This window comes from Rathayibacter sp. VKM Ac-2927, assembly GCF_022815525.1.
Taxonomy (GTDB): domain Bacteria; phylum Actinomycetota; class Actinomycetes; order Actinomycetales; family Microbacteriaceae; genus Rathayibacter; species Rathayibacter festucae.
Window position 1 is genome coordinate 796,355 of record NZ_JALGRT010000002.1, and the last position, 56,507, is coordinate 852,861.

Consider the following 56,507-nt stretch of genomic DNA (forward strand, 5'->3'; position numbering starts at 1 on the left):
CGTCCCGCCCACGGTCCTGCACCAGCCGGAGCTCCGCGACCTCTTCGCCGCGCAGCCCGCCGTCACCCGCCTCGGCTCGCGGCTGATCGGCGCGGCCTTCAACGCCTCGGGGATCGACACCCGGCACACGGTCGTCGACGAGCTGGACGGCGAGGAGCGCGACGGCGAGAGCACCTTCTACGACGCCCGCTCCGGTCTTCTGCTCGACCCGGGCACGGCCGCGCGCAACGCCGTCTACACGGCCCGCGCTCCGGAGCTGTTCGCGCAGGCGGCCCGGCGCGCGCTCGAGGCGGCCGGCTTCGCGCCGGACGAGGTCACCCACGTGGTCACCGTCTCCTGCACCGGCTTCTACGCGCCCGGTCCCGACTACCAGCTGGTCCGCGCGCTCGGGCTGCGCGTCTCGACGCAGCGCTTCCACCTCGGCTTCATGGGCTGCTACGGCGCCTTCCCCGGGCTCCGCGCCGCCCGCGCGTTCTGCGAGGCGGACCCGTCGGCCGTCGTGCTGGTCGTCGCGGCGGAGCTCTGCAGCATCCACCTGACCAGCTCCAGCGACGCGGAGCAGATCGTCGCCACCTCCGTCTTCGCCGACGGGGCCGCCGCCGCGGTCGTCACGGCCCGCGCACCCGAGCCGGGCACCGCGGTGCTCGACATCGACGAGCTCGACACGACCCTCACCCCCGAGGGCGAGGACGAAATGGCCTGGACGATCGGCGACCACGGCTTCACCATGCGGCTGAGCACCTACGTGCCGTCCATCATCGGCACGAACATCACCGCCGCGCTCGAGCCGATGCTCGGCCTCGGCGGGGTCGGCGCCGCGGACGTGCAGCGCTGGGCCGTGCACCCGGGCGGCCGGAGCATCCTCGACCGCGTGCAGTCGGCGATCGGCCTCTCGGACGAGCAGATGCGGCCCTCGCGCGAGGTGCTGCGGACGGTCGGGAACATGTCGAGCGCGACCGTGCTGTTCATCCTGCGCCGCCTGCTGCACGGCGAGGCAGCCGACGGCGAGCGGATCGGCGCGATGGCGTTCGGACCCGGGCTGACCGTCGAGATGGCGCTGCTGACCAAGCGCGGCGGGGCGTGAGCGCCCACGCGCCGCTCGTCCCCGACCTCCGGCACCGGGAGACGGACGCGCAGGAGCTGATGGACGATCCGTCCTGCGACCGCGCCCTGCTCGACGCGACCTATGCGCGGTTCGGCACGGTGAACCGGCTCGTCTCCGGCTGGCGGCGGCTCTACCGGACCCGGCTGCGCCCGCTGTTCCGGAGCGAGGAGCCCCTGCGACTGCTCGACATCGGCTCGGGCGGCGGCGACATCGCGCGCTCGCTCGCCGACTGGGCGCACGCGGACGGACTGCGGCTCGCGATCACCGCGATCGATCCGGACGAGCGGGCGTTCGCCTTCGCGACGTCGACGCCGGCGCCGGCCGGGCTCGAGTTCCGGCGGGCGAGCAGCGCCGACCTGGTGGCTGAGGGTGCTCAGTACGACATCGTGACGTCGAACCACCTGCTGCACCACCTGCCGGCGGAGGCTCTGAGCGCGCTGCTCGAGGACAGCGAGCGGCTCGCTCCGCGCGCCCTGCACAACGACATCGAGCGCTCGCGGCTGGCGTACACCGCGTACGCGGCGGCGACCCGGCCGATCGCCGCGGGGTCGTTCCTGCACTACGACGGGTCGCTGTCGGTGCGGCGGAGCTACACGGCGCCGGAGCTGCGCGTGCTGGCGCCCGAGGGCTGGCGCGTGGAGCGGGCGGCGCCGTACCGGCTGCTGCTGGCGCGCGGATAGCGGCTCGCGGGCCGGGCGGCCGACGGCGGGAGTCGGGGTGCGCGCGGGCTAGCGGTGGGGGCGCTCGACGTCGTCGCCCGGCGTGCGCTCATCGGGGCCGTGCGAGCGGCGGTACTGCCAGCCGGCGAGGGCGAGGATCAGCACGCCGCAGAGGACGGTGATGATGTCCGGCACGGAGACCCCGTCGCCGAGCGAGCTGATGCCGGCGCCGAGGAGGAGGACGCCTCCGATGAGGTAGAAGATGACTCGCGTTTTCATGGCCTCGTCGCTTTCGTCCGCCGGAACAGGCCCTGCGATGCTACCCGGTCGCGCCGGACGGCGGCCGGGCGCGGTCCTCGCTGCGGGGGACGTCCTCCGGCACGCGGGGTCGCCTCCGGCACGTCGGAATGCGCCGATTCCGCGAGCCCGGGGTGGAATCGCGAGCCGAACGTCCCCGTGCGCGCGAGCTCCGGCACGCGGAAACGCCTCCGGCACGCTGGAATGCGCCGAGATCGCGAGCCCAGGGCGGAAGCGCGAGCCGAACGTCCGAGCGGAGTGCGTCCGGGACGCGAGAAGGTCACCTCGTCAGGGCGGACGCTCCATGCTGATCGAGTAGCCCTCGCGGAGGGCGTATCGAGATCCACCCGCGTCGAGAGGACGAGTCTGCAGACCCACCCTGCTGGGGACGGTGGGTCTCGATACGCCCCTGCGGGGCTACTCGACCAGCATGGGGTTCGCAGAGGCCCTCGGCGAGAAAGCGGCACCCCCTGCGGGGCTACTCGACCAGCATGGGGTTCGCAGAGGCCCTCGGCGAGAGGGCGGCACCCCCTGCGGGGCTACTCGACCAGCATGCGGATGAAGCGACCCTCGACTAGGGGGCGCGGCCCGGGCTGTCAATGGGGCATCGGCGTGTCTGTCCGTCGATTCCGCGTGGAGGGGCTCCACCGGTTACCGTCCCCGAGGAGCTGTCCGCCGTGGGCGGCTCGCACTGACGAAGGGCGCCCGTGGCCACGCTGACCTATGGACCGCAGAATCTCGAGATCGAGTTCGAGGAGCGGGTGCTCGCCCACCTCAAGGTCGCCGTGCTGTCGAAGCTGCGGCGCAACGAGGCCTTCTCGCTCTCCTGGACCGAGGACGCCTCCACCGGCCACGGCCGCAGCTCGGTCTGGCTGCACCCGTCGGTGCCGCTGCACTTCCGCTTCGCCGAGACGCACCAGCCCAAGCTCAACCGCGCGTGGATCGAGCAGATGCTGAGCGTCGCGAGCATGCACGGCGAGCTGTCCGTCCTCCCGGAGCCCGAGGAGTCGCGGCAGGGCTGAGCCCCCGGCCGCCGTGCCCTTCCGCGGTGCATCCGTCAACCCCACCCCCCGTCCCAGGGTCGCGTCGTAGCGTCTGAGGACAGTGACCGGGCGGTTCTCCGTCGGTCGCGACCACGGACGGAGACGACGATGACCGATACCGCGCGAGCAGTCGCAGCACCCACCCTGACCGGGACGGGAGGCTCCCTGCGCAAGGACGAGCCGATCGCCGTCCGCCACGCGCCCGATTCCGCCTCCACCGCCTCCCAGCCCGTGCTCGGCTGCCGGATCGACGTGAGCGGCCGGATCTTCACGGTCGAGCTCGAGATGGCCGGCATCTTCCTGCGGCAGGTGCGCCGCACGCTCCGTGACGGCGACAGTGCGCTCGTCCTTCTGCGGCACGTCGACGGGATCGAGATGATCCCCTTCACCCGTGCGACGCCGTTCGAGGTGTCCGACATCGTCTGCCCCGAGGGCGTCGAGCCCGTGCAGGCGCGGATCGACGAGGGACTGCGCGCCCGCTAGGACTGCCGCGGCGCGGGGTCGATCCCGCGCGGCCGTTCGATCGGATCCGCGCAGCCGCCGCGATCAGGCGGAGAGCGACGCCTCGATCAGCTGGACGATCCGCGGGTCGTCGGGCTCGACCGTCGGGCGGAAGCGGTGCACGGTGCCGTCCGCGGTGATCAGGAACTTCTCGAAGTTCCACTTCACCTTGCCGGCCTTGCCCGCCTCGTCCTCGGTCTTGGTCAGCTCCGCGTAGAGCGGGTGCGCCGAGCGTCCGTTGACCTTGACCTTCTCGAACATCGGGAAGGTGACGCCCCAGGTGGTCGAGCAGTACTCCTTGATCTTGTCGGAGTCGCTGAGCTCCTGCAGGAACTGGTTGCTCGGGAAGCCGAGCACCGTGAAGCCGCGGTCGCCGTACTGCTTCTGCAGCGCCTCGAGCTTCTCGTACTGCGGGGCGAGGCCGCAGCGGGAGGCGACGTTGACGATGAGCTTCACCGGCGCGTAGTCGGCGAGCGTCGACGCGGATCCGTCGATCGTGGTGAGCGGGATGTCGGTGATCGTCTCGGGCACGGGGGCTCCTTGTCGAGGAAGTGGGGTGATCGTCAGGCTATCCAGTGCAGCCGTGCGCGGGCCGCGAGACACTCCTCCACACCGCCGCCCTCGCCGCGATCCTCCCCCGTCGGCGCAACTCCCTCCCCGGCGGCGGACGGGCGACGCCACCATGGAGTCATGACCCCCTCCTCGCAGCAGCTCGTGTCGGTGGGTGGGCGGCGCCTGCGGCTGACCAACCTCGACAAGGTGGTCTATCCGGAGGCGGGGTTCACCAAGGCCGACGTCCTCTCCTACTACGCGTCCGTCGCCTCCGCGATGCTGCCGCACCTCGCCCGGCGGCCGGTGACGCGCAAGCGCTGGGTCGACGGGGTCGGCACTGCGGAGGAGCCCGGCGAGGTCTTCTTCGAGAAGAACCTGCCCTCCTCCGCGCCCTACTGGCTCAGCCGGACGAAGCTCGCGCACTCGTCCCGCGACGTCGAGTACCCGCTCGTCGACGACGTCGCCGGGCTGACCTGGCTGGCCCAGCAGGCGGCGCTCGAGCTGCACGTGCCGCAATGGCGGGTCGGCTCCGACGGCGAGCGGCGGCCGCCGGACCGGCTCGTGCTCGACCTCGACCCCGGCGAGGGGGCGGGGCTGGCGGAGTGCGCCGAGGTGGCGTTCCTCGCGCGCGACCTGCTGGAGGGGATGGGGCTCGAGCCGTTCCCGGTGACCAGCGGCAGCAAGGGCATCCACCTGTACTGCCCGCTGGACGCCTCCGCCTCGAGCGATCAGATCTCCTCGGTCGCGCACGAGCTGGCGAAGGTGCTCGAGGCCCACCACCGCGATCTGGTCGTCTCCGACATGAAGAAGACCCTGCGCGAGGGCAAGGTGCTCGTCGACTGGAGCCAGAACAGCGCCGCGAAGACGACCATCGCGCCGTACTCGCTGCGGGGCCGGCTCCTGCCGCGGGTCGCGGCGCCGCGCTCGTGGGAGGAGATCGGGGCGGCAAATCTGCGGCATCTGGCTCCTGACGAGGTGGTCGAGCGGCTGCGGAGCGACGGCGACCTGCTGCGCCCGGTGCTGGCCGCGCGCGGTGCGGGGCTCGAGCCGTCGCCGGAGCGGATGGCGGGCTTCGCGGCGACCGACGCCTCCGCCGACCGGCTGGCCGCCTACCGCAGCATGCGCGACGCCTCGAAGACGCCGGAGCCGGTGCCCTCGCCGGGGGCGGGGATCGCGACGTCGGGAGACACCTTCGTCGTGCAGGAGCACCACGCGCGACGGCTGCACTACGACTTCCGGCTCGAGCACGACGGCGTCCTGGTCAGCTGGGCCGTGCCGAAGGGTCCGCCGCTGGACGGCGATCCGAACCGGCTGGCTGTGCAGACGGAGGACCACCCGCTCGAGTACGCGACCTTCGAGGGCACGATCCCCGCGGGCGAGTACGGCGGCGGCGAGGTGCGGATCTGGGACGAGGGCACCTACGCGCTGGAGAAGTGGCGCGAGGGCGAGGAGGTGATCGCGGTGCTGACCGGCCGGCCGGACGGCGGGCTCGGCGGCGAGCCGCGCCGGTACGCGCTGCTCCACACCGGGGCGAAGGGCGGCAAGGGGGACGAGAAGAACTGGCTGCTGCACCTGATGGCGCCGGGGGCCGCGGCGCACGGGGGACAGTCACACGGAGGGAAGGCGCACGGGCGCGGGGTCGGGGTGCGGAAGGGCGGGGGGTCCGGCGGGGCGTCGGGGTCCGGGGCGGCGGGGTCTGGAGCGACTACGCCGTCCAGCTCTCCGATCGCGGAGGCCGCCGCGTTCCGGCCGATGCTCGCCACCGCCGGCCGGGCGGCGGACATCCCCGGGGACTCCGCGATCGAGATGAAGTGGGACGGCTACCGCGCCCTGGTGCGGGTGTCGGGCGGAGCGGTGACCCTGACCAGCCGCAACGGCAACGACCTCACGGCCGCATTCCCCGATCTGCTGGATCCGATCGCCGAGGCGGTGGCGGTCGACTGCGTGCTCGACGGCGAGATCGTCGCGATCGACGACCGCGGCCGGCCCGACTTCGGCCGGCTGCAGACCCGCGGCGGCCTGACCAAGCCGCGCGAGATCGAAGCGGCGGCGCGCGCGACTCCGGTGCACCTGATGCTCTTCGACCTGCTGGCGATCGACGGCACGGAGGCGATCGGCCGCCCCTACGACGAGCGCCGCGCGGCTCTGGAGCAGCTGGCGACCGAGAACGAGCGCGTGCACGTGCCGTCGGTCTTCGACGGCGACCTGGAGGAGGCGATATCGACGAGCCTCGCGCTCGGCCTGGAGGGCGTGGTCGCCAAGCGCCGGGACGCGGCCTACCGGCCGGGCGTCCGCTCCGGCGACTGGGTGAAGCTCACCCATCACCGCGTGCAGGAGGTGGTGATCGTCGGCTGGCGCGAGGGCGAGGGCGGACTCGTCGGCTCGGTCGGCTCGCTGCTGACGGCACTCCCCGGCGACGACGGCCTGGTCTACTCCGGCCGGGTGGGCAGCGGCTTCAGCGACCGCGAGCGTCGCGGCCTCGTCGACCGCCTCGCCGAGCACGCCACCGACGAGCCCGCAGTGTCCGTCCCGCCCGCCGAGTCCCGCGGCGTGCACTGGGTCGAGCCCGTCCTCGTCGGCGAGGTCCGCTACCGCGAGCGCACCTCCGGGGGCACCCTCCGCCAGCCCGTCTGGCGCGGCTGGCGCGCCGACAAGTCCGCGGCGGAGGTCCGCCTGGAGTGAGCAGGTTGATCATGACATTCGATCGGTTGACTCACCCGGCAGGGGAACACCCGAGAGGGCTTGGTCGACTAAAAGCTAGCACTCCGAGCGGACTTCTGGTCAAGAACCTTTCGCCGTACTCAAGCCTACGATAGAGTCGCAACACAACGACTTTTCGGAGAAGCGCATGCCAAAAATTAGCGGAGCCACTCGCCATTCCCTAGCCCGTTTGCTTGAGCAAGAACGTCACGCCGTGATCGACGGTCTATTTCAGCGCTTCGACGTAGAACCCTTCAGCCACGACTTGACAATAAATCGCCTCAAGAAGACCAATCACTTGATTGAGGAACTCAGCAAGCGAACAAGTGGGCCCTCTACTTTGATGTCCCTAATCAATTATGTAGGTAGTGACAGCGCCGGAATGTCTTCGCTTCGTCGAGGGAGTGTAGCGTCGAAAGATTTTTACGATTCATTGGATCGGGATTTAGCGGAAGAAGCCAAGCCTAGCAGTTCAGAAGTTAAGGCCGATAGAGTACCGACTTCAGCAACTACTCCCTCAGATACTCGTCAGCCAGCTACGGCGAGTGCTCGTTCAACCGACTCAGCTCCTGGCGGCCCTCAATCCAAGGGGGCGTCGGCGTACCAATCGCCCTCCCCAGGCAATTCGAACCTAAGCTTTGACAATTTAGCGCGACGATCGGTCTTCATCGTCAGGGGTCGCGATGCCGACGTTCATGCCAGCCTCGCCTCCTTCTTAAAAGCTCTCGACCTTCGCGTCATCACTTGGGAGGCAGCAGCGCATTTAGCCGGCGGAGGAAGCCCTCTGACATTAGACATTGTACGGGCGGGCATTGCAGCCGCGGACGCTGTTGTCGTGCTCCTCACTCCAGACGATGAAGGACGAGTGAAAGCAGAGTTCAGCGAGGCGACAGACGACCCGCGGGAAGCCTCCCTATCAGGTCAAGCTCGGCAGAACGTAGTTTTCGAAGCCGGATGGGCAATCGCAACTAAGCCGAATTCGGTAATATTGGTAAAAATAGGTGACGTGCGACAGCTCAGTGACATTCACGGCCTCAACTACGTTTCTCTCACCAATGACATATCCAGTCGTAGAACCTTGATTGGGCGCCTTCGATCATCTGGGCTTGCGGTAGACGCCGAGAATGACGACTGGCGCTCAGCAGGTAGCTTCCCGGAGGGATGACAAGTCGCACGATTGCCGCATGTGACATTACCTTCCGGACGAAGCATAAGCCGGTTCGCAATACTCACCTTGCCCGACACTTTTCCTTCGAGTAGTGGCCGGACTTCAACTCCAACCGAGCGGCGTCTGGAGGGGCGGTACTCAGTCGAGGCGGACGCCGCGGAGGAGGACGAGGGTGGAGCCGACGGCGACGCCGGTGCCGATGAGGACGCCGCCCGCGCCGGCCGCGGCGGCGATGGTGCCGAGGAGGGTCGGGAGGGCGATCAGGCCCATGCAGTTGCCTGCCAGGCGGAGGGAGAGGGCGCGGCCGTGGCGGTCGGCGGGGGTGCGCTCGATCAGCCAGGACATGGTGATCGGCTGGCCGATGCCGAGCCCGAGACCCAGCAGGGCGACGGCGACGAAGAGCAGCGCGGTCGGAGCGGGCAGGGCGGTGAGGATCAGGCAGACGGCGGAGACGACGATGCCGGCGACCATCACGCGGGTGCGGCCGAAGCGGGAGGTCGTGGCGCCGAGCAGGAGGCGGGAGGCCATCGAGGCGAGAGCGCGGACGGTCAGCAGGGCGCCGACCACGCCCGCGGGCAGGCCGCGCTCGGCGCCGAGGGCGGGCAGGTAGACGACGGTCAGGTCGACGGCGGCGACGACGGTCGCGCTGGTGAGCAGGGCGCGGGCGAGACCGGGGATCCGCAGCAGGCCGAGCGTCGAGCCCTCGGACGGGGCCTCGGCGGTGGCACGGGGTGCGGGGCGGGCTATCGCGGTGGTGACGGCGAGGAGGAGGACGGCGAGCGCACCTCCGACCAGGAACAGCGGGGCCGGGTCGGGGCGGACGGCGCTGCCGGCGAAGACGGGGATGAACGCGGGGCCGATCGCCTGGCCGAGGGACGCTGCGAAGGTGTAGTAGCCGAAGCGGCTGTCGAGGCGGGTGCCGGCCGCTCCCCCGGCGACCACGGCCTGCTGGCCGACGACGCAGCCGAGGTGGCCGGCGCCGAGCAGGGCGGTGCCGCAGAGCAGGCCGACGAGGCCGCCGCCCGCGAGGAGCAGCAGGCCGGCGGCGGCGATCGTCAGCAGTGAGCCGCAGGCCATCACGAAGCGCGCGCCGACCCGGTCGACGAGGCCGCCGACGGGCAGCGCGATCAGCAGCGGCACCACCGCGAACGAGGCGCCGAGCGCCCCGAGCGCCCAGGCCGGCACGTCGAGCTGGATCGCCTGGTAGACAGCGGCCGGCCGCAGCAGGAAGGCGACGGCCTGGATGAGCACCGCATGCGCCAGCAGCGCGCCGGTCGAGAGAGCCTGGCGGTCCGGCACGGCGCTCCCTCCCCTCGACGGGCGATCGCCCGCCGTCCATCCTGGCGCACCGTCGGACGGGAGCCCGCGCAGACTATCGACGGCCCCGATGCGGTGAGCGAGGAGCTCGTTGGACTGAGTCGGCTCCCGCGGGCAGAGAGAGGCCGCGATCCGGCGCGAACGGCTCCTTCGGCGGGGAGGCAGCAGCCGGTGGTGACGGATCGGGCGACACGGAGGGGCGGGCAGGAGCGTGGCCGTCGGCGGGTCAGCGGTCGAGCGGCTGCGGGAGCGGCTGGGCGTGCTCCGGCAGGACGCCGAGGTGGTGGCGGCCTCGGAGACGGAACCAGGCGAGGCCGACGGTGACGACGAGTCCGACGACGATCAGGGCGATCCAGCGGAGGGGGCCGTCGCCGTAGACCTCGGTCCGGGGCCAGGCGAGGTTCACGGCCATCGCGGCGCCCCAGAGCACGGCGACGATGTTCACCGGCCGGCCGAGGCGGCCGAGCGAGAAGCAGCCGGCGGGCGCGTCGGCGGTGGGCCAGCGGCCGCGGAGGCGGCGCAGCAGCAGGGGCACGGTGACCAGGAGGTAGGCGAGGTAGATCAGGATGACGGCGACGCTCGTCACGGCGGTGAAGATCTCGGGTGTGCCGATGTTGACGACGAGGATCAGGACGGCCAGCACGCCGATCAGGACGGCAGGGGCGACCGGGGTGCGGCGGCGCGGGTCGACGCGGGCGAGCAGGGCGCTGCCGGGCAGGGCGTTGTCGCGGGCCATCGCGAAGACCAGGCGGATGCCGGCGGTGTGCACGGCGAGGGCGCAGACGGTGATCGCGACCACGATGCAGCCGAGGAACACCGAGCCGAGCGGGCCGCCGAGAACCTGGAGGACCACGAGCTGCAGGCCGCCGGACGGGGAGCCGAGTGCGGGGTCGGCGAGGTCGGGGGCGGCGAGGAGGCCGAAGAGGATAATCAGGCCGCCGAGCACGAACGAGGCGGTGATCGCGCGGAGGATCGCGGTCGGGGCGGTGCGCCGGGGGTCGACGGTCTCCTCGCCGAGCGAGCCGGCGGTGTCGAAGCCGTACATCACGTAGGCGGAGGCGATCGCGGCGATGAGGAACGCGCCGAGGTAGCCGCCGGGGACGCCCTCGCCGCGGCCGGCCGTCTCGAGGACGACGCTCGGTGGGTTGACCGCATTGGCGGCGAGGACGACGACGAGCAGCACCGCGGCGACCAGCTCGATCAGCACGCCGACGCTGTTGATGCGGGCCATCAGCCGCACGCCGATCGCGTTGACGCCGGTCGTGAACGCCACCAGGATCGCGCCCCAGAGCACCGCGCTGACCCCGGCGCTCGTGCCGGTACCGTCGCCGACCAGCTGGAAGCCGCGCCAGATCTGCGGGAGCGTGCTCTGGTAGGCGAGCACCACGGCGGCGAGCGAGACGACGGAGGCGAGCGCCATGATCCAGCCGGCGAGCCAGCTCACGGTGGGGCCGGCCAGGCGCTTGCTCCAGTTGTAGACGGAGCCGGCGACCGGGTAGCGCGCGGCGAGCTCGGCGAAGCAGAGCGCCACGGCGAGCTGGCCGGCGAAGACCATCGGCCAGGACCACCAGTAGGCGGGGCCGCCGTTCGCGTAGCCGAAGGAGAAGAGCTGGAAGGTGCCGGTCAGGATCGAGATGTAGCTGACTCCCGCGGCGAAGCTGCCGAAGCGGCCGATGCCGCGGGTGAGGGTCTGCCGGTAGCCGGACTCGGCCATCCCGTCGTCGGACATCGGCGCCTCCATGCACGGGGTCGGGCGCGTGCCCGGCCAGGATGGCAGGCGCCGGCGGGAGGCGGGGTGCGGAAGCACGGAAGGGGGGTGGGGGCGGGTGGTGATGGGGCTGGGAGGAGAGGTCGGGCGCCTCTGCGCCTGGGCGGCGGGGTCTCGATACGCCGCTGGCACGGCTGCTCGACCAGCAGGGAGGAAACGACTCCAGCGCGTCTGCTCCTCGCGTGGGTCAGCGCGGGGTCGGTGGGCCGAAGACGAGGATCAGCTCGGCGGGGGCGTCCGACTCGTTGGCGACTCCGTGGTGGCTGCCGGCCGGGGCGTAGAGGGCGTCGCCCGCGCGCAGCACGGCGCTCTCGCCGTCGACGGTCATCACGACCTCGCCGAGCACGACCACGTAGAGCTCGTCGGAGCTCTCGGGCGAGCAGCTGCCGGCGTCGCCCGCGAGGTGCACGTGCTCGCCCTCGGAGGTGCCCGGCTCGAGGTGGAAGCGCATCACCGAGCTCGGCAGTGCGGTCGTGGCGCGGAAGTAGTACTCCAGATCGAGCACGCCCGAGCCGCCGTAGAGCGGGCGGTGGCGCGCATCCTCGCCGGATCTCTGGATCTGCACGGGTCCCCCTCCTCGGTCGCGGCGGCGGACCGCGCACGTGCTTCCAGGATGGCGGGCGCGGGCGCCGCAGCGCGACCTCTCACTCCCCCTGCCGCCCCGTGAGCAGAACGTTACGGACCGGCAACGGCCGCGAAATCGGCCGGAGTCTGCGCCGGTGATGCACTGAGGCCACTCGCTCCACTTCACCCCCTCCCCCCGGAATGGATCACGATGCCCGACCTCTTCTCCCCGTACACGCTCAAGGGCGTGACCCTCCGCAACCGCATCGCGATGTCGCCGATGACGATGTACCGCTCGACCGACGGCAAGCTGGACGACTTCCACCTGATGTATCTCGGTGCCCGTGCGGCCGGCGGGTTCGGCCTCGTCTTCCCCGAGCAGATCGCGATCACGCCCGACGGACGCACCACAGTGCACTGCGCCGGCCTCTACGACGACGACCAGATCGAGGGCCACAAGCGCGTGGTCGACATGATCACGTCGATGGGCGGCGTCGCCGCGATCCAGCTCGGCCACACCGGCCGCAAGGGCAGCCTCGTCACCCCGTGGGAGGGCGGCTCCATGCTCCCGCCCGAGCACGAGGCCGGCTGGCAGACCCGCGCGCCCTCCGCGATCGCCTACGGCGGCGACATGCCCTACGTGCCGCGCGCGCTGACCGTCGACGAGATCGCGCAGCTGATGCAGGACTACGCCGACACCGCCGCGCGCGCCGTCGAGGCCGGCTACGAGTGGGTCGAGATGCACTTCGCGCACGGCTACCTCGGCAGCGAGTTCTTCTCGCCGCTCGCCAACCAGCGCACGGACGCCTACGGCGGCAGCCTCGAGAACCGCACCCGGTTCCACCTCGAGGCCCTCGACGCGGTGCGCGCGGTGCTCCCCGAGCGCATCCCCCTGACGATGCGGCTCGGCGTCGACGACCTGCACCCGGGCGGCGCGACCGTCGACGAGTCGATCACGGCGATCGGCTGGATGAAGGAGCACGGACTCGACCTCGCCGACGTGAGCATCGGCTTCAACACCGACGCCATGCAGGGCGACATCCCGATCGGCAAGCTGGGCGGCATGGTCGGCACGGCCACCCGGATCCGCGAGGAGGTGGGCATCCCGGTCGCCGCCAGCTGGAACCTCGGGCAGCCCGAGATCGCCAACCGGGTGATCGAGGAGGACCTGCTCGATCTGGTCTACCTCGGCCGCCCCGCGCTGGCCAACGCGCACTGGCCGGTCTACGCGGCCCGCGCCCTCGGCTACGAGGACCCGTTCAGCCTCGTCCCCGAGGACTGGGCGTGGTGGCTCCGCAACCTGCGGGGCGCCTCCGAGGCGATCGGCTGGCCGGCCGCCGCCCCCACGCGGCTCGGCGCACCCGCCGTGACCGCGGCGGCGCCCGTCGTGCGGCAGTCGCACGAGGTCGTCGAGCTCGAGCCGGCGGTGGAGGAGGAGCGCGAGGTCGCGTGACGGCGCGCGGGAGGGGGACGCTCCTCCTCCCGCGCCCTCAGCCCAGAAGGGGCGCCGCGACCGGCGGGGTCACTCCGAAGGCCGACACGTCCTCGGTCGTCGCGCCGTCGAGGGCGAGCTCGGCGAGCACGCGGCCGATGGTCGGCGTGAACTTGAAGGCGTGCCCTGCGCCGAGTCCGACCAGGATGTCGGGGTGCTCGTCGAGCGGGCCGAGGACGAAGCGGCGGTCCGGCGTCAGCGCGTACTGGCAGGTGACGGTGCGCAGCACCTCGCCTGCGGTGGGCACCACGGCGCCGACGAAGCCGGTCAGCTCCTCCAGCAGCTCGGCCGAGGGGACGAAGGTGCGCTCGCGCGGCGCCATCAGGTTGTCGGAGACGTCGCGCGCCGCCTTGATCGTCGGCTCGCCGTAGGTCGGGAAGCCGTAGAAGCAGTGCTCGTCCTCCCAGATCCAGACCGGGAAGCGCTCGCGATCGAAGGTGCTCGGCTCGGCCGGCGCGAAGTAGCTGACCTGCTCCTGCATCGTGACGAGCGGGATCTCGGCGCCGAGCGGCGCGAGCAGCTCGTTCGTCCAGGCGTCCGCGGCGAGGATCACCTTGCCCGCGAGCACGTCGCCGCCCGCGGTGCGCAGGACGACCCCGTCCCCGCCGGGGAGCAGCGCCTCGACCGGCGTGCGGTCGCGGATCACGGCGCCGTGCTGCCGGGCCCGCAGCTGCAGCACGGCGACCGTGCGGGCGGCGTGCACGATGCCGGAGTCGGCCGTGTAGACGGTCTGCGTGCCCTCGGGCAGCGAGAACTGCGGCCAGCGCGAAGTGACCTCGGCCGGCGTGAGCAGCTCGAACGGGACTCCGCTCTCGGTGAGGCTCGACCGGAACGCCTCGGCGGAGTAGGGGCTGCCGGCCGGGAAGAAGACCAGCCCGCCGGTGATCGTGACGAGCGACTCGCCCGACTCCGCCTCGAGGTCGGCCCAGTCGAGGTACGCCGACTGCGCGAGCCGGACGTACTCGGGGGCGCCGTAGGAAGTGCGCAGGATGCGCGAGGTGTCGTGCGAGGCGCCGCGCACGTGGCCGAGCTCGAACTGCTCGAACGCGACGACCCGGGCGCCGCGGCGGGCCAGGTGGTAGGCGGCGGCGCTGCCGAGAGCGCCCATTCCGACGACGGCGACGTCGAACTTCTCCATGCTGATGCTTCGCTTCCGTGGATCGGTGAGGGCCGCCGGGATCGACGGCCCGGGTGACAGGGTCAGAGGACCTTGGACAGGAACGCGCGGGTGCGCTCGTGCTGCGGGTCGGCGAGGATCCGCTCGGGCGGCCCCGACTCGACGACGACGCCGCCGTCCATGAAGGTCACCGTGTCGGCGACCTCGCGGGCGAAGCCGATCTCGTGGGTGACGACGATCATCGTCATGCCCTCGGCGGCGAGGTCGCGCATCACGTCGAGCACCTCGCCGACCAGCTCGGGGTCGAGCGCGGAGGTCGGCTCGTCGAAGAGCATCAGGCGGGGTCGCATCGCGAGGGCCCGGGCGATGGCGACCCGCTGCTGCTGACCGCCGGAGAGCGAGCGCGGGTACGCGTCCGCCTTGGCGCCGAGGCCGACCCGGTCGAGCAGCACGCGGGCGCGGGCCGTGGCGTCCGACACCTTCTCGCGGCGGACCAGGACGGGCGCCTCGATCAGGTTCTCCAGCACGGTGAGGTGCGGGAAGAGGTTGAACTGCTGGAAGACCATGCCGATCTCACTGCGCCGCGTCGCGATCTCGGCGTCGCGCAGCTCGTGCAGACGGCCGTTGTGGCGGCGGTAGCCGACCAGCTCGCCGGCGACGCTGATCGTGCCCGCGTCGATCTTCTCGAGGTGGTTGATGCAGCGGAGGAAGGTGCTCTTGCCCGAGCCGGACGGGCCGAGCAGGCAGGTCACGTCGCCCGGCGCGACGGTCAGGTCGATGCCGCGGATGACGAGGTTGCCGCCGTACTGCTTGTGCACTCCGGTCGCCTGGACCATGGGCGCGGTCACAGCGCTCCCTCCCCTCGGGCGGCGGGCCGCGGCCTCGCGCTCGCGAGCAGCGCCCCGAACGGGGTCGGGCCCTGGACGATCCGGTCGCCGCGGGAGAAGCGCCGCTCGATCATCCGCTGACCCGCGCTGAGGACCGTGGTGACGAGCAGGTACCAGAGGCTGACGGTGATGAGCAGCGGGATCACCTCGAAGTTGCGGGAGTAGATGGTCTGGGCGGCGAAGAGGATGTCCGGGATCGCGATCACGCTCACCAGAGACGTCGTCTTCAGCATCGAGATCGTCTGGTTGCCGGTCGGCGGGATGATCACCCGCATCGCCTGCGGCAGGACGATCCGGCGGAAGACCTGGGCCTTGCGCAGCCCGAGCGCCTCGGCGGCGTCGACCTGGCCGGGGTCGACCGAGAGCAGGCCCGCGCGGACGATCTCGGACATGTAGGCGCCCTCGTTGAGCCCGAGGCCCAGGATCGCGGCGAGGAACGGGCTGATCAGCACGTTGGTGTCGGCGCTGGCGAAGGTGGGGCCGAACGGGACGCCCAGGCTGAGCTCGGGGTAGAGCGCGGCGAGGTTGAACCAGAAGATCAGCTGCACCAGGAGCGGCGTGCCGCGGAAGAAGGCGACGAACGCGCCCGCGGCCGTGGCGACCACGAGCGTCTGCGACTGCCGGCCGACGGCCATCAGGACGCCGATGACGATGCCGACGAGCATCGCGATCACGGTGAGCAGGAGCGTGGTGCCGAGTCCGCGGAGGATACGCCCGTCGAGGAAGTAGCCGAAGACGCTGCCCCACTCGAAGTTGGGATTGGTCGCGACCGAGTGGGCGAGCAGCGCCGCCAGCACGAGGATCACGACGGTCGCCGCCCGCCGGCCCCAGTGCCGGACGGGGACCACGGTCTCGGGCGGCGCGGTGGTCGTCGCGCGCTGCTCCACGGCGGTCATCCGCTGATCTGGGCCGGGTCGGTGTAGAGCTCGGCCTGCTCGACCGCTCCGACCTCGACGCCGAAGCGCTCGAGGTTCTCCTCGTAGTCGCCCGTCGTCATCAGGTGCTCGAGGGCGGCCTGGAAGGCGGGGGCCAGCTCGGAGCCGTCCGGGAAGGCGATGCCCCAGGGGCTCGGCTCGAAGTTGACGTCGAGCGCCTCGAGCGCGCCGTCGGACTGCTCGGCCTGGAAGACGGCCGGCGGGACGGCGCTGACCGTCGCGTCGACGCGGCCGGAGCTCAGGGCGAGCACGGCGTCGGCCGCGGTCGGGAAGGTCGAGATCTCGATCGCCGGCTCGCCCGCCTCGGTGCAGACGGCGTCCCATTTCGGCAGCGTGATGTCGTTCTCGGTCGAGCCCTTGAGCACGCCGACGGACTGGCCGCAGAGCGTGTCGATCGTGAGGTCGAGCGGGTTGCCGCCCTCGACCAGCAGCGTGGTGCCGCCGAGGAAGTCGCTGACGAAGTCGACGGTCTCGAGCCGCTCGGCGGTGACGCCTAAGGCGGCCGCTGCGGCGTCGATCTTGTTCGAGGCCAGCGAGGGGAAGAGCGCGTCGAACTTGATGTCCTCGAAGACGACGTCGAGGCCGAGCACCTCGCCGATCAGGCGCATCTCCTCGGGCTGCGAGCCCGAGAGCGTCGTGCCGTCGTCCGCGAGGTCGAGCAGCGGCGGATAGCCGGGGCCGCTCGCGATGCGGATCTCGCCGGCGGCCGCGATGTCCTCGGGCACCAGGTCGGCGATGCTCTGCTCGAAGAGGGCGCTCGGCTCCGCGTCGGTCGTGGCGGCGGCGTCGGCCGAGCAGCCGGCGAGGAGGGCCGCGGAGGCGAGCACCGCCGTGACGACGGCGGCCCGGCGGGCGGGGTGCGGCGTGGAGCGGAGCGCCGTGCGACTCGCGGGGCGGGGGACGGTCGGGTTCATGGGACTCCTAGGGCTGTGGGAAGCGTTCGTGGAGCAGGTGACGGCGCGCCGCCGTCGCGCTCGGCGGGCCGTCGTGATCGCCGCCGGGCGAGTGCGATCACTGTAGGAACGGCGGGTTCCGGCGCTGTTACAGTGCGTGCTGGCGGCGATTCGGGCGCCACGGGATTGACGGTTCTGCAGAGGGGCGGCTCGTGAGCGGACGCGTGGCGACGGGCCTGCGGGTGGTGCGGCTGCTCGGCGAGCGGCCGGATCCGACGGCGCCGCTCGGGGTCGGCGCTCTCGCCGCCGAGCTCGGCGCGCCGCTCAGCTCGGTGTCGCGGCTGTGCGCGGAGCTGGAGCGGACGGGGCTGATCGAGCGCGGCGGCGACTACGGCAGCTACCGCCTGGGCGCGGTCGCCGTGCGGCTCTCGGGGCGGGCCGCGGCGCCGGTCGCTCGGTCGCTCCGCTTCGCTCTCACGCTCGCCGCGCAGCAGACCGGCGAGACCGTCGTGCTGGCGGCCGGGGCGCCCGGGGCGATGCGGGTGATCGGCAGCGTGCTCTCGTCGTGGACGCTGCACTCCCCCGCCGCGGTCGGCGAGCGGATCGACGACGCGGGGAGCGCGATCGCGCGCGCGGCGGATCCGCTGGCCCTCGGCGACGACACGGTCGTGGAGACGACCGAGGGGCTGCCTGTGGAGATCGCGACGCCGCTGCTGACGCCCGGCGGCGAGTGCGCCGCGGTGCTGGCGGTGCGGCTGCCGGCGGTCCGGCTGCGCGAGAACGGGCCGCGGATCCGGCGAGCGCTGACCGTCGCGCGGCGGAGCATCGAGGCGGGGCTGGGCGGGTCGCGGGAGGCTCATGCGCGGCACGACACGGCGGACGGCGACGACGCGCCGGTCTCCATCACCCCTTCCGCCGGCGGCTCCGCCCTCCACGCCGTGCTGCCGCTCCTGCAGCACCTCGCCGACGGGCCGGACACCGCCGCCGGCGCCGCGCGGGCGGCGGGCCTCCGCCGCGACCGCACCGGCCGGCTGCTCGAGGCGTGCGTCACGGCGGGTGTGGTCGAGCGCGGCGGTGACGGGGAGCTCCGGATCGCCTGGGTCGTGCACGGCTGGTTCCGGGCGGCGGCCGCTCCGCTGATCGTGTCGCGCGGCGGGCCGCTGGTCGCCGAGGCGGCGCGGAGTCTGCGCGCCTGCGCGTTCGTGACCGTGCTCGCGGGGATGCGCAGTCTCACCCTGGTCGAGGAGCTCGCTGTGCTGGACCGGAGCCTGGCCGGCGACGGCCTCGCGATGATCCCCTGGCTCGGCCGCGCCCACCCGATCGTCGGCTCGGACGGCGGCCCCACGATGCTGATGGACCTCGAGCCGGATGAGCTGACGCAGCTTTTCCCGGCCCGGCACACCCCGCGGGACCTGGCCCGGTTCCTCCGCCGGATGCAGACCGTCCGCCGCGACGGCGTCCTCTCGATGCAGGCCTACGACGACGCCGGAATGGTCTCGATCTCGGCCCCGATCCGCGACGCGAGCGGCGCCGTCGTCGCGGCGGCCTGCCTCGTCGGGATGACCGACGACGTCACCGCGCGCTCCCGGGAGCTCGAGCGCGCAGCGATCCGGCTGGCGGAGGCGGTATCGGCGGTCCTGCGCTGACGGTGTCCGCGTGCGCGCGTGCACAACTGAGGCTGGAAGCCCCGTGAAGCACGATTTCTCGACCGATCGCGCCTTCCAGCCTCAGTTGTGCACGCACTGGCAGCGGCGCGAGCACCTCGTCTCGTACGACGCGGTTGCGCGTGAACACGGAGAAGCGGGGCGGGAGGACGCCGAAGCCCCCTCCCGCCCCGCATCGGCGATGTCAGTCGGCCATCGAGATGTCGTTGAACTCGATCCACCAGCTCTTGGGCTGCTCGAAGCCCTGCACCCGCGCCGACATCGCGCGGGGAGCGGTGTCGTTGACCACGAACAGCCACGCGGCGTCCTCGGTCACGAGGTGCCCGACCTGGGTGAGCAGCGCCGCGCGCTCGGCGTCGTCCGTCGTCCCGAGCGCCTGCTGGTACAGAGCATCGGCGTCCGGGTTGCAGTAGCCGAAGAAGTTGCCGTCGCAGCCGAACCAGAAGCCGTTCCAGCTGGAGGGCTGCTCGAGGCTGAACGCCTGGTTGGCGGCCTGCCAGCCGGTGTCGCCCTCGCCGAGCTGTCCGTACATCCCTGCGAAGTCGACCGGCTCGAGCGTCACGCCGATGCCGACCTCGGCGAGCTGCGCCTGCAGCGCCTCGTTCATCGCCTTCGCCTGCATCGATCCGGAGCCGGAGGTGATGTAGCCGACCGTCACATCGACGCCGTCGGGATAGCCGGCCTCGGCCAGCAGCGACTTCGCCTTCTCCGGGTCGTACGAGTAGAGGTCGTCGGCCTCGTCGTAGTAGAGGCTGGCGGGCGCGAACATCTGATACGCGGGCGACGCCGTGCCATGCAGCAGGTCCTCGGCGATCGACTCGCGGTCGATCGCGTAGTTCATCGCCTGACGGACACGGATGTCATCGAACGGCTCCTCCTCCGGGAAGAGTTGCCACGACCACTCCCAGTCGAAGGCGTTGCCGGTGGTCACGTAGCCGTCGGACTCGAGACTCGCGAAGTCGTCGGGCTGCGCAGCTTCGATCCAGTCGACGCGTCCCGAGCGCAGGGCGGCGGTGCGTGCGGCGGGGTCGGGGATGAGCTCGACCGTGAGCCGGTCGAGCTTCGGGACCTCACCCCAGTAGTCGTCATTGCGGACGAAAGAGATCGACTGGTTCTCGGCGAGCGAGTCGAAGACGAACGGACCCGTGCCGACCGGGTTCTTCGCCTGACCGGCCGCGCCCGACTCCTCGAGACTCGAGGGGCTCGCGAAGTAGACGTTGTAGAGGTCGGCGAGGAAGAACGCGAACGGCTGGTTCAGCGTGAAGGCGACGCTCATGTCGTCGACCTTCTCGACCGAGTCGACGAAGTTCAGCACGGTGTAGTACGTGATCAGGACGGGGTCGTAGTTCGGGTCGGACTCGTCGGTGTAGCGGTCGATGTTCGCGATCAGCGCGTCGGCGTTCCAGTCGGTGCCGTCGTGGAAGGTCACCCCGTCCTGCAGCGCGAAGGTGTAGGTGAGTCCGTCCTCCGAGATGTCCCAGGAGGCGGCGAGCGCCGGGGCGACGCCGGCGGGGGCATCGGGGTCGGAGACGTCGCGCTTGGTCAGCCCCTCGTAGACGAGGTTGCCGATCAGGCGTTGGCCCTCGTAGCCGGCCGTGGTGATGGCGCCGGTGTCCAGACTGGGGAAGGCCGCCATCTGCGAGGCGACGATCAGCTCCTGCTCGTCGTTCGCGCTCGCGTCCGAGCCGGAGCAGCCGGCGAGAGCGAGTGCGGACGCGGCGAGCAGGGCGACGAGCGCGAGCGGGCGGCGTCGGGTCCGAGTGGTGCGGTCCATGGGACTCCTCAGTTGTGGTGGTCGGGGTGGGGTCGGGGTCAGGGGAGGCGGACGGGGTGACGCGCGGCGAGCAGCTCCCGCGTGTAGGGGTCGCGCGGGTCGGCGAGCACGTCGCGGGTGGGGCCAGCCTCGACCGTGCGCCCCCGGTTCAGCACGAGGATGTCGTCGCTCATGTGCTCGACGACGGCCAGGTCGTGGCTGATGAAGAAGAGCGCGACGCCGAGCTCGGCCTGCAGCTGGGCGAAGGTGTTGAGCACCTGCGCCTGCACGGACTTGTCCAGGGCGCTGACCGCCTCGTCGGCGACGAGCACCTCCGGTTCGCCGACGATGGCCCGCGCGATCGCGATCCGCTGCGCCTGCCCGCCGGAGAGCTCGTGCGGGTAGGCGTGCAGGTAGTCGGCGGGAAGGGAGACCCGCGCGAGCAGATCCGCCGACCGGCCGGCCCAGGTGCTCCGGGGCAGGCCGTGCGCCGCCATCTGGAACGCGAGCGTCTGCCGCACGGTCATGCTCGGGTTGAGCGCGTGCCGGGGGTCCTGCGGCACCAGCTGGATGCGGCGCCGCGCCGCGCGCAGTGCCCGGCGGTCCAGGCCGAGAAGGTCGCTGGATCCGAGGTGCACGGTACCGGCGTCCGGCGCCATCAGCCTCATCACGATGCGGCCGAGGGTGGACTTGCCGCTGCCGGACTCGCCGACGACGCCGAGCGTCCGCCCCTTCTCGAGCCGGAATGAGACGCCGTCCAGAGCGGTGAAGGCCCCGAAGCGCTTCACGATGCCGTCTGCAGCGAGAACGCTCACAGTGCTCCTCCGTTCGATGCGGCCACCGCGTGGCCGGGGGCGATGTCGACGAGGGGTCCCCAGTCGCGGCGGTGGCGGATCTCGTCCGGCACGACGGCGAGGCCCCCGCGCGCCACCCCGGTCGACGGCTCGGCCGCCAGCAGAGCCTGCGTGTAGGCGTGGGCCGGCGCGCCGAGCACTTGCGCTGCGAAGCCGAGCTCGACGATCCGGCCGCCGAGCATCACGGCGACGCGATCCTCGGGCTGCGAGGCGATGAGCGCCGCGATCCCCACGTCGTGCGTGATGAAGAGAATCGCGGTCCCCAGCCGGGTGCGCAGGCCGTCGAGCAGGCGGACGACGCCGACGCCGACCGACGCGTCCAGCGCGCTCGACGGCTCGTCGGCGACGATCAGCTCGGGGTCGCAGCAGATCGCGATGGCGATGGCGATCCGCTGGCGCATCCCGCCGGAGACCTCGTGCGGGTAGGCGCGCAGCACGCGCTCGGGGTCGGTGATGCTGACGAGCTCCAGCAGCTCGACGGCCCGGAGCCGGGCCGCCGCCGCGTCGGAGACCGCGCGATGTTGAAGCAGAGTCTCGGTGATCTGCCCGCCGATGCGCCGCATCGGGTCGAGGGAGCTGTTCGGGTCCTGCGGCACGACGCCGATGCGGTCGCCGTGCAGCGCGCGCAGCGAAGACCGCGACGCGTGCAGCAGGTCCACTCCGTCGAAGAGCGCCGACCCGCTCACGCGAGCAGACCGCGGGGCCATGCCGGTGATCGTCCGGGCGAAGACGGTCTTGCCGCTGCCCGACTCGCCGAGCAGAACAGTGACCTGCGAGCGCTCGAGACCCAGCCCGATGGAGTCGACGACCGTCGCCCGGCCGCGCGCGGCGGGGAAGGAGACCGAGACACCGGTCGCGTCGAGAACGAGGGGCACGGTCGAAGGAAGGCTCCCGCCGATCGCCATTGCGCTGCCGATGGTCACGAGTCGGTCCTCCGTCCGCTGAGGGCGTCGCGCAGCCCGTCCCCGACGAGCGGGAAGAGCATCGAGAGCGCCAGGATCACGACGACGGGCGCCACCGCGAGCGCCGGGTCGGTGTAGATGGCCGCCTGCATCTCCTGCAGGATCGAGCCGAGCTCCGGCGTCGGCGAGGGAACGCCGAGTCCGAGGAAGCCGAGCCCGCCGGCGATCGCGATGTTCGCGCCGACGAGCGAGGTCGAATAGGCCAGCACCGCGGGGAGCACGACCGGCACGATCTGCCGGAGCAGGATCGCCGCGGGGCCGGCGCCGCTGGCACGGGCGGAGAGGACGAAGTCGAGGTCCCGGATCCGCGAGACCTCGGTCTCGGCGATCCGGGCCACCGGCGCGATCCAGACCAGGGTCAGGGCGAGAACCAGCGTTCCGAGCCCGATCCCGAGCGTGATCGCCAGCAGGAGCGAGAGCAGCACGCCGGGGAACGCGAACAGGATGTCGACGCCGCGCATCAGCACCGTGTTGACGACCTTGCCGCCGAGACCTGCCAGCGTGCCGATCGCCAGCCCGATCAGCGTGGCGATCAGGATCGGCAGCACGCCCGCCAGCAGTGAGGTGCGTGTGCCGTAGACGAGGCGGCTGAGCAGGTCGCGACCCTGCGAGTCGGTGCCGAGGACATGGCCGTCCGAGAAGAACGGCAGCAGTCGGTCCGAGAGTGAGCCCGAGAGCGGGTCCGCGAACGGCAGGAGCGGCGCGGCCACCACGATCACGGCGAGGAGAGCGAGGACCCCGAGGGCGATCTGCGAGCGCAGCGGCAGGCGGTGCAGCAGCGAGCGGTGCCGGAAGCGGACGGGTGCGGCGGCGGCCACGGGGACGCCCGGCGCACCGGTGTCGCGCGTGGCGGTCATGCGCGGGCCACCCGGATGCGCGGGTCGATCAAGGCGTTCACCACGTCGGCGACCAGGAGGACGAGCACGAAGACGATCGCGACGACGAGCGAGATCGACTGGACAAGCGTGTAGTCGCGCAGCCCGACCGACTGGACGACGAGCACGCCGATACCGGGGAGGCTGAAGATGTTCTCGACGAACAGCGCGCCGCCGAGCATCGAGCCGACCTGGATTCCCAGCACCGTGATCATCGGCGGGAGCGCGTTGTGGTGCGCATGCACGGCGATCCGCGTCGGCGAGAGCCCGCGGGCCCGCAGCGACGGCAGGAGGTCGGTCGCTTGCAGGGTGGACAGCGAGGTCTTCAGGGATCGGGCCATCTGGGCTCCTGGGGCGAGAGCCAGCGCGGTCGCCGGCAGAGCGAGGTGGAGGAGGACGTCGACGGGGCCGCCGTCTCCGCGGGTGCTGAGTCCGCCGGCGGGGAAGACGGGGGCGAGCACGGCGAGGAAGAGCAGCAGGAGGAGCGCGACGGTGTACTGCGGGGCGGACAAGAAGAACGCCTCGACGCCGTCGACGACCCGCCGGACGATGCGCGACGACGAGGTCGCCAGGTTGCCCATCACCAGGGCGATCACGACCGCGAGGAGGCTCGCGACTCCGCCCAGCAGCAGCGTCGTCCCGAGCGCGGGTCCGAGGATGTCCTCGACGGGGCGGCCCTGGCTGTAGGAGTAGCCGAGCTCGCCACGGACCAGCTGCCCGAGCCAGAGGAGGAACTGCACGGGGACCGGCTGGTCCAGACCCATGACGGCGCGCAGCTCCTGCCGCTCCTCCGGGCTGCTGTCCGTCCCGAGGATTGTCAGAGCGGGGTCGCCCGGGATCGCGCGGACCGCGAAGAAGACGACGGCGGCGACGAAGAGCGCCGTGATCGCCGTGAGCAGGAGGCGGGCGCCGATGAACCGCACCAACCTGCCATGTCGGGTTTTGTACTCCATAATTGGAATGCTATCCAGACTACTGTTTCGGAGGTGTTTCCGACCGGTAACGACGATGACCTGTTCCGCAAGGGCATCCGGCGGTCGCGATCGCAGCCCGCTACTCAGAATCCGTAGTCCGATATCGGATTAACCTGGATCGATGGTCGCTGACGACCAGCCCTCTCTAAGGAGGCCTCATGGCTCTACGACACGCGATCCTCGCGGCGCTCTCCCGCGGCGTGCCCCGCACCGGATACGAGCTGAACACCAGCTTCAACGACGACGCGGACCGCGCGTGGCACGCGAGTCCCTCGCAGGTCTACTCCGAGCTCACCAAGCTCGAAGGCAAGGGTCTGATCGAGATCAGCGAGCGCACCGAGCGGGGCCGCACGAGCTACGCGATCACCGAGGCCGGGCTGGCCGAGCTGCGCCGCTGGCTGATTCACGACGAGCCGGACCACAGCATCCGCGACGACGCGATGCTCCGGCTCGTCACCCTGTGGGTGCTCGACGACACCACGGCTGGCTACCTGATCGACGCGGAGGTCTCCCACCAGCGCAAGCGCCAGCTCAGCCTGTCCCACCTGCTCGAGACGTGGGATGGCGTCCGGGAGGACACCCGGGTCTGGCGGAACCGGCGGGCGCTCTACAGCCTGTGGCTGGCACAGACCGAGCTGACGCTCGCCTGGCTCGACGGGCTGCGCGACGTCCTCGGCACGGATGAGCCGGTCCCGGACCTCCTCGAGCGCCACTGGCCGGCGCACGTGCCGACCGACAAGGTCTGACTCCGCCGGCGAGGGCTCGACGCACCTGGGCGACTCCCGGCCGCCGAGCCCTCCGACTCGGCGCGCCCTAGCCCGCGACGGGCTGGTCGACCGGGACGTCCTCCGGGCGCCCGTAGTGCGGCGTCGTGAGGTGCCGCTCCCACGGCGCGTCCGAAGCGAGCAGCTCCCGCCACGGCGCGACCTCCGCGTAGAGCACGCGCAGCGCGTCGAGGCCGTTGACGTGCAAGGCGCGGCCGTCTGTCGAGACAGCGTCCTCCGGCACGGCGACGTCGTAGTTCTTCATCAGCGCCGTCCGCGAGGTGGTCTCGACGCAGACGTTGGTCTGCAGCCCGGCGACCACGAGCCGCTGCGCGCCGAGGTTGCGCAGGATGTTGTCGAGCTCGGTCCCGAAGAACGCGTCCCAGCGCAGCTTCTCGATGACGATGTCGCCGTCCTGCGGCGCGACGGCATCGAGGATCTCGGACGCCCAGCCCTCCGGCCGCGTGTCCACCGCCGCCGAGGCGTCGGGCAGCGTGGCGAGCAGCCTCCGCATGCTGGGGGTCATGTCCGCGCCATCGGGCCGACTGACCTGCCGCGTGTAGATCACGGGGATCCCCTGAGCCCGGGCCTCGGCGAGGAGCGCAGCGCACTCGCCGACCACCCGGTCGAACTCCCAGATCGGCGGCCAGCCGTAGAGGTCGCGCCGGTCCTGCTCCAGGTACATGTTCTGCATGTCGACCATGACGACGGCCGTTCGTGTGCTCATCTGTCCTCCTCGGGGATACTCTGTCTTTGTACTCCAATAGTGGTCTACAGTACTGGTGTTACAGCTTCATTTCGGTCGGAGGACGAGTGTCACATCCCGCGCAGATCTCGCTGGCGCCCCGCCGCCGCTGGGCCACCTTCGGCGTCCTCGCCGCGACCGCCGCCCTGACGATCCTCGACGTGTCGAAGGTCGGTGTCGCGCTCCCCGCCATCCAGGAGTCGACCGGGGGATCGGGCAGCACGATCCAGATCATGCTCGTCGGCTACACGATCGCCTACGCGGCGTTCCTTCTTCCCGCCGGCCGGATCGGCGACGTCCTGCCGCGATCCGCCGTCTTCCTCGTCGGCGGGCTCGCCTTCGTCGGCGCGAGTGTCGTCTGTGCACTGGCCCCCGACATCAGCTGGCTCGTCGCCGGCCGCATCGCCCAGGGAGCCGGCGCCGGCATCCTGATGCCGCAGGTACTCGGCCTCATCCAGCGACTGTTCCCCGCCGAGGAGCGCACCCGGCCGCTCGCGACCCTCGCGGCGATCCTCTCGGCGACCTCGCTCTTCGGCCCGGTGCTCGCCGGCGTCGTGATGCAGCTCGTCGGCACCGCCGAGTCCTGGCGGGCTCTCTTCTGGATCAACGTCGTCGTCGGCGCGGTCGTGCTCCCCCTCGCGGTGATCCTGGTCCGCGATCCCGGCGGAGAGCGGCGCTCCGGATTCGACGGAGTCGGCGTCGCCCTGCTCGTACCGGCGGTCGTCCTGACGATCGCGCCCCTGAGCGCCGTCTCCGCTGACAGCCCGCTCTCGCTGTGGACGGTCGGCTTCGTCGCGATCGGCGTCGGCCTCGCCACTCTCTTCGTGCTGCACATCCGCCGGCGCGCGGCGTCCGGGCGGCAGGCGCTCGTCGATCCCCGCCTGTTCCGCTCCGCGCACCTGGCGCCCGGTGTCGTCGTCTCGGGGCTCCTGCACGCCGCGGGCACGGCCGGGACGCTGATCATCACCATCGGCCTGCAGCAGCTCGCAGGTCTGACGCCGCTCGAGACGGCGCTCTGGATGCTGCCCGCCGCCCTTGCCGCACTGGCCGGCTCCTGGATCGCCGCGCGGCTCCCTTTCGACGCGGGCTACCGCGCGATCGTGCGCGGCGCAGGTCTCGGCTCGCTCGGCCTCACCCTCGTCGCGATCGCGTTCGGTCTCGCTCCCACCGCCGCATTGCCCCTCGCGGTCTGCGCGGTGCTGATGGTCAACACCTTCGGAGCGGCTGTGGCCGCACCTGCCAACCAGGCCCGCGTCCTCATCGACGTCCCGGACTACCGCTCGAGCGTCGCGGGCTCGATGATCCAGTTCGCGCAGCGCGTCGGCTCGGCGATCGGCATGGCGATCGCGCTGATGCTCTACTACGGCCTCGGCGACACCGAGACCCCGGCCGGCCGGCCGACACTCGGAGCGACCCTCGCCGTGCTGGTCACCGGAGCGTTCCTGCTCGCCGCCGCGCTGATCGCCCGCGCGGATCGTCCTCGACTCTCGCGCACGCCCGGTTCGACAGCACCGCATCCTGCGATGCCCGTCGGAGCCGCCGTCGATCCGCCAGAGGACGCCCCTCGTCCGGCACTCCCGTCGCCCTCCCCGTCGCGCCGCTAGGCCCCGGCGATCTGCAACGCCGAGGACTCGGCGCCACTGTCGCGGTGTCGGTCGCCAGCGGAGGCCCGATCCGAGCTACGACGGCCTCCCGTGAACGAGCGACCGGGTCCCCGCGACGGGAGGAGAAGGACCTCCGGCGCGTCACGGTTCGAGCCCGGAGAGGCGCACTGGAGGAATCCGCTCGCAGGCTACCCGCGGTCACGACGGACGAGGCCCGCTGATGCAACCGATGTCGTCAGAGCGCGCGCAGCACCCGGCGCGGCGCGTCGAACGCGGTCGGCGCGCCCACGCGGGAGCCGATCAGGCGGTGCACTTCGTCGCGTGCCAGCCCGGAGTCCTCGAGGCGCCGGCCGACGGACGCGGCGAGCGCCGGCGACTCCGGGGCGAGCAGATCACTGCCGGGCTCTCGGATCCGCCAGTCGCGCGCGCCGAGCTGCCGGTGCAAGCGCCGGCGCTCCTCGGACGTCACCTTCCCCATCCGGTGGGCGCGCTCGAGGATCGCCTGCATCGAGACGCCCCACTCCGCCTTGAGGTCGGACAGCTTGCCGAGGGTGAGCGACGACAGCTCCGGCCCGATGATGTGCGCCGGCATCAGCAACTCCTCCGCGAAGGCGTTCGCCTGCCCCTCCGTATCGGCGTCGAGGTAACGACCGTGCAGCACCAGGTGCCCCAGCTCGTGGGCGAGGGTCAGCCGCTTGCGGTCGGTCGGCAGACCGGAGTTGAGGAGGATCACCGCGTGGTCTCCCGCCCACTGCGACATCCCGTCGACCCGGTGGGTGCCGAAGTCCTCCTCGACCACGATGACGCCGGCGGACTCGACCCACCGCGTCAGATCGCGCACCGGCCCGATCGGCATCCGCCAAACCGCCCGGAGCATCGCGGCCGCCTCGGCGGGGGGATGCTCGTCGGGGTCGATCTGGACGACGTGATTCTGCGGGCGGAGCGGCACCCGGTCGAGAAGGTACGAGGAGTGCATTCGCAGCGCGTTCAGCCGCGCCTCGACGCGCTTCCACTCCGAGGGCTTCGTGGTCTTCTGCCGCCGCATGTGGGCGTCCGCCGCGATCGCGCCGTGCATCCGAAACTCGTGCCGCAGGAACTCTGGCGTCACGCCGAGCGCCTCGCCGAACCGGTCGATCGTCTCGTCGTCGGGGTCCCGCAGGTCGTTCTCGTAGCGGGAGAGAGCGGCCTGCGTGATGCCGACGCGCTCCGACAGCTCCTCCTGGGTGAGAGCCGCCGCACGTCGGAGGACGAGGAGCACGTCGCCCACGGCGCGGCTCACGAGCCGGTCTCCTCGTCGGCCTCGCGGACGACGCCGCTGAGATCGAGCTCCGGGAGATCGGGCGCGACCGGCTGCCACGTGAATCCGGTGGCGCTGCCGGCGTCCCGCTGCAATCGGACGGCCCAGATCGGATTGTCCGCGCCGTCCCTGAAAGACAGGACAGCGTCTCCGAGCGCCCGGAGGTCGGCGTCCCAGTAGTAGCCGAGCGCCAGGCTGAAGGTCTCGAGGCCGGGAAGAGTCACCGACGCGCTCGACCAGAACGCGCTCGACGCCTCCGTCGGATCGGCGGAGATCCGGTCCCCCGGGTGGTGGCGCTTGATCCGGAGGAGGTACGTCGCACCACTGCGGAGCTCTCGCACCGGCTCGCGGTCGTGGATCTCGATCTCCTCGAAGTCGGCCGTGGCCCGGACGAGCCGATCCCAGATCCGCTCGTGCAGGAAGTTCGCGGTGAAACGAGCCGTGAAGCTCGGCACCCAGCTCGGCTGCCACTGCTTGAGGGCGGTGTAGTCGTCCCGAGCCCCGTCGACCGCTTCGACGAACGCTGTGACGAAGCGATCGCCGAGGTCGGCGAGGACCCGGTCGCTATCCGGGTATGGTCCGTCATTCATACCGAGAATTATACCGACGGGTCCCCGGACGAGGCTGTTGCGTTGTCGCCTCGTCGCCATCATCCGAAAGCACGCGCCCGCCGCCGATGCTCCGCCGGTCAGCGGCTCCGGTCATGGCGCGGGATCTGCGCGAGGTCGATCCCGAGGACGCTCCGGAGCTGCGCCGCGAACGCCCGCTCGAGGTCGGCGCAGACCGGGTCGCCCTCGGCCCAGATCCTCGCGGCCCGGCAGCTCTCCTCGATCCGCTCGGCGGTCGCGGACCGCCACCACTGCGGGTCGGCGGCTGCGGTGAGGAGGGTGCGGGCGTCCTCGACCTCGCGCCGGTAGCGGGTGAGCAGTCCGCGCGTCCTCTCGGGGTCGGCCTTGGCGGCCCAGAGGTCGTCGATGTGGGACTGCAGTTCGGCGTCCCCGACGCGGCAGGCGTGGAGGACCAGCTCGCGCGCGTTCTCGAGAGGCGGAGTGCGGGTGTCGTCGAGGCCGGTCACGGTCACGGCCGTTCGCCGGCGATGCGTCGGTCTTCGGGGGGTCGGGGGTCCAGCAGAGTCGTCATCGAGATCCTTCGGCGCGCAGTCGGGGGCGGGGAGCGGCGGGGCCCGGCGACGTGCGTCCGACCGGTCGCGAGGGAGTGGGGGCTCTCCTGCGGCGGGCGAACGGTGCCCTCGTCGCCACGGCCCTGGGTCGGCGTCCGTGGGCGGGCGCCCTCTCATGGGGCCGCGGGGGGATGCGACGACGGCCGACTCCGGATCCGCTCGTCGACGACGCTATCTGAACAACCCTTCAGACTTCGAGGTGTTGACAGGGCCCCGGATCCGCACGGGTGGACGCGGGTGGGCTCCGATGCCCGGCCGCACCCCGTTCCGCGTCCACTCGCGGTGCGCCTCCTGCGCGAGTGGACCCGGATCGGGCTCCGGTGCTCTCGCAGCCCCTGCTCCGCGTCCAATCGACGCGGCGCAGCACGCAGCAGCGCTCGCCGAGATGATCCTGCGAGAAGAGAAGGACCCCCGGCGCGTCACGGTTCGCGCCCGGAGAGGCGCACTGGGGGAATTCGCTGGAGGCATGACGGGGGGCCGCCGCTCCTCCGAAAGATCACCTTATCAGTATGGCGAAGCCAATGCTGATCGAGTAGCCCGCGGAGCGGGCGAATCGAGATCCACCAGTGTCAGAACAGGAGTCTGCAGACCCGCCGTGCTGATGACGGCGGGTCTCGATACGCCCCTGCGGGGCTGCTCGACCAGCATGACGCGGCGCAGCCGCGTCCTTTCCCTCGCCGGCGCGTCAGCGCGTCGTCGCCATCACGCGCAGGCGGCAGGCCAGCTCCAGGGCGAAGCGGGTGTCCGGGTCCTCGAGGTCCAGGGCCAGCGCCTGCTCGATGCGGCGCACGCGGTAGTTCACGGCGTTCGGGTGCAGCAGCAGCACCTCGCCGGCCCGGGCAAGGGAGTTGCGGTTGCTGAGGTACGCCAGCAGGGTGCGGACCGAGATGGCGGAGCGCTCGGCGCCGAGGGCGTCCAGCGGCGCGAGCACGTCGTCGAGCAGCGCACGGCTGAGCGGCGACGCGTAGAAGTCGAGCAGCACCCGGCGCAGACCCGTGACGTCGGTGACCTCGACCGCGCCGAGGCGCCCCGCGGCGACGGCCGAGCCGGCGGTGATCCGCGCCTCCGTCGCCGACTGCCGGAGCCCCGAGGCGCCCGACTGCGGAGTGCCGAGCCCGACCGTGAACGTCCAGCCCTCCCCCGCAAGAGCCGCACCGTAGGCGATCAACCGCTCGGCCACGTCGCGCACCCGCCGCTGGTGGTCCGGCGCTCCGGACTCCTCCGAGGCCACCACCACTAGGTCGTCGTGGAAGACCGCGAGGTGCCAGGCCTCGTCGCGGCCGTCGGTCAGCTGGAAGGCGTTCAGCTCGATCGCCGCGACCAGCGCGGCGGGGAGCCGGCGCTCGGCGTCGTCGCGGTGGCGCGGGGTGATCCAGGCGGCGGCGTGCGCGGAGGCGACCGGCAGCCCGGCCCGCGCGGCGTCGACCGCGAGCGCGTCGATGCGCGAGGACTCGGCCAGCAGCAGCTCGACCACGAGGTCGGCCCGGGAGCGCGCCGGGCCGAAGCGCACCTGCGACTCGCGCTGCAGCGCCCGCGACAGCAGCGCGGCGATCACCGGCAGCGCGATCACCGCCGCGGTCTCCGGCTGCTCGGCGACCAGCCGCCCGACCGCGACCTCGCCGATGCAGACCGCGTCGGGGTCGCTCCAGGTGACGGCCGGGTCCTCGATCATCCGCAGCTCGATCCCGAGCGCCGCCGTCGCCGCGTCGAGCACGGCCGAGCGCGCGTCGAGCGGGTCGCCGTCGCAGGCGGCCCGGGCGGCGGCGATCGCGAGCTCCGCCCGGCCGAGCGCCTCGGCCGCCCCGCCGCGCAGCAGCCGGTCGATCGAGACGGCCAGGTCGGAGGGCGGCGCGCTCGCGGTCAGCACCGGCAGCGCCCCGCGGTCGGCCAGCGAGCGCGAGGTCTCGGCCAGCGCCAGCTCGCCGACGAAGAGCAGCGCGGCGACCTCGGCCGCGATCGCCCGCCGGATGACGATGTCGATCTGGTACGCCCGCGGCTGCTCCGCGCCGTGCAGCACGATCACCAGGTGCCCGGGCAGCGCCTGCCCCACGTCCTCGAGCGCCAGCATCTCCACTCCGCTCAGCGAGACGCCCGCCGGGTCGCCCGCGCGGCAGACCATGCCGAACTGCTCGCCGTGCTCGAGGACATGGAGGAGCGACGTCTGTGCCATGAGCACAATAATGGCCGTTTCCTCATGGTGACGGCACATTCCGCCCATTTGCACCCCTGGCTAGCCTCGGAGCATGAGCTTCACGCCCCCGGCCGGACCGAGCCCCGTCCGCCTGATCACCCGCGACGACGTCGCTCCCCTGGCCGCCGGCTGCGCGGTCTTCGGCACCGGCGGAGGCGGCTCGGTGCACGGCGCCCAGCTCTCGGTCGAGAACGCGATCGACGCCAACGGCCCGGTGCGCGTGGTCGGCGTCGAGGACCTCGGCCCGGACGACGCGGTCATCATCATGTCCGGGATGGGCGCCCCCTCGGTCGGCATCGAGATGCTCGGCTCGAGCAGCCAGGCGCACACGCTGCTGCGCGAGGTCGAGCGCCTGATCGGCCGCCCGGTCACCACCGTGATGGCGGCCGAGATCGGCGGCAGCAACGGCGTCGCGCCGGTCGGCTGGGCCGCGGAGCTCGGCCTCGCGGTCCTCGACGCGGACGGCATGGGCCGCGCGTTCCCGAAGGCCACGATGATCTCGATGAACGTCGCCGGCCTGCCGAGCGAGTTCGCGGTGATGAGCGACGTGGTCGGCAACGTCACCGTCCTCCGCACCGTCGACATCGCCTGGCTGGAGCGGCACGCCCGCGCCTTCACGGTCGCGGCCGGCGGCATCGCCCTCGGCGCGCACTACCTGCTCACCCACGAGACCGCCCCGGGCGCCGTGATCGAGGGCACCGTCAGCCGCGCGATCCAGGTCGGCCGCCGCCTGCTCGCCTCCGCCGACCCGGTGACCGACATCGCCGAGGAGCTCGGCGCGGCCGTGCTGATCGGCGGCAAGGTGATCGACATCGACCGCAGCACCGAGGGCGGCTTCACCCGCGGCTCCGTCACGATCGACGGCGTCGGCGCCGACCGCAGCCGGATGGTGCGGGTCGAGATCCAGAACGAGAACCTCGTGGTGATCGAGGACGGCGGCGTGGTCGTCAGCGTCCCCGACCTCGTCTCGATCCTCGACTCCGAGACCGGCGAGGCGATCTCGACCGAGATGCTCCGCTTCGGCCAGCGGGTGAGCGTGCTCGCCTGGGCCTGCGATCCGCTCTGGCGGACCCCGCGCGGGATCGAGCTAGCGGGCCCCGCCGCCTTCAACTTCGACTTCGACTACGTGCCGTTCGACGGCGCCGTGGCGGAGGTGGCCCGATGAGCGCCGCACTCCGCGACCTCTCCGTCGGCATCGACGTCGGCGGCACCAACACCGACGCCGTCGTGCTCGACGCCGACGGCGCCGTGACCGCCTGGACCAAGCAGGCCACCACCGAGGACGTCACCGGCGGCATCCGCGCCGCGCTCTCCGCGGTGCTCGGCGAGCTGGGCGCCGACCGCGACCGCGTCTCCCGCGTCATGCTCGGCACCACCCACGCCACCAATGCGATCGTCCGCCGCCGCGACCTCGGCCGGGTCGCCGTGATCCGCCTCGGCGCCCCCGCCTCGACCGAGTTCCCCTCGCTCTCCGGCTGGCCCGCCGACCTCCGCGACACCGTGCTCGCCGGCGCCCTGCTCGCCGGCGGCGGCCACCTGATCGACGGCTACCCGATCTCGCCGCTCGACGTCGACGGCGTCCGCCGCTTCCTCGACTCGCTCGAGGGCCGCTTCGACGCGGTCGCCGTCTGCGGCATCTTCAGCCCCTCCTTCCCGGAGCAGGAGCTCGAGGTCGCCGCGCTGGTCGCCGACCACGTCGGCGTCGACCTCCCCGTCTCGCTCAGCCACGAGATCGGCGCGCTCGGCCTGCTCGAGCGCGAGAACGCGACCGTGCTCAACGCCGCGCTGCACGGCATCGCCCGCGACGTGACGCAGGGACTGCTCACCGTGGTCGACGAGGAGCGCCTCGACGCCGCCACCTTCTTCGCCCAGAACGACGGCACGCTGATGGCCGTCGAGTACGCGGCCCGCTACCCCGTGCTCACCATCGGCTCGGGCCCCGCCAACTCGATCCGCGGCGCCGCGTTCCTCTCCGGCGCCGACGACGCGATCATCATCGACATCGGCGGCACCACCAGCGACCTCGGCGTGCTCGTCGACCGCTTCCCCCGCGAGTCGACCCTGCCGCGCGAGATCGGCGGCGTCCGCACCAACTTCCGGATGCCCGACATCCTCAGCGTCGGGATCGGCGGCGGCACGATCGTCGACACGGCCACCGGCGTGCCGACCACCGACTCGGTCGGCTACCGGATCGCCCGCGAGGGCCTGCTCTTCGGCGGCGCGACCGCCACCCTCACCGACGCCGCCGCGATGCAGCTGCCCGGGATGATCCCCGGCAGGGCCCTCCCCGCGCTGGACCGCGCCACCCGCTCCGCCCTCGGCAACGCCCTCGCCGTCGCGCAGGACCGGATCGAGTCGGCCGTCGAGCGGATGTCGCTCGGCCGCGTCGGCCTGCCGCTCGTGGTCGTCGGCGGCGGCGGCTTCCTGGTCCCGGACCACGTGCACGGCGCGAGCGAGGTGCTCCGCCCCGACCGCGGCAACGTGGCCAACGCCGTCGGCGCCGCGATCGCCCTGGCCGGCGGCCGCGCCGACCAGCTGTGCGACCACGTCGACCGCGCCGCCGCGATCGAGGCGGCCGGCCGGATCGCGATCGAGCGCGCGATCCAGGCCGGCGCCGATCCGCGCCTCGTCGAGATCGTCGACGTGCTCGAGACGCCGCTGTCGTACTCGGCCAGCGCCTCGCTCAAAGTCTCCGTGAAGGCCGCGGGCCCGCTGGCCCTGATCGGGAGTCCTGCACCACTCGCCCTGCATTCCCCGAAGGACGCATCATGACCCGTTCTCCCCGCACCACAGCGCTCCGAGTCCCGGCCGTCGCCGCGGGCTCGCTGGTGGCGCTGCTCGCCCTGAGCGCCTGCTCGGCCCCCGCCGGCGGCTCCGCGTCCGACGCCGACCCCGTCTCGGGCGGCACCTTCTCCCTCGCGATCAACGACGACCCGGGCAGCCTCAACCCGTTCACCGGCGTCTCGCTCGTGCAGCGCGCGATGGTCACCTTCGGCTACGACTCGCTCGCCTACACGACCCCCGAGGGCGAGGTCGTCCCCTTCCTCGCCGAGAGCTGGGAGTCGACGCCCACCTCGATCTCGTACACGCTGAAGGACGGCATCACCTGCGCCGACGGCACCCCCTTCACCGCCGAGACGGCCGCGGCGAACTTCGCCTACCAGGCGAACGCCGACAACGGCACGTTCTGGTTCGGCTCGAGCGTCACCGCCGACATGACGGCGACCGCGGACGGGAACGTCGTCACCGTCACCTCGACGGCCAACAACCCGTTCCTGCTCCAGGGCACCGGCAGCATCGAGATGGTCTGCCAGGCCGGCCTCGACGACCCGTCGACCCTGACCGACACCACCAACGGCACCGCTCTCTACGCGCTGACCGCGTCGAGCCCCGGCTCCGACTACACCTACACGAAGCGCGACGGCTACACCTGGGGCCCGGACGACGTCACCAGCGACACGGAGGGCCTGCCCGACGAGATCGAGGCGCGGGTGATCACCGACGAGGCGACCGCCGCGAACCTGCTGATCTCGGGCGAGCTCAACGCCGCCTCCGTCATCGGCGCCGACCGCCAGCGCCTCGACGCGGCGGGCCTGGACACCGAGGGCGTGCTCAACCCGATCGGCGAGATGCTCTTCAACGAGCGCACCGACCGCCCCACCGCCGACGTCCGCGTCCGCCAGGCGCTCACCCTCTCGCTCGACCGCGACGCCGTCGGCGAGCTGGTCACCGACGGCAACGCCGTCGACTCGGTCTCGCTGGTCAACCAGATCCCGCTCACCTGCGTCGCCGGCGGCCCGGAGTGGACGCTGCCCGACACCGACGTGGACGCCGCCGGCGAGCTGCTCGACGAGGCCGGCTACCCGCTCGGCTCCGACGGACTGCGCGCGAAGGACGGCGAGCCGCTGACCATCCGCTTCCTCTACGACGCCGGAACGCCCTCGCACGGCGCCGCCGCCGAGGAGGTCCAGCAGGAGTGGAACGAGCTCGGCATCACGACCGACCTGGTCGCCGAGGACTCGGCCGGCTGGTCGACCGACCTCTACCAGAGCTACGACTGGGACACCGGCTTCATCCAGCTCGCCCCCTCCAGCCCCGTGGTGCTGAGCCTGTTCTTCCTCGGTGAGACGAGCGAGAACGGCGGCTACAACTTCATGGGAGTCTCGAACCCCGAGTACAACGCCCTCGCGACGCAGGCGCTCAGCGCCGGCAGCGCCGACGAGGCCTGCGGTGTCTGGAAGCAGGCCGAGGCCGAGCTGATCGAGCGGGTCGACGTCTTCCCGCTCGCCGAGACGGAGTCGCCGATGTACGTCAAGGGCGCGACCCTCGAGCGTCCCGGCACCGTCGCTCCCACCACGATCCGGATGCAGGGCTGACCATGACGATCCCCTCGGTGCGACCCACGGCCCCGCTGTCACCGGCCTCCCCGCCGAGCGCGCCCGCGGCCGGTCCGCGCCGGGGGGATCGTCTGCTCGGCGTGGTCAGCTCCCCGCGCCTCGCCTTCCTGCTCAAGCGGTTCGCCCGCGCGGCGGTCTCGCTGGTGATCGTGCTGATCGCCTCCTTCTTCATGGTCCACTTCGTGCCCGGCGACCCGGTGCGCGCGGCCCTCGGCCCGACGGCACCGGCCGAGACCGTGGCGGTGCTGCGGAGCACCCTCGGCCTCGACCTGCCGATCGGCCAGCAGTTCGCGAACTACCTCGGCGGGCTGCTCCGGGGCGACCTCGGCACCTCGATCAGCACGCAGCGCCCGGTCGGCAGCACGCTGGCCGAGCGGCTGCCCGCCACGCTGATGCTCTCGGTCGTCGCCTTCGCGGTCGCCGCGCTCGGCGCGTTCCCGATCGGCGTCGCGACGGCCGTCTCAGCCCGCGCCGGCAAGCACCGCACGCTCGACCTCGGCGTCTCGGGACTGCTCGGCGTCGTGATCGCGATCCCCAACTTCCTGCTGGCGGTCGTGCTGATCTGGCTGTTCAGCATCGTCGTGCCGCTCGCGCCGTCCGCGGGCTGGGGCGGCCCGGAGTACGCGGTGCTGCCGGTGCTCGCGCTCGCCATCGGCCCGCTCGCCTACCTCGCGCGCATCGTGCACGTCGAGATGGTGCGGGTGCTGGAGGCGCCCTACCTCACCACCGCGCGCAGCAAGCGGCTGCCGGGGCACCTGCTCTACCTCCGGCACGCGCTGCCCAACATCGTCACGGCGACGCTGACCGCGGGCGGAGTGGTGCTCACCGGCCTCGTCGCCGGCACGGTGCTGATCGAGACGGTCTTCGTCATCCCCGGCATCGGATCGACGATCGTCTCGTCGATCACCACCAAGGACTACCCGCTGATCCAGGGCATCGTGCTGATGTACGCCGTCCTGGTCCTCGCCGCCAACCTCGTCATCGACCTGCTGCTCGCCGCGCTCGACCCGCGGTCGGCCATCGCGGAGGCCTGAGCCATGAGCACTGCATCCCGTTCCCCCCGCCCGTCCCTGGCCCACCGGCTCCCGGAGTCGCTGCGCACCCCGCAGGGCGTCGCCGCCGCCGTCGGCCTCGTCCTGGTGATCCTCGCGACCGTCCTCGGCCCGATCCTCTTCGGCGACCTCGCCACCGAGCGCTCGATCGCCGACCGCCAGCAGGGCGCGAGCCTCGCGCACCCCTTCGGCACCGACGACCTCGGCCGCGACCTCCTCGCCCGCGTCGTCGTCGCCACCCGCGTCTCGGTGCTGCTCACCCTCGGCGCGACCGGCATCTCGGTCGTCGGCGGCGTGCTGCTCGGCGTCGTCGCGGTGCTGCTGCCCCGCCTGCTGCAGCGGCTGATCGCCGGCCTCATCGACATCCTGCTGTCCTTCCCCTGGCTGCTGCTCGCGCTGTTCTTCTCGGTGATCTGGGGCACGACCGCGGTCGGCGCGATGCTCGCCGTCGGCTTCGCCGGCATCCCGGTCTTCGCGCGGCTCACCAGCACGCTCGCGGCCTCGGTGTCGTCCAGCGACTACGTCCGCGCCGCCGGGATGCTCGGCAGCCGCCCGCTGCGGACGACCGCCCGGCACGTGGTGCCGAACATCCTGCCGCCGCTGCTGGTCAACTCGGCCGCGCACGCCTCCGTCACGCTGCTCTCCTTCGCCGCGCTGTCCTTCCTGGGCCTCGGCGTCCAGGCGCCCGAGTACGACTGGGGCCGGCTGCTCAACGAGGGCGCGAAGCGGATCTACGTCGATCCGATGGCCGCGATCGGCCCCGGCATCGCCGTGGTGCTGGTCGGCGTCGTCTTCGCGCTGCTCGGCGAGGTCTTCAGCGAGTCGTCCTCCCGCCGCCGCGCGGTCAAGGCCGTGAAGCGCCGGCGCTCGGACGAGGTCGTCGCACCCGTCACCGATGCGATGCCCGTCGTCGAGATGTCCGGGCTGCGCGTGGCGTTCCCCGGCCGCGACGGCGCGATGACCGAGCGCGTGCACGGCGTCGACCTGACGATCCTGCCCGGCGAGACGGTCGGCATCGTCGGCGAGAGCGGCTCGGGCAAGTCGGTCACGGCGAGCGCCGTCGCCGGGCTGCTCGGCCCCGACGCGCTGGTCACCAGCGAGCAGCTCGTCTTCCGCGGCATCGACATGACCGCGGTGCCCAACGCCGGCGAGCGCCGCCGCCTCGGCCTCGAGCAGGCGATGATCTTCCAGGACCCGCTGACCTCGCTCAACCCGGCGCTCACCATCGGCCGCCAGCTGCGCGAGGCGAGCGAGGTGCACGCCCGCACCCCGCGCGCCGAGTCGCTGCGCCGCGCGATCGAGAAGCTGAACCTGGTGCGCATCCCGGACGCCGAGAAGCGCGTCGGCCGGCTGCCGCACGAGTTCTCCGGCGGCATGCGGCAGCGGGCGATGATCGCGATGGGCCTGATGGGCACGCCGCGGCTGCTGATCGCGGACGAGCCGACCACCGCGCTCGACGTCACCGTGCAGCGGCAGGTGATGCAGGCGCTGCGCGAGGCGCAGACCGCGACCGGAGCGGCGATCCTCTTCATCTCGCACGACATCGCGCTGGTCAGCGGCTTCTGCGACCGGATCGTGGTGATGCGCGACGGTCGCGTGGTCGAGGAGATCGCCGCCGACCGCCTCGACGAGGCGCGGCACCCCTACACGCGCGGGCTGATCGCCTGCGTGCCGGACATGGCGACCGACCGGAGCGCGCTGCTCCCGGTGATCGCGGCGATCGACGAGGAGCCGCCTTCCGCGGACCGGACCGCCCACGACCTGCCCGCCCACGACCAGGAGGCACTGACCGCATGAGCGAGCTGCGCTACGAGGCGGTGACCGTGCGCTTCGGCCACGGCCGCTCGGCGACCACGGCCGTCGACGCCGTGGACCTGACGGTCCGCCCCGGCACCACCCACGGACTGGTCGGCGAGTCCGGCTCCGGCAAGTCGACGGTCGCGCGGGTCGCGGTCGGCCTCACCCCGCTGCACTCCGGCCGCATCCTGCTCGACGGCGTCGACATCACCAGCCGCGAGCCGTCGGCCCGGGCCGCGCGCCGCCGGGTGCAGATGGTGTTCCAGGATCCGCTGTCCGCACTCGACCCGCGGATGAGCGTCGGCGCCTCGATCGCCGAGGGGCTGCTCGCGACCGGCCGGCGCCACTCCACCGCCGCCCGCGACGACCGCGTCCGCGAGCTGCTCGACCTGGTGCACATCGACCCGGCGCGCGCCGACGACCGCCCGACCGCCTTCTCCGGCGGGCAGCGCCAGCGGATCACGATCGCCCGGGCGCTGGCCGCCGAGCCGCAGGTGCTGATCGCCGACGAGATCACCTCGGCGCTCGACGTCTCGGTGCAGGGCGTGGTGCTCAACCTCCTCCGGGAGCTGCAGCAGAGACTCGACCTCACGATGCTCTTCATCTCGCACAATCTCGCCGTCGTCCGCTACGTCAGCGACGAGGTCTCGGTGATGCGCGGCGGGCGCCTCGTCGAGCACGGCACGACCGACACCGTGCTGTCCGATCCCGCCGACCCGTACACGAGGCAGCTGCTCCGGGCCGTGCCCGTGATGGGCCGGCCTCTCGACCTGGAGGACGCATGACCGAGCTCCTGATCCGCTCCGCTCGCTTCGCGGGGCAGGACGCCCCTGCCGACCTGCTGCTGCGCGACGGCGCGATCGCCGAGATCGCCCCGGCCGGCACGCTGCCGAGCAGCACCGAGGCGATCGCCGCCGACGGCCGCTTCCTCGCGCCCGGCTTCTGGGACGCGCACGTGCACTTCACCCAGTGGGTGGTCCGCCGGCAGCGGGTCGACCTCGCCCCCGGGGCGAGCGCCGCCGAGGCCGTGGCGATCATGCGCGCGGCGCTGCCGGTACGCGAGGACGCCGTGCTCATCGGCTACGGCTTCCGCGACGGCCTCTGGACGGATGCACCGACCCGCGCCGCCCTCGACGCGATCGCGCCCGACCGCCCGGTCGTCCTGATCAGCGGCGACCTGCACTGCGGCTGGCTCAACAGCGCGGCCGGCCGGCGCTTCGGCCTGTCGATCCCGGCGGACGGGGTGCTGCGCGAGACGGAGTGGATCGGCACGCTCGACCTGATCGACGCCGTCGGCCTGCCCTCCGTCGCCGCCTACCGCGAGACCGCCGAGGCCGCCGCGGCCCGGGGAGTCGTGGGCATCGTCGAGTTCGAGAACGCCGACAACTCCCGCGCCTGGCCGGCCCGCATCGCGGAGGGCGTCACGTCCCTGCGCGTCGAGACCTCGGTCTGGCCCGACCGGCTCGACGACGCGATCGCCCGCGGGCTGCGCACCGGCGACGCCCTCGATCCGGCCGGCCTCGCCCGGATGGGCCGCCTCAAGATCGTCGTCGACGGCTCGCTGAACACCCGCACCGCCTACTGCTTCGACCCCTACCCCGGGATCGCCGCCGACCACCCGCACCCCTGCGGCGTGCTGAGCGTCGCGCCCGAGGAGGTGGAGGGCCTGCTGATCCGCGCCCGCGACGCCGGCATCCTCCCGGCCGTGCACGCCATCGGCGACCGCGCGAACGCCGAGGTGCTCGACGTCTTCGAGCGGCTCGGCCTCGCGGGCACGATCGAGCACGCCCAGCTCGTCGCGGCCGAGGACTTCGCGCGCTTCGGCCGCCTCGGGCTCGTCGCGAGCGTGCAGCCGGAGCACGCGATGGACGACCGCGACGTCGCGGACCGGCATTGGGCCGGCCGCACCGACCGCTCCTTCGCCTTCGCCTCGCTGCACGCCGCCGGCGCGAGCCTCGCCCTCGGCTCCGACGCGCCCGTCGCCCCGCTCGACCCGTGGATCTCGCTGGCCGCCGCCGTCAGCCGCCGCCGCGACGGCCGCGAGGCCTGGCACCCGGCCGAGCGGCTGCCGTTCGACGTCGCGCTCGCGGCGAGCACCCGCGGGGCGACCGTCGCCGTGGGAGCCGCGGCCGACCTCGTGCTGCTCGACCGCGACCCGGCGACCGCCGACGACGCGGAGCTGCGCACGACACCCGTCGCGGCGACGCTGCTCGGCGGCCGGCCGACCTGGTCCGCGCTCTGACGGACTCTCCTCCACAGGCCGCGCAGACCCGCGCGTTCTCCACAGGACACCTCTCCTCCACAGGCCGCGCAGGCCGCCCGTTCTCCACAGCCACTCGCTCCTCCCCGACAGGACCCTCCCGCCATGCCCCTGATCACCACCCCGGCCGGCGTCGCCGTGCACTACGAGACGACGGGCGACCCGTCCGGCCGCCCGCTCGTCCTGCTGCACGGCGGCGGCGCCCAGCTGATCGGCTGGGACGACCGCTTCTGCGAGCTGCTCGCCGAGCACGGCTTCTTCGTCGTCCGCACCGACAACCGCGACGTCGGCCTCAGCCAGGCGACCGGCGGCCCCGAGGACACCACGGCCGGCTACGACCTCGCCGACATGGCGCTCGACGTCGTCGCCGTGCTCGACGAGCTCGGGATCGCGCGCGCGCACCTCACCGGCATGTCGATGGGCGGCTACATCGCCCAGCTGGTCGCGATCCTGCACCCGGAGCGGGTCGCCTCGCTCGGCCTGATGTCGACCTCGCTCAGCTCGGCGCCCGAGTTCCTGGTCGGCGAGCACACCGGCGCGCCGATCACCGAGGTCCCGGAGTCGCTCGACCGCGACGCCTACATCGCCATGTTCGTCGGCGGCCAGCGGCACTACCAGTCGCCCGGCTTCCCCTTCGACGAGGCGGCGAGCGCCGCCCTCGGCGCCCGCTACTACGACCGCGCCTACACTCCGACCGGGCTGATCCGGCAGTGGAACGCGCTGCTGCGCGGACCGCTCGAGCGGCGGGAGGCGATGGCGAGGGTCACCGTGCCGGTCGCCGTGATCCACGGCCGCGGCGATCAGAGCCTGCACTGGAGCGCCGCGCTCGAGACCGCGCGGATCCTGCCCCAGGCCGAGCTGCACCTCTACGAGGAGATGGGCCACGACATCCCCGTGGAGCTCTGGCCAGAATTCGCTGCGATCCTGGCTCGGACCGCCGCCCGCGCCGAGAAGACCGCCGATGCGTGAGAGCACCGAGTACGCGATGACCGACCCCGCCGAGATCCGCGCGCTGATCCGCGCGACGCCCTGGGCGACGATGGTCAGCGCCACCGAGGACGGCGTCGTCGTCTCGCACTACCCGTTCCTGCTGGAGGAGCCGCTCCCCGGCGCCGACCCCGACGAGCTCGTGCTGGTCAGCCACGTCGGCCGGCCCGACGAGCGCGCCCACCGGCTCGGCGAGTCCGAGCTGGCCGTCGTCTTCCAGGGCCCGCACGGCTACGTCTCGCCCAGCTGGTACGGCGTCGCGCGGGCGGTGCCGACCTGGAACTTCGCCGCCGTGCACGTCTGGGGCGTGCCCGAGCTGCTCGGCGACGAGGAGAACCTCGCCGTGCTGGAGCGGCTCGTCGACCAGTTCGAGGACGAGCTGCCCGAGCCGTTCCGCCTCCGGATCAGCGCCGAGAACTCGGCCTACGCCGAGCGGATCGTGCACGGCACGGTCGGCTTCCGCCTCCGGGTCACCCGGCTCGAGGCCAAGGAGAAGATGAGCCAGGACAAGCCTGCCGAGGTCGTCGACCGGGTCACCGCGGCGCTCGACGCGCCGGGGCCGTACTCGAACCCCGCGCTCGCCCAGCGGATGCGCCGCGTGCACGCCTCGATGCGGCCGGAGACCCCGCAGTGATCCCCGGCCTCCACGACGACCTGGTGCGCCTGCGCCGCCGCCTGCACGCCGACCCCGAGCTCGGCCTCGCCCTGCCGCGCACCCAGGCGCTGCTGCTCGAGGAGCTGGCCCCGCTCGGCCTCGAGATCACGACCGGCCGCGCCCTCGGCTCGATCACCGCCGTCCTCCGCGGCGGCCGCCCCGGACCGGTCGTCCTGCTGCGCGCCGACATGGACGCGCTCCCCGTCGTCGAGGCGACCGGGCTGCCGTTCGCCGCGACGAACGGCGCGATGCACGCCTGCGGTCACGACCTGCACATGGCGGGTCTGATCGGCGCGGCCCGCCTGCTCGCCGCCCGCCGCGACGAGCTCGCCGGCACCGTCGTCCTGATGCTCCAGCCCGGCGAGGAGGGCTTCGCCGGCGGCCGCCTGATGATCGAGGAGGGCGTCCTCGACGCCGCCGGCGAGCGCCCGGTCGCCGCCTTCGCGATGCACGTCGACTGCTCCACCGACTCCGGCCTCTTCGTCACCCGCTCCGGCCCGATGATGGCGAGCGCCAGCGGCATGCGGATCACCGTGACCGGCACCGGCGGGCACGCCGCGTTCCCGCACCTCGCCGTCGACCCGATCCCCGCGGCGGCCGCCCTGGTGCAGGCCCTGCAGACCTTCGTCGCCCGCCGCGTCCCGGCGACCGACCCCGCCGTCGTCTCGGTCGTCAGCATCGTCAGCGACTCGACCGCACCCAACGTCCTGGCCGCACGGGTCGAGCTGATGCTCAACATCCGCACGCTCTCCCGCGACACCTTCGCCCTCGTCCGCTCCTCGCTCGCCGAGCTGGCCGCCGGCGTCGCCGCGGCGCACGGCTGCGGCGTCGAGACCGAGTTCATCGACTCCTACCCCGTCACCCACAACGATCCGGAGGAGACCGAGCGCGTGATCGCCGCGCTCACCGCCCGGCACGGCGCCGACCGCGTGCTCCGCCTCCCCGCGCCGTCGATGGCGTCGGAGGACTTCGCCTACGTCCTCGACGAGATCCCCGGCACCCTCCTCTTCCTCGGCACCCGCCCACCCGGTGTCCCGGCCGAGGGAGCGCCGTCGATGCACTCCGAGTCGGCGGTCTTCGACGACGCGCTGCTCGGCCTGCACGCCGAGACGCTCGCGCAGCTGGCGCTGGACCGGCTAGCCCTGACCGCGGACGCGCCGAGTCCCGCCGAGGCGCTCGCGTGACCCGCTACCGCGCCGTCTCCCCCGACGCACTGCGGGCCGTCCTCGGCGAGCCCGAGCAGCCCGCCCGCGACAAGATCATGGACCGGCTCGACCGCAGCTGCCGCGTCTTCCTCGCGCACTCGCCGTTCGCCTGCCTCTCCACCAGCGACGCCGCCGGCCGCTGCGACAGCTCGCCGCGCGGCGACCGTCCCGGCTTCGTCCGCGCGATCGACGACCGCACCGTGGTGATCCCTGACCGCCTCGGCAACCGCCTCGGCGACTCCTTCTCCAACATCCTCGAGAACGGCCACGTCGGCCTGGTCTGCTTCGTGCCCGGCATGACCGAGACGCTCCGGATCAACGGCTCGGCGTACGTGACCGACGACCCGGAGCTGCTCGCGATGCTCGAGCAGGACCACGTCGTCCCGGACCTCGCCACCGTCGTCGAGATCGAGCAGGTCTACCTGCACTGCGGCCGGGCCCTGCTGCGCTCGCGGCTCTGGGACCCGGAGATGCAGGACCTCGCCGAGGAGGTTCCGAGCGCCGGCACGATGTGGGCCGAGGCCTCCGGGCTGAGCGCCGAGGTCGCGCGCGCGATCGACGACGCCTCGGACCTCGGCTACCGGACGCTGTACTGACGTGGCGGCGCACTGCCCGGTCGGGGCGCTGAGGTGAGCGACCGCGCGGGCCGGATCCCGCTCGTCGTCACCGCGATCGTGCCGCAGGCGGAGGGCGTCGTCGCCGTCGAGCTCGCCGACCCCGCGGGCGGCGACCTGCCCGACTGGGAGCCGGGCGCGCACCTCGACGTCCAGCTGATCACCCGGCAGGAGCGGCAGTACTCGCTCTGCGGCGACCCCGCCGACCGCCGCCGCTACCGGATCGCCGTCCTCCGCGAGGAGCACTCGCGCGGCGTCTCGATGTACATCCACGACTTCCTCCGCGTCGGCGCCACCGTGCACGTGCGCCCGCCGCGCTCCCTCTTCCCCCTGGCGAGCGCCGACGAGCACCTGCTTCTCGCCGCCGGCATCGGCATCACCGCGATCCTCCCGCTCGCCCAGCGCCTCGAGCGCGACGGGTCCCCGTGGACCCTGCACTACGCCGTCCGCAGCGCGGCCCACGTCCCCTTCCGCAGCGAGCTGGACGCGCTCGGCGACCGCGTCACCGTGCACTCCCCGGCCCCGGACTCCCCGGCCTCGAACTCCGCGGACCCGAACTTCGCGGCCCCGAACTTCGCGGCCCCGGACTCCGTCCGCCTCCGCGGCCGCCTCGACCTCCCTGCGCTTCTGGCAAGGCCCCGCCCCGGAGTCGTGCAGGCCTGCGGCCCGGCCCGCTTCCTCGACGCGATCGCCGCCGCGATGGCCGCCTGGCCCGCGGGCAGCCTGCACCTCGAGCGCTTCGAGCCCAAGCCCGTCGCCGCCCGCCCGAACGCCCCCTTCACCGTGCACTGCGCCCGCTCCGACGTCTCCGTCGAGGTCGGCGCCGGCCAGTCGATGCTGCACGCCCTGACCTCCCGCGACCTCCCCGTCACCGGCTCCTGCCTCCGCGGCGTCTGCGGCTCCTGCGCCGTCCCCGTCCTCGCGGGCCCCGTCGACCACCGCGACTCCCTGACGACGTCCCCCGACTCCCCCGTCATGTACCCCTGCGTCTCCCGAGCCGCAGCCTCCGCCCTGACGATCGACCTCTGACCCCACCCCTCCGGAGATGCACGCTGATCGGGTAGCCGCGGAGTCGCCCCACTCATGCTGATCGAGTAGCCCGCGCAGCGGGCGTATCGAGATCCACCCAGGCAAGAACTCCAGCCTGCAGACCCGCCCAGCCGAGCACGCCGGGTCTCGATACGCCCCTCCGGGGCTACTCGACCAGCATGGATTCCCCGCCCGAGCAGCCCGCGAAGCGGGTCATCCATGCCGATCAAGCCAGCCCGCGGAGCGGCCCTTTCTGCTGATCGAGTAGCCCGCGCAGCGGGCGTATCAAGATCCGCCCGCCACCAGAACTGAGGCTACCCTTACTGAGAATTAGGCTAGCCTACCCTCATGCACCGCACATCCAGCCCTCGCATCCCCCTGCTGATCGCCGGTCTCGCCGCCGCCTCCGTCGCCCTCGCCGGCTGCTCGTCCGGCGCCTCCGGAGCCGCGACGAGCGCAGCCGCCGAGACGATCGTCGTCGAGAACGCCAAGCCCACGCTGACCCTCGTCGAGGAGGACGGCGAGCAGTCCTACCGGGAGGACACGGCCGTCGCCCGCACCTCCGTCGAGGTGCCCGCCTCCCCCTCCGCCGTCGTCACCTTCGACATCGCCACGCTCGACACCCTGCACACCATCGGCGCCGGCGACGCCGTCGTCGCGATCCCCGACGCGACCCTCCCCGACTACCTCGCCGAGTACGCCGACCTGCCGAAGGTCGGCACGCTCTTCGAGCCCGACTTCGAGGCCGTCGCCGAGCTCGAGCCCGACCTCATCGTCACCGCCGCGCGCAGCACCGGCCAGTACGACGAGCTGTCCGAGATCGCCACCACGATCGACCTGACCGGCAGCTACGCCGGCACCTTCGACCCCGCCGCCGCCCTCGAGCGAGCCACGCAGCTCGGCGAGATCTTCGACCGCGAGGAGGAGGTCGCCGCCCAGGCCGCCGCCACCGAGCAGCTCGCCGCGACCATCGAGGACCGGGCCGACGGCAGCGCCCTCGTGCTCTCCGTCTCCGGCGGCGAGTACAGCGCCTTCGGCGAGGGCTCCCGCTTCGGCTACTTCTTCGACGACCTCGGCTTCACTCCCGCCGTCGCCGCGGCCGAGCTGCCCGGCACGGAGGGATCTCCGCACGGCGACACCGTCACGAACGAGTTCCTCCTCACCGCCGCGCCCGAGTGGATCTTCGCCTTCGACCGCGGCGCGGCCACCGGCGCCGCGAGCACCGCCGAGGCGACCCTCGACAACGCCCTCGTCGCGCAGACCCCCGCCGCGCAGAACGACCGCATCGTCCAACTGCCCGCGAGCGAGCTCTACATCGTGATCAACGGCCTCACCGCCGTGCAGAACGTGCTCGAGAGCGTGCACGACGCGATGCAGAGCTGAGCGCTCCCCGCGTGGTCCGTCCTCCCGTCCGCGCGCTGATCGTCGCGGGGACGGCGCTCGTCGCCGCCCTCGCGACGCTCTCGCTGTTCCTCGGGGTCGCCGAGCTCGACGCGTTCGTCCTCGTCGAGAGCCGCCTCCCCCGCACCCTCGCCCTGATCCTCGCCGGCGCGGCGTTCGCCGTCACCGGCCTGATCCTGCAGCTGCTCACCCGCAACCGCCTCGTCGAGCCCGGCACCACCGGCGCGACCGATGCCGCGACCCTCGCCCTGCTCGCCGTCCTCCTGCTCGCCCCCGCGCTGCCGATGGGAGCGAAGGCGGCGCTGGCCGCGGTCGGCGCCCTCGCGGGCGTGCTCGGCTTCCTCGCACTGTCCCGCCGCATCCCGGCGCGCTCCAGCGTCCTCGTGCCCGTCGTCGGCCTCCTCTACTCCGGAGTGATCGGCGCCGCCACCACCTTCCTCGCCTACCGCACCGACACCCAGCAGGAGCTCCTGAACTGGGGCATCGGCGACTTCTCCGGCATCCTCCGCGGCCGCTACGAGATGCTCTACGTCGCCGCGGCCGCCGCCGCCGTGGCCTGGATCGCCGCCGACCGCTTCACCGTCGCCGCCCTCGGCGAGGACACCGCCCGCGGCCTCGGCCTCGACACCCGCGCGGTGATGCTCACCGGTGTCGTCATCATCGCCGCGGTCACCGGAGTGATGATCGTCGTGACCGGCGCCCTGCCCTTCCTCGGCCTGATCGTGCCCAACCTCGTCAGCCGGCTCGTCGGCGACACCATGCGCCGCTCCGTGCCGCTCGTCGCCCTGCTCGGAGCGGCCCTGGTCCTCGCCTGCGACCTGGTCGCCCGCACCGTCCGCTTCCCGTTCGAGCTGCCGATCTCCCTGGTGATGGGGATCCTCGGCGGTCTCGTCTTCCTCCGCCTGCTGATCGGGCCCGCCCGTCGGAGGACCGCCGCGTGACCGCCCTCGCACCCCGCCGCGCCGCCCGCGCCCTCCGTCCGGAGACTCTGCGCAGCCCCGGCCCGCGCCTGGTGCTCCTGGCCGCGATCGCCGTCGCCGTCGTCGCCCTCTATCTTGTGACCGACCTCCCCGGCCGCTGGGAGTACGCCCTCGGCCTGCGCACCCGCACCGTTCTCGGCATGGTGATCGCGGCCGCGGCGATCGGAGTCGGCACCGTCCTCTTCCAGACCGTCACCGCGAACCGCATCCTCACCCCCGGCATCATGGGCTTCGACGCGGTGTTCCTGCTGCTGCAGGTGGTGACCGCCTTCGCGATCGGCCCCGCCCTGCTGCTGTCGGCGCCGCCACTCGCCTCCTGGCTGATCGAGCTCGTGCTGATGGTCGGCGTCGTCACGGCCCTCTACTCCTGGCTCTTCGTCCGCCGCCGACTCGATCTGCACGTCATCGTGCTCGCGGGACTGGTGCTCGGCGTGCTGCTGCGCTCGGTCACCGGCTTCCTGCAGCGCCTCCTCGATCCGGACACCTTCGCCGTCGTGCAGAACCTGACCTTCGCGAGCTTCACCTCCGTCGACCGCGAGCTGCTGCTGCCGACCGGCGTGCTCGTCGCCGCGGCGATCGCCTCCCTCTGGCCGATCCGCCGCTCCCTCGACGTGCTCGCGCTCGGCGAGGCGACCGCCGTCTCGCTCGGAGTCGAGCACCGCCGCACCGTGATGCACGTGATCGTCGCGGTCGCGGTGATGGTGGCGGCCTCGACCGCGCTCGTGGGCCCGGTCGCCTTCTTCGGCCTGATCGTCGCGAACGTCGCCTACACCGTCGTCGGCCACCGGCACCTGCGCAGCATCCCGGCGGCGGTCGCGGTCGGAGTGGTCGCCCTCGTCGGCGGTCAGCTCGTGCTCGACCGCGTGCTCGGCTTCGGCACCGAGCTGCCGGTCGTCATCGAGTTCGCCGGCGGCCTCCTCTTCCTCCTCCTCGTGCTCACCGGAAGGGCCCGCTGACATGATCCAGACCACCGCCGTCACCACCCGGCACGGGAGCGTCGTCGCCGTCGACGACGTCACGCTGGCCCTCGAGGCGGGCCTCACCGCGATCATCGGCCCGAACGGCTCCGGCAAGTCGACCCTCCTCGCCACCATCGGCCGCCTGGTGAAGCCGACCGCCGGCAGCGTCGGCGTCGACGGCCTCGACGTCGCGACCACCCGCTCCCGCGACATCGCCCGGCGCCTGGCGATCCTCCGCCAGGACAACCACGTCGCCATCCGCCTGAGCGTGGAGGACCTCGTCGCCTACGGCCGCTTCCCGCACGGCGGCCGCGGCACCTCCCCCGAGGACCGCGCCCACGTCGACGCCGCGATCGCCGCGCTGGACCTCTCGGCCGTCCGCGAGCGCTTCCTCGACGAGCTCTCCGGCGGCCAGCGCCAGCGCGCCTTCGTCGCGATGGCCCTCGCGCAGGACACCGACCACCTCCTCCTCGACGAGCCGCTGAACAACCTCGACCCGCGCCACGGCGTCGTGCTGATGAAGCTCCTGCGCCGCCTCGCCGACGAGCGGGGGATGACGATCGTCGTGGTCCTGCACGACATCAACGTCGCCGCCCGGTTCGCCGACCGCATCGTCGCCGTCCGCGACGGCCGCATCGCCCACCACGGCCCGGTCGCCGAGGTCCTCACCGCCCCCCACCTCGAGGCGCTCTACGACACCCCAGCGCTGGTGGCCGACGTCGCCGGCCACCGCATCGTCCTCTGGCAGTGACCCCCCTCCCCGCTCCGCGAGATGCCACTTGTGCACGCATTCCTCGGCGTGTCGCGCTCACAAGTGGCATCTCGCGGCGCCGCCGACACGTATCGAGATCCACCCCTCGCCCGATGCGCCCCCGCGGGGCCACTCGACCGGCACGCACCCGGACCCGCTCGGTCTAACGCAGCCCGGCCGCGCACTCCAGGAGGTCGGGGATGCCGCTCACGGGCTGCGGCTCAGCGGCGGCCCGCGGGCCGAGGCGGCGGAAGACCGGCGGCTCCGTCGCCAGCACCTGACCGACGGCGCGCCCTCCGGTCCAGACCGTCAGCAGCACCTCGCCGTCCGGGCGCTCGGGAGCGCCGATCTCGTAGACCCGGCCCCGCACGGCCGCGCGCACCGGCGTCTTCCGGGCCAAGTGCACCCACACCGGGAACTCGCAGACCATGTCGACTCCTTTCTCATCAGCCCTCGACCGGGAGGTACGCCACCAGGGCGTCCGCCGCGTCGTCCCCGAGCAGGATCGTCTTGTCCGCGAAGAGGATGTGCTTCATGCCGACCATGCTCGGTCGCAGTCCCCGCGCCGGGGGAGGTCCTTGACAGGACGGGGAGCGGACGGAAGGGAAGCGAGAGTCCGTCGGGGTTGCCGCCCGAGTCGAACTGGAGAAAGGTGTCGATCACGCGGGCGCCCGCCGGCTGTGACGAAGGTTGGAGACGGCGATGGGAAAACTGTTCTACGACGGATCCGTCGAGATCGACTTCGAGGACCGGGTGCTCGCGCACCTGCAGATCGTCATCACCGCGAAGCTCCGCCGCAACGAGTCCTTCCTGCTCAGCTGGCGCGACGACCACAGCATGGGCGACGGCCGCAGCGCCATCTGGCTGCATCCCGCGGTCGGCCTGCGCTACAAGTACTTCGGCGGGCGGATGCCCCGCATCAACCCGGCGTGGATCGCCGCGCTCACCGATCTCGCCAACTCCGCCGGCGGCCTCTACGTCGTCGCCGAGCCCGACACCGAGCACGTCCGCACGATCGACCGGGAGGCGCACTGATGCGCCGGCTCGACATCCTCTACGACGGAGCGCCCTACACGGTGAGCGACCGCACCGCCGCCCAGTTCCGGGTCGAGGTGGACGCCGCCCTCGCCGCGGAGACCCCGCAGTGGCTCGCCGTGAACCACGGCGAGGGCCGCGCCAGCACCGCACTCATCCTGATCACCCCGTTCACGGCGATCACGATCCTCACGAACGACGCCGAGGACGACGACACACCCGACGCGGCCTGAACGGCGCGGAGCCGACGCCGACGCGTCGACGCTGCCGGCGGCCGCCTCGTCGCTCCGGCCCGCGCGTCCCGGCACCGCGGCGGCTAGGGTAGGCGCGATGACCGATTCCGCCGTCCTCTGCGACCCGTATCTGCGCGGGTACCCGATCGACGGCGTCGCCATCTCCACCCTCGGCCGCACATTCGGCGGCGAGACGATCGCCGCCAGCGACCCGACGGCCGCGCGGCTCGACGAGATCCAGCTCGACCTCGGCCAGGGCCCCTGCTGGGACGCGATCGCCGCGGGCGCCCCCGTGTCCCTGCTCGACACCGGCACCGACGTGCGCTGGCCGCTCTTCGCCGAGGCGGTGGACGCCCTCGACGTGCGCTCGGTGTTCGCCTTCCCGCTCACCTTCGCCGGGCTCTCGATCGGCGCCGTCGACCTCTACACCCGCGCCCCGATCACCCTCGACGACGCCGCGCTCACCGAGATCTCGGCGCAGTCGCCCGCCACCTCGCTCCGGGTGCTCGCCGCGGTGCTCCACGACGACGCGGACGAGGTGAGCAGCAACCCCGGGTCCCGGAGGGTCGTCCACCAGGCGACCGGCATGATCATCGCCCGCTACCGCATCGACTCGGACGACGCCCTCGTGCTGCTGAGGGCCCACGCGTTCGCCCAGCACCGCCCCCTCGTCGATGTCGCCCAGGACATCGTCGCTCGCCAGGACGGCTTCCCCGACCGCCCGCTCACCGTTCAGGACGACTCATGGTGATCAACTCCCGCGAGCGGAGCGTCATCGCGACCTTCGTGGCCCTCTCCGACACGCTCGTCGACGACTACGACGTCGTCGACTTCGCGCAGACGCTCGTCGAGAGCAGCGCGACCCTCTTCGACGCGGTCTCGGCGGGCCTGGTGCTCGCCAGCCCCGAGGGCACGCTCGAGGTGCTCGCCTCGACGGACGAGGACACCCGCCTGATCGAGCTGCTGCAGCTCGAGACCGCCGGCCCGTGCATCGAGTGCTACGACACCGGGCGCCCCGTCATCGTGCCGGACACGTTCGCGGTCGACGACCGCTGGGCCGAGTTCCGCACCCGCTCGCGCGACCTCGGCGTCCGGGCCGCGCACTGCGTGCCGATGCGCTCGCGGGGCACCACGATCGGCTCGCTCAACCTCTTCCAGGCCGGCACCGGCACCCTCGACCCCGACGACATCGCCGTCGTGCAGGCCTTCGCCGACGTCGCGACGATCGGCATCCTGCACCAGCGCGCGCTCCGCGAGAGCACCGTCACCCAGGAGCAGCTGCAGCGCGCCCTCGACAGCCGCGTCCTGATCGAGCAGGCGAAGGGCATCATCGCCTACTCCCAGCGCACCACCGTCGACCGCGCCTTCGAGATCCTCCGCTCCCGCTCGCGCTCGACCTCCACGCCGATCACGACCCTCGCCCGCCAGATCATCGAGGGCTACCGGGACTGACCGGCCGCCCGTGCCGCCCGCAGAGCGCCGGCCCGCATATCGAGACCCGGCGTCCGACGGCGGGTGGATCTCGATACGCCCGCGGCGCGGGCTGCTCGATCAGCATGGAGCGCCCGCGCCCTTGGAAAACAGGGAGCGCAGCTCGCCTTCCATGCTGGTCGAGTAGCGGGCCGCAGGCCCGCGTATCGAGACCCGCCGGCCGACGTGCCTGCGGTGGGGGATCTCGATACGCCCGCTGCGCGGGCTACTCGATCAGCATGGAGCGCCCGCGCCCTTGAGGAACAGGGAGCGCAGCTCGCCTTCCATGCTGGTCGAGTAGCGGGCCGCAGGCCCGCGTATCGAGACCCACCCGATCCGGGCGCTACGCCGTCAGGGAGACGGCCGTCCAGGAGACCGGCGGAAGCGTCAGCGTCAGCACCCCGTCGGCCAGCTCGGCGTCGACGGGCTTGAGGCCCACCCTGTTCTGGTCGTCCTTGGTGTTCTTGGCGTAGACGTCCTCGTCGAAGAGGGCGACCGCCTCGGCGACTGTGGAGACGCCGAGGCCGTTCACGTCGACCGTGACCTCGAGGGCCTCCGTCGTCGACCGGTTCACCAGGAACACGGCCGCGCGGCCGTCGTCGAGCGTGGCCACCGAGTCGACCAGCGGCGCGTCGCCGTGCCGGGCGGTCGAGTAGGACCCGACCTCGATCCGGGGCCGCAGCACCGAGCCCGACGCGAGGCGCGCGGTGGTGGAGAACGGGAAGTACGTGGTCTGCCGCCAGGCCGCTCCGCCCGGCTCGGTCATGATCGGCGCGATGACGTTGACCAGCTGCGCGAGCGACGCCGAGGTGACCCGGTCGGAGTTCTTCAGCAGCGTGATCATCAGGTTGCCGAGCACGACCGCGTCGGCCACGGAGTAGACGTCCTCCAGCAGGCGCGGCGCGTACGGCCATTCCCGGGCACCGGCGGTGTCGGCGGCGGCCAGGGCGGCCTCCTCCTCCTGGTGCTCCTGGAGGTACCAGATGTTCCACTCGTCGAAGGACAGCTTGATGTCCTTCGACTTCTTCAGCTTGTGCTTCACGTGGTCGACGGTGGCCGCGACCGTGGAGATGAAGTACTCCATGTCGAGCGAGGACGCGAGGAACGACCCGAGGTCGCCGTCGTACTCCTGGTAGTAGGCGTGGCAGGAGACGTACTCGACGTCGTCGTAGGCGTGCTCGAGGACCACCCGCTCCCACTCGCCGAAGGTCGGCATCGACGAGCCCGACGACCCGCAGATCACGAGCTCGAGGGACGGGTCGGCGATCTTGAGGGCCTTGGCGGTGCGGGAGGCGAGCTTGCCGTAGTCGTCGGCGTTCATGTGGCCGACCTGCCACGGGCCGTCCATCTCGTTGCCCAGGCACCACATGCGGATGTCGTGCGGCTCCGGCGACCCGTTCGCGATCCGCTGGTCCGCGAGGAAGGTTCCGGCCTTCCCGTTCGCGTACTCGAGGACGTCCAGGGCCTCGAGGACGCCGCGGGTGCCGAGGTTGACGGCGTACATGATCTCGCTGCCGGTGAGCTTCGCCCACTTCGCGAAATCGTCCAGGCCGACCTCGTTGGTCTCGAGGGAGTGCCAGGCCAGATCGCGGCGGCGCGGGCGGTCCTCGCGCGGTCCGACCCCGTCCTCCCACCGGTAGCCGGAGACGAAGTTCCCGCCGGGGTAGCGGACGGTGGTCGAGCCGAGCTCCTTGACCAGCTCGACCACGTCCAGGCGGAAGCCGTCCTCGTTCGCGGTGGGGTGCCCGGGCTCGTAGATCCCGTCGTAGACGCAGCGGCCCAGGTGCTCGACGAACGAGCCGAACAGCCGCGGATTCACGGGGGCGACCACCGCGGCCGGGTCGAGGAAGACGCGCGCGGTCGCGGGCGGGGAGACGGCGCGGGAGGCGTCGGTCATGGCAGAGCCTTTCTGGATCGTGCTGAGGTGAGCGGTGATGCGGGAGTCCCGACGGCGGTCGGCGTCACTTGACGGAGCCGATGGAGAGTCCGCCCTGCCAGTACTTCTGCAGGGTGAGGAACGAGACGATCAGCGGGATGACGGAGATCAGGGCGCCGACGATGACGAGGTTCCACAGCGACTGGCCGCCGGTGTTGACCGACGCCTGGGTCTGCCAGGTGCCGAGTCCGACGGTGACCGGGAAGAGCTGCGAGTTCGAGAGCATCACGAGGGGGAGGAAGTAGTTGTTCCAGGTCCCGACGACGGAGAGCAGCAGCACCGTCACGAGTGCGGGGCGCAGCAGCGGCAGGGCGACGCGGAAGAAGACCGTGATCTCGCCGGCTCCGTCCATCCGGGCGGCGTCGAGCATCTCCTCCGGCACCGCGTCCTGCGTGTAGACGCGCATGAGGTAGACGGCGAACGGATTGAGCATCGAGGGCAGGATGACCGCCCACACGGTGTTGGTGAGCTGGGCGGTGCTGAACATGACGAACAGCGGGATGACCAGGGCCGTCGCCGGCACCATCACCGACCCCAGGACCAGCGAGAAGAAGGCGTTGCGGCCCTTGAAGGCGTACGCCGCGAAGCCGTAGCCGGCGAGCACCGACAGCACCGTCGCTCCGAGTCCGCCGGCGAAGGCGTAGAGGAACGAGTTGCCGAGCCACTTCCAGTAGAGGCCGTTCGAGTAGGTGAACAGCGAGCCGATGTTGGTGAAGAACTCGAAGGAGTCGCCGAACCACAGCGGGCTGACGGTGCCCGAGAACAGGCCGACCTGGTCCTTGGTCGAGGCCACGACGAGCCACCAGAACGGGAGCGCGAAGTAGACGACGAAGGCGAGCAGGATCACGTGCGGGAGCAGCTGGCGGCCGCCGCGGCGGCTCCGCGCCCGGACGGCGTCGTCGCGTCGCTGGACGCGGTCACGCTTGGGGGCGAGCGAGAGGGTGCTCATGAGAGTCCGTTCCTCTTCTTGGTGGCCATCAGGAACAGGTAGGACCCGAGGAACACCACGAGACCCAGCGCGAAGGAGATCGCGGAGGCGTAGTTGAACTGGTTGTAGGAGAAGGCGAGCGTGTACGCGTAGATGTTCGGCGTGTACGACGCGTCGATCGAGCCCGAGGCCAGCGAGCGCAGGATCTGCGGCTCGGTGAAGAACTGCAGGGTGCCGATGAGGGCGAAGACGAGGATCAGCACCATCGAGGAGGAGATCATCGGGATCTTGATCCGCAGCGCCGTCTGGATCGCGCTCGCGCCGTCCAGGCGTGCCGCCTCGTAGACCGCGGGGTCGATGCCCTGCAGGGCCGCATAGATGATGATCATGTAGTAGCCGGCCCACTGCCAGGTGACGACGTTGACCAGGCTGCCGAAGATCGAGTCCTTGCCGAGCAGGTTCGGCGCGTCGAGACCGAGCCAGCCGAACACCTCCGTGGCGGGGCCGAAGGACGGGCTGTAGAGGAAGCCCCACATCAGGGCGCCGATCACGGCGGGCACCGCGTAGGGCACGAAGATCATCAGCCGGGCGAACCGCGAGAACCGCGAGGTGAGCGCGTCCAGCATCAGCGCGGCGATCAGCGAGACCAGCATCTGGATCGGGATCAGGATGAGGGCGAAGCGCACCACCAGCCAGACGCCCTCGAGGAAGAGGGGGTCCGAGAAGGCCTTGGCGTAGTTCGCGAACCAGACCCACTGATTGCCGGTGGCGACGGTCTTGTTCTGCAGGCTCAGGATGAACGAGTAGATCAGCGGCGTGATCAGGAAGACCACGAGGAAGATCCCGAACGGGGCGACGAAGACCCAGCCCCAGCGGGCGCGCCGGGAGGCGACGACTCCGGTGCGCGGCTTCTTCGGACGGGTCTCGGCGGGGGCTGCGGTGGCGGCGGGGGCGGGG

The 56,507-nt window shown here is 72.2% G+C and carries 53 protein-coding genes (2 of these 53 running past the window's edge); 30 read left to right on the top strand and 23 right to left on the bottom strand.

Annotated elements, in window-relative coordinates; genetic code table 11:
* Positions 1-1,084, top strand: partial view of a 3-oxoacyl-[acyl-carrier-protein] synthase III C-terminal domain-containing protein gene (locus MT353_RS08790; RefSeq protein WP_243600720.1) — the 3' portion only. It extends 32 nt beyond the left edge of the window; the window shows 1,084 of its 1,116 coding nt (coding positions 33-1,116); its start codon lies off the left edge, out of view; the stop codon is at positions 1,082-1,084.
* Positions 1,081-1,785 carry a methyltransferase domain-containing protein gene (locus MT353_RS08795; protein WP_243600721.1) on the top strand — a complete coding sequence of 235 codons (705 nt, stop codon included), beginning with the start codon at positions 1,081-1,083 and terminating at the stop codon, positions 1,783-1,785. The genes MT353_RS08790 and MT353_RS08795 overlap by 4 nt, the downstream gene beginning before the upstream one ends.
* Positions 1,786-1,833: 48 nt before the next feature.
* On the opposite strand, the gene MT353_RS08800 is transcribed toward MT353_RS08795, so the two are convergent.
* A complete protein-coding gene (locus MT353_RS08800) occupies positions 1,834-2,043 on the bottom strand; it encodes a hypothetical protein (RefSeq protein WP_123706287.1) in 210 nt (69 codons plus the stop codon).
* 725 nt (positions 2,044-2,768) lie between these two features.
* Here MT353_RS08800 and MT353_RS08805 point away from each other — a divergent pair.
* Both MT353_RS08805 and MT353_RS08810 read left to right on the top strand, forming a co-directional pair.
* On the top strand, positions 2,769-3,083 hold the full coding sequence (locus MT353_RS08805) for a hypothetical protein (protein WP_243616181.1): 315 nt from the start codon (positions 2,769-2,771) through the stop codon (positions 3,081-3,083).
* Positions 3,084-3,212: 129 nt separating this feature from the next.
* Complete coding sequence (locus MT353_RS08810; RefSeq protein ID WP_243600722.1) at positions 3,213-3,587, top strand: hypothetical protein; 375 nt, start codon at positions 3,213-3,215, stop codon at positions 3,585-3,587.
* Between the two features lie 63 nt (positions 3,588-3,650).
* Here MT353_RS08810 and MT353_RS08815 read toward each other — a convergent pair whose 3' ends face one another.
* Positions 3,651-4,136, bottom strand: a complete 486-nt coding sequence (locus MT353_RS08815) for a glutathione peroxidase (protein ID WP_243600723.1) — start codon at positions 4,134-4,136, stop codon at positions 3,651-3,653.
* Positions 4,137-4,295: 159 nt separating this feature from the next.
* Between MT353_RS08815 and MT353_RS08820 the strand changes: the two genes are divergently transcribed.
* Positions 4,296-6,839, top strand: a complete 2,544-nt coding sequence (locus MT353_RS08820; RefSeq protein ID WP_243624176.1) for an ATP-dependent DNA ligase — start codon at positions 4,296-4,298, stop codon at positions 6,837-6,839.
* 400 nt (positions 6,840-7,239) lie between these two features.
* Positions 7,240-8,022, top strand: a complete 783-nt coding sequence (locus MT353_RS22115; RefSeq protein ID WP_374204702.1) for a TIR domain-containing protein — start codon at positions 7,240-7,242, stop codon at positions 8,020-8,022.
* Between the two features lie 141 nt (positions 8,023-8,163).
* Here the strand turns inward: MT353_RS22115 and MT353_RS08825 are convergent, their stop codons facing one another.
* From MT353_RS08825 to MT353_RS08835, 3 genes are all read right to left on the bottom strand, one after another.
* The gene (locus MT353_RS08825) at positions 8,164-9,324 is read right to left on the bottom strand and encodes an MFS transporter (RefSeq protein WP_243624177.1); all 1,161 of its coding nucleotides are present in this window, start codon (positions 9,322-9,324) and stop codon (positions 8,164-8,166) included.
* Positions 9,325-9,568: 244 nt separating this feature from the next.
* Positions 9,569-11,071, bottom strand: coding sequence for an APC family permease (locus MT353_RS08830; protein WP_243624178.1), 1,503 nt, complete (start codon positions 11,069-11,071; stop codon positions 9,569-9,571).
* A 226-nt stretch (positions 11,072-11,297) separates the two neighbouring features.
* Positions 11,298-11,675, bottom strand: coding sequence for a cupin domain-containing protein (locus MT353_RS08835; protein WP_243624179.1), 378 nt, complete (start codon positions 11,673-11,675; stop codon positions 11,298-11,300).
* 210 nt (positions 11,676-11,885) lie between these two features.
* On the opposite strand from MT353_RS08835, the gene MT353_RS08840 reads away from it, so the two are divergent.
* On the top strand, positions 11,886-13,127 hold the full coding sequence (locus MT353_RS08840; protein ID WP_127887754.1) for an NADH:flavin oxidoreductase/NADH oxidase: 1,242 nt from the start codon (positions 11,886-11,888) through the stop codon (positions 13,125-13,127).
* 37 nt (positions 13,128-13,164) lie between these two features.
* Here MT353_RS08840 and solA read toward each other — a convergent pair whose 3' ends face one another.
* The 4 genes from solA to MT353_RS08860 form a co-directional block, all read right to left on the bottom strand.
* On the bottom strand, positions 13,165-14,304 hold the full coding sequence (solA, locus tag MT353_RS08845) for an N-methyl-L-tryptophan oxidase (RefSeq protein ID WP_243624180.1): 1,140 nt from the start codon (positions 14,302-14,304) through the stop codon (positions 13,165-13,167).
* 62 nt (positions 14,305-14,366) lie between these two features.
* Positions 14,367-15,131, bottom strand: coding sequence for an amino acid ABC transporter ATP-binding protein (locus tag MT353_RS08850; protein ID WP_308197514.1), 765 nt, complete (start codon positions 15,129-15,131; stop codon positions 14,367-14,369).
* A complete protein-coding gene (locus MT353_RS08855; RefSeq protein ID WP_243588050.1) occupies positions 15,128-16,066 on the bottom strand; it encodes an amino acid ABC transporter permease in 939 nt (312 codons plus the stop codon). The genes MT353_RS08850 and MT353_RS08855 overlap by 4 nt, the downstream gene beginning before the upstream one ends.
* Positions 16,063-17,019: an ABC transporter substrate-binding protein gene (locus MT353_RS08860; RefSeq protein ID WP_243624181.1), complete on the bottom strand. Its 957-nt coding sequence runs from the start codon at positions 17,017-17,019 to the stop codon at positions 16,063-16,065. Before MT353_RS08860 ends, MT353_RS08855 begins: the two co-directional genes overlap by 4 nt.
* A 191-nt stretch (positions 17,020-17,210) precedes the next feature.
* On the opposite strand from MT353_RS08860, the gene MT353_RS08865 reads away from it, so the two are divergent.
* On the top strand, positions 17,211-18,644 hold the full coding sequence (locus MT353_RS08865) for a helix-turn-helix domain-containing protein (protein WP_243624182.1): 1,434 nt from the start codon (positions 17,211-17,213) through the stop codon (positions 18,642-18,644).
* A gap of 202 nt (positions 18,645-18,846) precedes the next feature.
* Here MT353_RS08865 and MT353_RS08870 read toward each other — a convergent pair whose 3' ends face one another.
* From MT353_RS08870 to MT353_RS08890, 5 genes are read right to left on the bottom strand one after another with little or no spacing between them, the layout of a single operon-like run.
* Complete coding sequence (locus MT353_RS08870) at positions 18,847-20,436, bottom strand: ABC transporter substrate-binding protein (protein ID WP_243624183.1); 1,590 nt, start codon at positions 20,434-20,436, stop codon at positions 18,847-18,849.
* Between the two features lie 38 nt (positions 20,437-20,474).
* On the bottom strand, positions 20,475-21,230 hold the full coding sequence (locus MT353_RS08875; RefSeq protein ID WP_243624184.1) for an ABC transporter ATP-binding protein: 756 nt from the start codon (positions 21,228-21,230) through the stop codon (positions 20,475-20,477).
* Positions 21,227-22,192, bottom strand: a complete 966-nt coding sequence (locus tag MT353_RS08880) for an ABC transporter ATP-binding protein (RefSeq protein ID WP_243624185.1) — start codon at positions 22,190-22,192, stop codon at positions 21,227-21,229. Before MT353_RS08880 ends, MT353_RS08875 begins: the two co-directional genes overlap by 4 nt.
* Positions 22,189-23,088: an ABC transporter permease gene (locus MT353_RS08885; RefSeq protein ID WP_243624186.1), complete on the bottom strand. Its 900-nt coding sequence runs from the start codon at positions 23,086-23,088 to the stop codon at positions 22,189-22,191. The genes MT353_RS08880 and MT353_RS08885 overlap by 4 nt, the downstream gene beginning before the upstream one ends.
* On the bottom strand, positions 23,085-24,059 hold the full coding sequence (locus MT353_RS08890; RefSeq protein ID WP_243624187.1) for an ABC transporter permease: 975 nt from the start codon (positions 24,057-24,059) through the stop codon (positions 23,085-23,087). The genes MT353_RS08885 and MT353_RS08890 overlap by 4 nt, the downstream gene beginning before the upstream one ends.
* Positions 24,060-24,238: 179 nt before the next feature.
* On the opposite strand from MT353_RS08890, the gene MT353_RS08895 reads away from it, so the two are divergent.
* Positions 24,239-24,826, top strand: a complete 588-nt coding sequence (locus MT353_RS08895) for a PadR family transcriptional regulator (RefSeq protein ID WP_243624188.1) — start codon at positions 24,239-24,241, stop codon at positions 24,824-24,826.
* 67 nt (positions 24,827-24,893) lie between these two features.
* Here the strand turns inward: MT353_RS08895 and MT353_RS08900 are convergent, their stop codons facing one another.
* A complete protein-coding gene (locus tag MT353_RS08900; protein ID WP_243624189.1) occupies positions 24,894-25,571 on the bottom strand; it encodes a cysteine hydrolase family protein in 678 nt (225 codons plus the stop codon).
* Positions 25,572-25,657: 86 nt separating this feature from the next.
* Between MT353_RS08900 and MT353_RS08905 the strand changes: the two genes are divergently transcribed.
* Positions 25,658-27,193, top strand: coding sequence for an MFS transporter (locus MT353_RS08905; protein ID WP_243624190.1), 1,536 nt, complete (start codon positions 25,658-25,660; stop codon positions 27,191-27,193).
* A gap of 235 nt (positions 27,194-27,428) precedes the next feature.
* Here MT353_RS08905 and MT353_RS21935 read toward each other — a convergent pair whose 3' ends face one another.
* The 4 genes from MT353_RS21935 to MT353_RS08925 all read right to left on the bottom strand — a co-directional run bounded on the left by MT353_RS21935 (position 27,429) and on the right by MT353_RS08925 (position 31,840).
* Positions 27,429-28,472, bottom strand: a complete 1,044-nt coding sequence (locus tag MT353_RS21935; RefSeq protein WP_243624191.1) for an ImmA/IrrE family metallo-endopeptidase — start codon at positions 28,470-28,472, stop codon at positions 27,429-27,431.
* Positions 28,469-29,080, bottom strand: a complete 612-nt coding sequence (locus MT353_RS08915) for a hypothetical protein (RefSeq protein ID WP_243624192.1) — start codon at positions 29,078-29,080, stop codon at positions 28,469-28,471. Before MT353_RS08915 ends, MT353_RS21935 begins: the two co-directional genes overlap by 4 nt.
* Before the next feature lie 98 nt (positions 29,081-29,178).
* The gene (locus tag MT353_RS08920; RefSeq protein ID WP_243624193.1) at positions 29,179-29,565 is read right to left on the bottom strand and encodes a hypothetical protein; all 387 of its coding nucleotides are present in this window, start codon (positions 29,563-29,565) and stop codon (positions 29,179-29,181) included.
* A 790-nt stretch (positions 29,566-30,355) separates the two neighbouring features.
* Complete coding sequence (locus MT353_RS08925; RefSeq protein ID WP_243624194.1) at positions 30,356-31,840, bottom strand: CdaR family transcriptional regulator; 1,485 nt, start codon at positions 31,838-31,840, stop codon at positions 30,356-30,358.
* Positions 31,841-31,913: 73 nt separating this feature from the next.
* On the opposite strand from MT353_RS08925, the gene MT353_RS08930 reads away from it, so the two are divergent.
* The 16 genes from MT353_RS08930 to MT353_RS09005 all read left to right on the top strand — a co-directional run bounded on the left by MT353_RS08930 (position 31,914) and on the right by MT353_RS09005 (position 49,948).
* Positions 31,914-33,026, top strand: coding sequence for a DUF917 domain-containing protein (locus MT353_RS08930; protein WP_243624195.1), 1,113 nt, complete (start codon positions 31,914-31,916; stop codon positions 33,024-33,026).
* Positions 33,023-34,633, top strand: a complete 1,611-nt coding sequence (locus tag MT353_RS08935; protein WP_127887760.1) for a hydantoinase/oxoprolinase N-terminal domain-containing protein — start codon at positions 33,023-33,025, stop codon at positions 34,631-34,633. Before MT353_RS08930 ends, MT353_RS08935 begins: the two co-directional genes overlap by 4 nt.
* Positions 34,630-36,237, top strand: coding sequence for an ABC transporter substrate-binding protein (locus MT353_RS08940; protein WP_243624196.1), 1,608 nt, complete (start codon positions 34,630-34,632; stop codon positions 36,235-36,237). The genes MT353_RS08935 and MT353_RS08940 overlap by 4 nt, the downstream gene beginning before the upstream one ends.
* Positions 36,238-36,338: 101 nt before the next feature.
* Complete coding sequence (locus MT353_RS08945) at positions 36,339-37,292, top strand: ABC transporter permease (protein ID WP_243624197.1); 954 nt, start codon at positions 36,339-36,341, stop codon at positions 37,290-37,292.
* Between the two features lie 3 nt (positions 37,293-37,295).
* Complete coding sequence (locus MT353_RS08950; RefSeq protein WP_243624198.1) at positions 37,296-39,107, top strand: dipeptide/oligopeptide/nickel ABC transporter permease/ATP-binding protein; 1,812 nt, start codon at positions 37,296-37,298, stop codon at positions 39,105-39,107.
* Positions 39,104-39,892 carry an ABC transporter ATP-binding protein gene (locus MT353_RS08955; RefSeq protein WP_243600738.1) on the top strand — a complete coding sequence of 263 codons (789 nt, stop codon included), beginning with the start codon at positions 39,104-39,106 and terminating at the stop codon, positions 39,890-39,892. Before MT353_RS08950 ends, MT353_RS08955 begins: the two co-directional genes overlap by 4 nt.
* Complete coding sequence (locus MT353_RS08960; protein ID WP_243624199.1) at positions 39,889-41,349, top strand: amidohydrolase; 1,461 nt, start codon at positions 39,889-39,891, stop codon at positions 41,347-41,349. The genes MT353_RS08955 and MT353_RS08960 overlap by 4 nt, the downstream gene beginning before the upstream one ends.
* 123 nt (positions 41,350-41,472) lie before the next feature.
* Positions 41,473-42,336, top strand: a complete 864-nt coding sequence (locus MT353_RS08965; protein ID WP_243624200.1) for an alpha/beta fold hydrolase — start codon at positions 41,473-41,475, stop codon at positions 42,334-42,336.
* On the top strand, positions 42,329-42,988 hold the full coding sequence (locus MT353_RS08970; RefSeq protein WP_243624201.1) for an FMN-binding negative transcriptional regulator: 660 nt from the start codon (positions 42,329-42,331) through the stop codon (positions 42,986-42,988). The genes MT353_RS08965 and MT353_RS08970 overlap by 8 nt, the downstream gene beginning before the upstream one ends.
* Complete coding sequence (locus MT353_RS08975) at positions 42,985-44,193, top strand: M20 family metallopeptidase (protein WP_243624202.1); 1,209 nt, start codon at positions 42,985-42,987, stop codon at positions 44,191-44,193. Before MT353_RS08970 ends, MT353_RS08975 begins: the two co-directional genes overlap by 4 nt.
* Entirely contained in the window at positions 44,190-44,810 is a 621-nt protein-coding gene (locus MT353_RS08980; protein WP_243616200.1) for an MSMEG_1061 family FMN-dependent PPOX-type flavoprotein, read from the top strand. Before MT353_RS08975 ends, MT353_RS08980 begins: the two co-directional genes overlap by 4 nt.
* Before the next feature lie 33 nt (positions 44,811-44,843).
* Entirely contained in the window at positions 44,844-45,857 is a 1,014-nt protein-coding gene (locus MT353_RS21940) for a PDR/VanB family oxidoreductase (RefSeq protein WP_243600744.1), read from the top strand.
* Positions 45,858-46,205: 348 nt separating this feature from the next.
* On the top strand, positions 46,206-47,240 hold the full coding sequence (locus MT353_RS08990) for a siderophore ABC transporter substrate-binding protein (protein WP_243600745.1): 1,035 nt from the start codon (positions 46,206-46,208) through the stop codon (positions 47,238-47,240).
* An 11-nt stretch (positions 47,241-47,251) separates the two neighbouring features.
* The gene (locus MT353_RS08995; RefSeq protein ID WP_243600746.1) at positions 47,252-48,199 is read left to right on the top strand and encodes an iron chelate uptake ABC transporter family permease subunit; all 948 of its coding nucleotides are present in this window, start codon (positions 47,252-47,254) and stop codon (positions 48,197-48,199) included.
* A complete protein-coding gene (locus tag MT353_RS09000; protein WP_243624203.1) occupies positions 48,196-49,194 on the top strand; it encodes an iron chelate uptake ABC transporter family permease subunit in 999 nt (332 codons plus the stop codon). Before MT353_RS08995 ends, MT353_RS09000 begins: the two co-directional genes overlap by 4 nt.
* A gap of 1 nt (position 49,195) precedes the next feature.
* Positions 49,196-49,948: an ABC transporter ATP-binding protein gene (locus MT353_RS09005; protein WP_243600748.1), complete on the top strand. Its 753-nt coding sequence runs from the start codon at positions 49,196-49,198 to the stop codon at positions 49,946-49,948.
* A 163-nt stretch (positions 49,949-50,111) separates the two neighbouring features.
* Here MT353_RS09005 and MT353_RS09010 read toward each other — a convergent pair whose 3' ends face one another.
* Positions 50,112-50,378 carry a hypothetical protein gene (locus MT353_RS09010; protein ID WP_243600749.1) on the bottom strand — a complete coding sequence of 89 codons (267 nt, stop codon included), beginning with the start codon at positions 50,376-50,378 and terminating at the stop codon, positions 50,112-50,114.
* A gap of 272 nt (positions 50,379-50,650) precedes the next feature.
* On the opposite strand from MT353_RS09010, the gene MT353_RS09015 reads away from it, so the two are divergent.
* The 4 genes from MT353_RS09015 to MT353_RS09030 all read left to right on the top strand — a co-directional run bounded on the left by MT353_RS09015 (position 50,651) and on the right by MT353_RS09030 (position 52,668).
* On the top strand, positions 50,651-50,983 hold the full coding sequence (locus MT353_RS09015; RefSeq protein ID WP_123737630.1) for an ATP-dependent DNA ligase: 333 nt from the start codon (positions 50,651-50,653) through the stop codon (positions 50,981-50,983).
* Positions 50,983-51,216 carry a hypothetical protein gene (locus MT353_RS09020; protein ID WP_132436511.1) on the top strand — a complete coding sequence of 78 codons (234 nt, stop codon included), beginning with the start codon at positions 50,983-50,985 and terminating at the stop codon, positions 51,214-51,216. The genes MT353_RS09015 and MT353_RS09020 overlap by 1 nt, the downstream gene beginning before the upstream one ends.
* Before the next feature lie 97 nt (positions 51,217-51,313).
* Positions 51,314-51,967 carry a GAF and ANTAR domain-containing protein gene (locus tag MT353_RS09025; RefSeq protein ID WP_127887769.1) on the top strand — a complete coding sequence of 218 codons (654 nt, stop codon included), beginning with the start codon at positions 51,314-51,316 and terminating at the stop codon, positions 51,965-51,967.
* Positions 51,961-52,668 carry a GAF and ANTAR domain-containing protein gene (locus MT353_RS09030; protein WP_243600751.1) on the top strand — a complete coding sequence of 236 codons (708 nt, stop codon included), beginning with the start codon at positions 51,961-51,963 and terminating at the stop codon, positions 52,666-52,668. Before MT353_RS09025 ends, MT353_RS09030 begins: the two co-directional genes overlap by 7 nt.
* Before the next feature lie 361 nt (positions 52,669-53,029).
* Here the strand turns inward: MT353_RS09030 and MT353_RS09035 are convergent, their stop codons facing one another.
* The 3 genes from MT353_RS09035 to MT353_RS09045 form a co-directional block, all read right to left on the bottom strand.
* On the bottom strand, positions 53,030-54,583 hold the full coding sequence (locus MT353_RS09035; protein WP_243624204.1) for an alpha-N-arabinofuranosidase: 1,554 nt from the start codon (positions 54,581-54,583) through the stop codon (positions 53,030-53,032).
* Positions 54,584-54,647: 64 nt separating this feature from the next.
* Complete coding sequence (locus MT353_RS09040) at positions 54,648-55,571, bottom strand: carbohydrate ABC transporter permease (protein WP_123444558.1); 924 nt, start codon at positions 55,569-55,571, stop codon at positions 54,648-54,650.
* Positions 55,568-56,507, bottom strand: the 3' portion of a protein-coding gene (locus MT353_RS09045; RefSeq protein WP_243588067.1) for a carbohydrate ABC transporter permease. 17 nt of this gene lie beyond the right edge of the window; 940 of the gene's 957 nt are visible here — the last part of the coding sequence; the start codon falls outside the window, past its right edge; the stop codon is at positions 55,568-55,570. Before MT353_RS09045 ends, MT353_RS09040 begins: the two co-directional genes overlap by 4 nt.

Coding starts and splice junctions, on each gene's coding strand:
- MT353_RS08800 (WP_123706287.1), bottom strand. CDS start 2,043: ATGAAAACGCGAGTCATCTTCTACCTCATCGGAGGCGTCCTCCTCCTC.
- MT353_RS08810 (WP_243600722.1), top strand. CDS start 3,213: ATGACCGATACCGCGCGAGCAGTCGCAGCACCCACCCTGACCGGGACG.
- MT353_RS08820 (WP_243624176.1), top strand. CDS start 4,296: ATGACCCCCTCCTCGCAGCAGCTCGTGTCGGTGGGTGGGCGGCGCCTG.
- MT353_RS22115 (WP_374204702.1), top strand. CDS start 7,240: ATGTCTTCGCTTCGTCGAGGGAGTGTAGCGTCGAAAGATTTTTACGAT.
- MT353_RS08830 (WP_243624178.1), bottom strand. CDS start 11,071: ATGTCCGACGACGGGATGGCCGAGTCCGGCTACCGGCAGACCCTCACC.
- MT353_RS08840 (WP_127887754.1), top strand. CDS start 11,886: ATGCCCGACCTCTTCTCCCCGTACACGCTCAAGGGCGTGACCCTCCGC.
- solA (WP_243624180.1), bottom strand. CDS start 14,304: ATGGAGAAGTTCGACGTCGCCGTCGTCGGAATGGGCGCTCTCGGCAGC.
- MT353_RS08855 (WP_243588050.1), bottom strand. CDS start 16,066: ATGACCGCCGTGGAGCAGCGCGCGACGACCACCGCGCCGCCCGAGACC.
- MT353_RS08860 (WP_243624181.1), bottom strand. CDS start 17,019: ATGAACCCGACCGTCCCCCGCCCCGCGAGTCGCACGGCGCTCCGCTCC.
- MT353_RS08870 (WP_243624183.1), bottom strand. CDS start 20,436: ATGGACCGCACCACTCGGACCCGACGCCGCCCGCTCGCGCTCGTCGCC.
- MT353_RS08885 (WP_243624186.1), bottom strand. CDS start 23,088: ATGACCGCCACGCGCGACACCGGTGCGCCGGGCGTCCCCGTGGCCGCC.
- MT353_RS08890 (WP_243624187.1), bottom strand. CDS start 24,059: ATGGAGTACAAAACCCGACATGGCAGGTTGGTGCGGTTCATCGGCGCC.
- MT353_RS08895 (WP_243624188.1), top strand. CDS start 24,239: ATGGCTCTACGACACGCGATCCTCGCGGCGCTCTCCCGCGGCGTGCCC.
- MT353_RS08900 (WP_243624189.1), bottom strand. CDS start 25,571: ATGAGCACACGAACGGCCGTCGTCATGGTCGACATGCAGAACATGTAC.
- MT353_RS08915 (WP_243624192.1), bottom strand. CDS start 29,080: ATGAATGACGGACCATACCCGGATAGCGACCGGGTCCTCGCCGACCTC.
- MT353_RS08925 (WP_243624194.1), bottom strand. CDS start 31,840: ATGGCACAGACGTCGCTCCTCCATGTCCTCGAGCACGGCGAGCAGTTC.
- MT353_RS08930 (WP_243624195.1), top strand. CDS start 31,914: ATGAGCTTCACGCCCCCGGCCGGACCGAGCCCCGTCCGCCTGATCACC.
- MT353_RS08935 (WP_127887760.1), top strand. CDS start 33,023: ATGAGCGCCGCACTCCGCGACCTCTCCGTCGGCATCGACGTCGGCGGC.
- MT353_RS08940 (WP_243624196.1), top strand. CDS start 34,630: ATGACCCGTTCTCCCCGCACCACAGCGCTCCGAGTCCCGGCCGTCGCC.
- MT353_RS08950 (WP_243624198.1), top strand. CDS start 37,296: ATGAGCACTGCATCCCGTTCCCCCCGCCCGTCCCTGGCCCACCGGCTC.
- MT353_RS08955 (WP_243600738.1), top strand. CDS start 39,104: ATGAGCGAGCTGCGCTACGAGGCGGTGACCGTGCGCTTCGGCCACGGC.
- MT353_RS08960 (WP_243624199.1), top strand. CDS start 39,889: ATGACCGAGCTCCTGATCCGCTCCGCTCGCTTCGCGGGGCAGGACGCC.
- MT353_RS08965 (WP_243624200.1), top strand. CDS start 41,473: ATGCCCCTGATCACCACCCCGGCCGGCGTCGCCGTGCACTACGAGACG.
- MT353_RS08970 (WP_243624201.1), top strand. CDS start 42,329: ATGCGTGAGAGCACCGAGTACGCGATGACCGACCCCGCCGAGATCCGC.
- MT353_RS08990 (WP_243600745.1), top strand. CDS start 46,206: ATGCACCGCACATCCAGCCCTCGCATCCCCCTGCTGATCGCCGGTCTC.
- MT353_RS09005 (WP_243600748.1), top strand. CDS start 49,196: ATGATCCAGACCACCGCCGTCACCACCCGGCACGGGAGCGTCGTCGCC.
- MT353_RS09010 (WP_243600749.1), bottom strand. CDS start 50,378: ATGGTCTGCGAGTTCCCGGTGTGGGTGCACTTGGCCCGGAAGACGCCG.
- MT353_RS09015 (WP_123737630.1), top strand. CDS start 50,651: ATGGGAAAACTGTTCTACGACGGATCCGTCGAGATCGACTTCGAGGAC.
- MT353_RS09020 (WP_132436511.1), top strand. CDS start 50,983: ATGCGCCGGCTCGACATCCTCTACGACGGAGCGCCCTACACGGTGAGC.
- MT353_RS09025 (WP_127887769.1), top strand. CDS start 51,314: ATGACCGATTCCGCCGTCCTCTGCGACCCGTATCTGCGCGGGTACCCG.
- MT353_RS09030 (WP_243600751.1), top strand. CDS start 51,961: ATGGTGATCAACTCCCGCGAGCGGAGCGTCATCGCGACCTTCGTGGCC.
- MT353_RS09035 (WP_243624204.1), bottom strand. CDS start 54,583: ATGACCGACGCCTCCCGCGCCGTCTCCCCGCCCGCGACCGCGCGCGTC.
- MT353_RS09040 (WP_123444558.1), bottom strand. CDS start 55,571: ATGAGCACCCTCTCGCTCGCCCCCAAGCGTGACCGCGTCCAGCGACGC.